The organism is Natrinema versiforme JCM 10478 (assembly GCF_000337195.1).
Lineage (GTDB): Archaea > Halobacteriota > Halobacteria > Halobacteriales > Natrialbaceae > Natrinema > Natrinema versiforme.
In genome coordinates this window covers 55,754-110,110 of the sequence record NZ_AOID01000027.1, presented here as the reverse complement: position 1 = coordinate 110,110, position 54,357 = coordinate 55,754, and the positions used below count along the sequence as shown (strand labels likewise).

Sequence of the window (54,357 nt, the reverse complement as noted above, 5' to 3'; positions counted from 1 at the left end):
ATCGGTCTGGAACTTGAGGACGTTGTGGACGGCCGAGTTCCGGATGTTCGCGATGACGTTGCCGTACTCCGTGTAACAGTCGTGGATCCACTGGGAGACTTCCTGCCGGTCGCGGAACATCATCACCGTCTTCCACTGGTACTCCCCGTCAGAGAGGAAGAAAAACAGGGTGTGCTTGTCCGCCTTGATGTACTCCATCGCCTCCCGCCAGTTGTCGGCGAAGTGCTCCGCGTTGAACTTGAACTCGAACAGCGCAAAGATGTAGTACTCCTCGTTCGGGATGATCGCCTCGCGAAAGACGCCCTCGTCGCGCATCCGCCTGATCGACTCGCTGACGGTGACGTGGGAAACGTCGATGTCGTACTCCGCCTCGAGCACCTGTGTGAGTTCCCGCGAGGAGAGTTGCGGATCGTTCGAGAGTTCACAGAGAATCGCGATATCGCGGTCCTTGAAATCCCAGTTCGGTGGTTCGTCGCTCATGGTATCGTGACTGTCGTGGCTGACATATTGTTACACTTCCGCTCCTGTCAGGAATTCACGGAGGCGGTCGGCGTAGGCGTCCGCCCGGTCCTCGGGAACCCAGTGGTAGGCGTCCGACAGCGGTTCGAGTTCGGCATCGGCGATGTCCTCGGCGAGTCGCTCGGCGTAGGCGTAGGGCTGCATAACGTCGTCTTCGCCCCACAGCAACAGTGTCTCGGCGGCGATCGCGCCGTAGTCGATCTCGGTCGTGTGGTTCGTGTTCGTCGCGACGGCGTCCCGAACCAACGACAGGTGACCCTCGTCGGTCAGCCACGGCGCTTTCATGCCAGCGACGAACTCGGGGTCAGCCTCGCCGTAGGCACCCTCGACGAACGCCGAATCGAGCTGTTCCTCGAGGTCTTCACGTTCCAGGTCGGCGGTCGAGGGCAGCCCCAGATTCGAGACGAACTCAACCGGCCACGAGTCGTAACAGACGGCGTTCGAGAGGACGAGTTGCTCGACCCGTTCGGGGTTGTGTGCGGCAAAGCGCAACGCGACGCCGCCGCCGATGTCGTGGGCGACCAGCGCGATCGCCTCGAGCCCGAGATCGTCGAGCAAGGCCTCGAGCATCTCCTCCTGTGCGCGGATCGAGCGGTCGAAGCCGTCGCCCATTGCGGAGTTGCCGTAGCCGACCAGATCGGGCGCGATAGTCCGCCGATCCTCGGCGACTGCCGGGACGATGTCGCGCCAGAGGAACGACCACGTCGGAATGCCGTGAAGGAAGACGACCGGCGGGGCCGCGCTCTCATCTGGACCGTCCTCGTGATAGGCGACCGCGAGGTCGTGGCCGTCGACCGAGACCGTCGTCGACGACTGCTGGTCGCTCCACGCGTCGTGATCGACCATTCAGCTCCCCCCGTTCGCGGCGTCCCCCGATCGGCGGCGGACGGCGGTGAGTCGGCGATTCCGTTGAACTCGATCGTTCCGCGTGGTTTTCTCTCTCATAGTCAGTGGTAACACACCACCGATTCAGCTTCCAAGATAAAGTCAGTTTGGGAGAGGGCTACCGATGTTAACCGCGACTGGCAGCTACTCGTCTTCGGAGCCCGCCGTCAGCCCCGCCAGCGACTCCTCGCCGATCTCCTCGAGGACGTGCTCGTGGAACGACTGGAGCGCGGCGCTTTCGTCCTCGGCGAGGACGACGTCGCTGGCCGACAGGGTTGCGAGGCCGAACGCCCGCGGCGTCGGCGAATCGAGAAGTCGCCGGGAGACGGCGAGGTCGCCCGCGTCGATCGCGCCGACGATGTCCTCGATCTCGCTCACGTTCAGTTTGTCCTCGAGGATCTCGCGGTAGGTCTCCTCGATCACCGCGAACTCCTCTAAGTCCTCGGCGAAACCGAGTAGCATCTCGCTGGAAACCTGCTGTTCGGCCGCGGACTTCTCGTAGCCCTTGTAGCGCTTGAGGATCATCAGCGCGCGCGTCGCGTTGATCCGGAAGTAGCGCTGGAGCAGGTCGGTCCCCGAGAGGGAGGCCCGGAGGTCGTCCCGGACGTCCTCGGCCGCGAGGTCCGCGATGATCCCCTCGATATCGACCTTCCGGTTCAGCGGCATCGAGAGGACGAAGCCGTTGTCCGCGACCGCCACGCGGACGTTCGCGGTCGCCTCCTGGGCACAGCGGTAGGCCAGCAGCCGCGAGAGCCCGTCGTTGACCTTGCGGCCGTACGTCGAGTGGACGTAGTAGTGGCGCTCGTACTCCTCGCGGTCCCGGACGACTTCGACCGCGAGTCGGTCGCTCGTGCTTACGCTCTCCGCGCCCGCGTACTGACACTGGTAGTCGAACAGCCGGGCAATCGCTCGCACGCTGTCGTCGTCCAGCGGGAACTCCCGGAGCCACGCACGGACCCGGGGCGGCCCGCCGGCCGCGTATCGCTCGAGGAGTTCGCCCTGAAATGCGAGGATCTCACAGCCCAGATCGTAGGACAGCGGGAGGCGTTCGGAGTACCACGAGGGGACCGTCGGCCGGGCGCTCGTGCGGTCGACGTAGACCTTCGACCCGCGTCGGTAGCGATACTCGAAGTGGTCGCCGCCGAGGACGAAGACATCGCCCTTCTCGAGGGTATCGAGGTAGGACTCGTCGAGTTGGCCGACCCACTCGTCGCTCGCGCGCGTCTTCACGTCGCAGGCGAACGAATCCGGAATCGTGCCGATGTTGGTCATGTAGATGACCCGCGCGAGGCGGCCGCGTTTCCCGATCAGCACCTCGCCGACGGGGAACTCCTCGTGGTGGTGTTGGCCGTCGGGCGGGTCGTTTTCGTCGCGCCAGACCTTCGCGTAGACGTTCTTTTCCTCCAAGCCGGCGTACTCGGCGGTGAGATACCGCATGAGCGACTCGTACTCGTCCTCGCTGTAATTCCGGTAGGGGTAGGCCCGCCGGAGGATTCGCTTCAGTTCGGCTTCGGGCCTGATCTCCGCGATCGCCATTCCGTAGACGTGCTGGGCGGCCACGTCCTGTGCGTTCTCGGGGATCGACACCGAGTCGACGAACCCGTCTTTGGCCTTTTTGAGCATGACCGCACACTCGAGGAGTTCGTCCCGGTCGAGCGCGATGACCCGGCCGGTCACCGTCTGGCCGACGCGGTGGCCCGCGCGGCCGATCCGCTGGAGGAGGGCGGCGACGGACTTCGGCGAGCCGACCTGCACGACGAGGTCGACGTGGGGCATGTCGATCCCTAACTCGAGGCTCGTCGAGGAGGTGACCACGTCGAGGTCGCCGTCTTTCAGTCGACCCTCGATGTCCTGTCTTACCTCCTTCGAGAGGCTGCCGTGGTGACAGCCCGAGTTGTCCTCGTCGTAGGCGTCGAAGTCCTCCCGGAGGTTGTGGAGGACGCGTTCGGCCCCGGAGCGTGTGTTGGTAAACACCAGCGTGTTCGTGTGTGCCTGGATGTGCTCGTGAAGCATCCGGTAGAACCGCTCTTGGACGACCTCGCGGGGCGTGTTGATCAGGTCGTCCGCGGGACACTCGAGTCGCATGTCGAACTCGCGGGCGAAGCGAGCGTCGACGATCTCGTAGTCCCGTGGCTCGCCGTTTTCCTCGCAGCCGACGAGGAACTCCGCGACCCGGGAGAGGGGCTCGATCGTCGCCGAGCAGCCGATCCGTGTAATGTCCTCCTCGGTCATCGCCTCGAGTCGCTCGAGACTGACCGAGAGGTGGGTCCCTCGTTTGCCCGCCGCCAGCGAGTGGATTTCGTCGACGATGACGTACTCGACGGTCCGGAGCTTCTCGCGGAACTTCGGCGAATTGAGCAGGATCGCGAGGGTTTCGGGGGTCGTATTGAGAATGTGGGGGGTCTCCTCGAGCATCTTCTGGCGGTCGCTCGAGGAGGTGTCGCCGTGCCGGATCGCGTGACGGATCTCACCCATCGACTCCGCGCCGTCGCGCTCGGCGACGATGTCTTCGATTCCCTCGAGGGGGACCTCGAGATTGCGGTGAATGTCGTTCGCGAGGGATTTCAGCGGCGAGACGTAGAGACAGTAGACGGAGTTCTCGAGACCGTCGGGTTCCTCGCGGTCTCGCTCGTAGAGGTAATTGATGATCGAGAGAAACGACGACATCGTCTTCCCCGATCCGGTCGGCGCACAGACCAGAGTGTTCGTCCCGTCGTGGATCTTCGGGATGGCCCCCTGCTGTGGCGGCGTGAAGAAGCCGTCGTTCTCGGGAACGAACTCGCCGAATTCCTCGAGCCACCACTCCTGTACCGCGGGCTCGAGCAACTCGAACACGTCGCCGTCCTCGATCGCGGCGTCGGCCGGATCGAACGGAAGGGCATCGTCGGAAACCGGCAACTCGAGGCGCTCGTTCCCGTCCATTACCGTCGTCTCGGGGACCGGCGTGTAAGAGGGTTTGGACAGCGTGGTGAAAGTGAAATCGGCGGGAGCGGGATCGAAATCGGTCCGGCCGACGGATCACGGAACTCGCTCCGATCCGTACCGAAGCCACAATACAGATAGTCCCCCGTTCGTGACATTCAGGAAATGGTATCGTCGCGGTCCACTGCAGGGCTCCTCCTCGTTCTCCTCGTCGGACTCGGTACGGTCGGCTTCGTCGGGGGAACGACGGTCGTCGATCCCGATTCCGACGGGGTCGCGCCGGTGGCCGAGATCCGCGACGGGACCGCGGTCTTCGACGCCGACACCGACGGCGACGGCCTCGAGGACGGGGCCGAACGGCGATACGGGACCGACCCCACCGCGGCCGATACCGACGGCGACGGACTCGACGACGGTACGGAGGTGTACGAGATCGGAACGGACCCGCTCGAGGAAGATAGCGACGGCGATGGCCTCGCGGACGGCACGGAGGTCCGCGAGTACGGCACCGATCCGACCGAGGCGGACACGGACGGCGACGGGCTCGCGGACGGCGACGAAGTGCGCGAGTACGACACCGATCCGCTCGCGGTGGATTCGGACGACGATAACCTATCCGATTTCGACGAACTCGAGGAGTACGGGACCGAGCCCACGACCGCTGATACGGACGGGGACGGCCTCGCGGACGGCCCGGAAGTGCTCGAACACGAGACCCAGCCCACCGTCGCCGATACGGACGACGACGGGCTCGCCGACGGCGCGGAGGTCCGCGAGTACGGCACCGACCCGACCGATGCGGATACCGACGGCGACGGGCTAACCGACGGTTCGGAAGTCAATCGACGGGATATCTTCCCCGAGGCCGACCCGCTCAGAACGGACATCTACGTCGAAGTCGACACCATGGAGCGAACCGACCTCGAGCGCCGCGAGGCCGAACGGATCGCCAGCGAGTTCGAGGACGCCCCGCTCGAGAACCCCGACGGCTCGACCGGCGCGGACCTCCACGTGACCTTCGACGAGACGATTCCGTGGGACTCGGAGACCGACGTCGGCGACCTCAACCGGATCCGGGCGCAGCATTTCGATCAGGAGGGGCTGGGCTATCACTATCTGGTCATCGTCGACGACGTCGCCGGCGATACGAACACGGGGAACGTCATCGGCAAAGCCGGACTCGGGACGATGATGGTCGAATCACAGTCGGGTCGCGACCAAACGGGATCGACCGCGATGCACGAACTGGGTCACTCGCTCGGCCTCTCGAACACCGATTTCGAGGGAATCGACACCGACGAGTACCGCTTTAGCAGCTACTCGAGCGTGATGAACTACAACGCGCCGCGTGACTACTACGGCTTCTCCGCGAGCGACGGCAGTAGCGACTTCGACGACTGGGGCTACCTCGACGACCACATGTTCACGCCGGCGACGTCGTTCGTCGGGTCGGACGACTGACTCGAGGTTCGTAACTGACCACCGCCATCGAGGAACTCGTCACCCCGTTTTCGGTGGGTCGTCGGAATGCGAGTCGACTGCGAAGTCGTGACGCTGCGATCGCTCGAGCGTCGTTCCGATCCGAGACGATCGGTCCTCCAGCCTCGGTCAGCGGGGGACTATCATCATTCGGCGACTCTCGAGGACGCCGGCATTCGGCGGGACGCCATCCACATCGAGTGATCGGCTACGCCCACCCTGTGCGGGTGCTCTTGCTTGCGGTAGTCGTGCTCGGACCTTCATCGGCGGCGTGCAGACGGCGGGCTACTCGACTATCGAGACGCTCACACGAACGACACCGAGTCCATCATGGCCACGACCGACTGGAACGAACCGATCGACGCGACGGACGTAACCGACGACCTCGAGGGCCTCTCGTGGCCTTCGGGCGCTCGAGTTCCGACGCTCGAGAACTCATAGCGGCCCCTCTCGTGCATTGCGAACCGCACGTGTACACTCCGGGCAGAGCCGGCGAAGTGCGTCGACGCGATCACCGCATCGCTCGCACTCGTCGGATTCAACGAGGCGGCTCATCGTGAACCACCGTCTGTTCGATCAGTTCCCAGCTGTAGTGATCGATCGGTATGGTCCCAATGAATCGGGTTTTCGAGCCGGTATCTTATTGAGAGCCACTGCTCGAGTACAGGTATGATCGGTACAGCGACGCTGATTATCGCAGTTACATTCGTTGTCGCGATGGTGCTGACGCTCGGTATTCTCCTTCGGCTGCTGAAAACCGCCGACGGACTGTGACCAGTACCGCTCGAGGGCTGTCCACCATCGGCGAGAACGTCCCGATCAGCGAGAGCGCGACGAACGTCCTCGCCGGTCGCTTGGTGGGCCGGATGGGCGATGGGCGTCCGACTCCCGACATCGTACAGCTGACTCGCGGGAACGAACTCATCACACATCGGCCTCACCTCCGTGACGGCCGGGCAATGTCTCTGGGTTCGGAACTGAAACGTCGATGCCAGCAGCGGAGCCGCGGCTCAGTCGAGCGTAGGTATCGCAGTCCCCGTAGCGGTGAGCGCGATCGCCGTCGTCACCGAAGACGCGGCGGAACCGGTCGGTGACGTGGGCTCCACAATGCTTGCACGTCGAGCGGTCGACTGACGGCCACGGAGCGACCGTCACGCCGACCACCTCCGAGTAGTCTGTCGACTACGTGGTAATATACCGAAACCGAGAATTGGATTTTCGGCCGTCTCAGGGGTATGAGACGTTAAGAGTTGAACACTTGGAAAATTTCGAGTGGGACCGCCGAGAATTGAACTCGGGTCCTACGGACCCCATCCGCAGAGGATACCACTACCCCACGGTCCCGCACGTGAACCGATGGTCGTCTTCCGCTTAAGGGTGTCGTTTCGTTACCGGTTCGTCACCGGGTTTCACGGCCTCGAGCACGAGACCACTACTCAGACCAGCACCCGCTCGAGGTCGACGACGACCCCGCTTTCGGCGTCGACGCTGCCGGCGAGTTCCCCCAGACAGACCGCCGCGCCATTGGGCGTGTAACAGGCCACCAGCGCCCCGTGATCGATCCCGTCGTCGGCCTCGAGCACGCCCGGTGCGTAGACGGGTGCCCCGTGGGCCACCTCGCGGGCCGCGTTCTCCGCGATGACGACGCTCGGAATCCCCTCGAGAATCCGTTCGGCGGGGTCGACGACATCGTACAGCGGTCCGGGATCGCCATCCTCGAGCCAGAACCCGAGTGCGTCGAGGAAGTCCTGAGCGCTGTGCAAGGTACTGTCGTCGAACGGGTCCGTCGCGGTTCGGCGTAGGTGTCCCATGTGGCCGCCGGTTCCCAGCGCCAACCCGAGGTCGTGACACAGTTTGCGGACGTACGTCCCGCTCTCACAGCGGATACGCAGGAGGAGGCGACGCTCCTCGGTCTCGAGCACCTCGAGATCGTACAGTTCGCGCACGCGCAGGCGACGGGATACCGCGCTCTTCCGGGGCGGTTTCTGATAGATCGGTCCCTCGAACTCCGCGACGACCGATTCGGCGTCGGCTGGAACCGGCGCGTGACACTCGAGGACGGCGACGTACTCCTTGCCGCCCTCGAGGAAGACCTGTGCGAGCCGGGTCGCATCCCCGAGCATGACCGGGAGACAGCCGGTCACCTTCGGATCGAGGGTGCCGGCGTGGGCGGCGCGATCGATCGTCGATTCGACGCCGCGCTCGGCCAGCGTGTCGACGACGGCGTCCCGAAGCCACCCGCTGACCTGATGCGAGGAGGGGCCGGGCGGCTTGTCGAGGTTGACGACGCCGAAGGTGAGCAACTCGGCGGGCGACCGGTCCGCTGGTGGGCCACGTAGGCTCATCAGAAGTCGTACTCGACGCCGGTTACGAGTGCCTTCCCTTCGTCCCCGTCGGCGTCGTAGCGCTCGACGGCGGTGACGAGCATGTCGAGAACGGCGTCGGGCTCCCAGCGAGCCGTGTTAACCGAAAGATCGTAGATTGTCAGGTCTCGAATGTCGATCCCGTAGTACTCCTCGTAGCGCTGGGCCTCGCTGGCCTCGCGTGCCTGCGTTTCCTCGGTCGCACGCACGGGGTCTTTGTCCTCGCGATCGGCGATCCGTTCGCCGCGAACCCGTGCCGGCGCATCGAGCCAGAAGCGGAAATCGGCCTGCTCGCCGGCCAACCAGCCGGCGAGTCTGGACTCGAGGACCAGATCGTCGTCCTCGACGGCGATCTCGCGCAGTCGCTGGTCGAGGTCGCGATCGATCTCGTCGTTCTCTTCGGCCAGTTTGTTGAACTCGAGGGGCGTATAGCCACGCTCGTCGGCTAGTTCGCGGAAGATGTCACCGCCGCTGACGTGGTCGAGATCGAAGGCCTCGGCGAGCAACTCGGCGGTCGTGCTCTTCCCGCTTCCCGGCGGGCCGGAGACGGTGAGTAACATACTCACTCTGCGAGGGGCCGGGTAAAATGGGTTTTGAATCAGCGAGCACGACAGCGGCCGCGTCTGCGGACGCGAGCAGTAGAGTATGAGAGAAGCGCTATCGAATCGGGGCCCTGCGAGCCGGCTCAGCTACTCGACGGCGACATGTCGATGTTCAGCGACTTGCGGAGGAGCTGGGAGAACCCCATCGAGCACAGGAAGTACCAGACGATCCAGGCCGGCATTGGGCCGAACAGTCCCGACTGCCAGTTGGTCTCGCCGACCAGCGGCATGACGACGGTCGCCTCCGCGCCGTCGATCCCGACCGACTGGATCTTCCAGTACATCCAGAGGAACAGCGGGATCGTCAACAGCATGATCCAGACCATCGGCCGGAACTGCTCTTTGAACATCCCGAGGTTGTCCGCCATGGCCTCCATCTGTTCCTCGCGGGCGCGTTCGATCTCGTTTTCGATACGCTCGATTTCGGCTTCGCTCGCCCCGCGTTCCTCGGCGTCTTTCTTCTCCTGACGAAGGTCCTTTTGCTCCTGTTGGACTGCCTGCATCCGCTCTTGGTACTTCCCCATGACCTCCGTGTTCATCAGGTTCGCCTGCAGCAGCGACGAGTAGAGACCGGTGATCAACGCGACCGAGAGAATCACGCCATAGAACGGCAACGCCGCGTCGAGCGGCCCGAGAACCGCGTTAATCGTACTCCCGACGACGTTCCGGATCGAATCGAACCAGTAGCCGGGCATCAACAGCAACGCGCCGACGCCGGCGAGCTTGTCCCACTGCGACCAGCTCGACTCTTCCTCGTCGATATCGACGTCGGCCGCGCCGCTGCCATCGCCGTCACCGTCGAGGGCCCGGTCGTAGGCCTCGCGATCGGCGATCTCGAACCCCTCGTCGCCGTCGACTAACACTCCTTTCTCGATCAATCTCCCCCACTGTCCGCTCGTCAGGTCGTCGCTGACGTCGGCCCACTGGACCTCGCCACCGTTCCTGTCGGCTTCCTCGCGGATCGCCTCGAGGGCGCTCGCCATCGAGGAATCCTCACGGACGAGGGCGTCGATCTTCTCGGCTGTACGCGTCATCTGCTTTGTGCTAGGCGTCGTCCGGTATACAAGTGTTTTTCTTCGGCCGGCAGTCGCAAACGGAGGGGTTGTCACCGCAGATATTCGGCAGACATAGTGTTATATTGTAATGTGATCGAGAAATTCTATACTCATCACACTATTCCGGCACCGTTTATTACCGTTTGTTGCTGTGAAATGATAGTCGTGTACTGTTTTGAGAATTTATTATAGTTCACAATAGAAGAAATATACCGGGCGCAGATTTTTATAAGATGAATAGTAATAGATCAGCCAACGAATGTATAGACGAGGGAGGGGGCCATCAGCGGCCGAGTCAACGGAACGTGGTGCGAGTCAGCAGGTCGGACTCATACTTCTATTCGGATTGGTTATTATTGGTGCTGCGCTCGTCATCGGTGTCGGAATGGTCGCCTTAGATTCGATTCAGATGCAAGCTACAGGCGAACAGGAAACACAGACCCTGCGACAGTTTGACCAGGATTTGACAGGGACGTTGAACGACGATGCAACGGGATCAGTATACCTTGAGGAAGGAGAATACAACATCTCGAACAGTAGCCAAATCCGTATCACTAGCTCAAACGGTTTCGAAGAACTCTCTAACGAGACCATCCCCATGGGAACGCTTACCCAGAAAGGAGAATCCGGCAACATATTCGGCTATCAGGCCGGCGGTATTTGGAAAAACAACGGCGGGAGCACAACTGTGGTCTCGAGACCAGATCTTCGATACTACAAAGACGGTGAATACGGTCGGATTGATTTCTCTGTTACGAACCTGACCGGAAACGCTGGACCCGGCGAAAACACGGTGACAAGCCAGAAATCAACCACTTCAGAAGTGGATACCCCTAGCCAAGGAGAGTTTGTAAGTCACGTCGAAATTACTGTCGAAGGGACACAGTATCATGACGGGTGGTACCGATTTATGAGCGACGAGTTCAACGCTACCGATGCCAAAAGTGACAATTGTGATTTCGATGTCGACGTTAGCTTCGATCAGAACCTCATTTGTCACGATCCGGGCGACCAAACGGTGACTGTCATCGCAACGATCGACGGAAACAATCCGTTCGCACACCACGTCGGGATCGAACCGACGATATACGGCGGACTCTCCGCCGACAGTATCGATAGTATCAACGGCGGCAGTTACGAGGACGATCTGAACGTATCGGGATACTCGAACCACAATCGAAGTAACGCATCACATGATCTGTTTACCGTCGATAGCGGTTTCGAACTCAGCGATGGTGCCGATATCGAAGGCTATCCCGTCATCAACGGACAGATCGATCCAAAATTTGATTCGGCAGTCACTCCGATCGGATACGTCTCGGATCCCAATTTCGAAACGCGTGATGCCAATCGAAGATACACGACAAACGGTACGGACGTTGCCCATTTGACGGACTCCGTGATCGCGGCGAACATGTCGAGACCGTTCGACAGTCACGAGGGTATCGATAGTGAGATTGAAGACAGCGCACTCAGCTATCTCAAGGATCACGACTCGAACGAGAAGGTGACCAGTTTCGGTAGTGGGAAGGATTCAATTGATGAATCGGGACGGTATTACACGGACGAGTTCAACGTCAATTCGATCAACACGTCGGATGGCGACGTTCACATCGGTGTGGGTGGATTCAAAGGGGGAACCCTTTCGGATTTGACGGTCACGGGGGAAAATCAGGTGTACATCTACACCGACGAGAGCGTGACGATAGGCGAGGTAGATACCAACAATCAAGCGGGGACGTTCTGGTTGTACGGAACGAGCAGCACGGCGATCACGTTCGAAAACGACGCCAGCTTTGAAGGCGTTATTTACGCGCCGGGCAGCCAACTTGACATAGAGGACCATGCCGAAATCACGGGGGCAGTCGTCGGTGGGGCGACCAAAATTGGCAACAACGTGACGATCAATTTCGATCGGTCGCTTCGAACTGACGTTCCAATTTCGGACGAAGATCAGGATATTACGGTCGAGGAGGCACGATCAGAGCTCGACGTGACCTTCGTCCTTGACGGTTCCGGATCGATGGGAGACACTGGAACGGTGACTGGAGATTATTGGCAGGATCCGCCGGATCCTAGGTGGGCAGGTACGTCTACCTTGTCAGTTGTTTCAAACGAGACTCACTCGCTTGAGGCTCGTCAGTGTATAAGTTGGGGTTGGATTTCTTGTCAGGAATATAGTGAGGGGGTCGAAATTGAACCAGGCGAATCATTCGACTATTCACACGATGTTCGGGTTAAAAATGGTTCAAGTAGTACCACTGTCACTGTCGAATACGGAAACGACCCGCACGAACTTCGATCTGATGCAACCAAGGACTTTATTGGAAGTCTGAATGAATCGACCGACCGAGTCGGAGCATTCGAGTTCGATACTGGAGGAAAAACGTTCCACAATTTGAGCGACGAGTTCGATAGTGTAAACGAAAGTATCACGGTCAGCGCTGGTGGACAGACAGATATGTCTCAGGGTATGGAACTCGCTCTAAACCAGCCATATGATCCGAATCATGATCGCGTCATGGTCCTTTTGAGCGACGGTAAAAACTCGGATGAGGATGCTAATACCAGAACAGAAGACAAAATCGAAGATGCAATTAGCAAAGATGTAACCATCTACACGATCGGTCTCGGAAATGATCTCAACGAAACACTATTGAAAAAAGCTGCGACTGATACCGGGGGAGAGTATTATCCGATAGATGATGACGAAGAGCTTAAGGAAAAATTCAATCTCATTGCAAATCGGGTGACTGCAGACGAAGATATCACGTTCAACGTCGGTGATATACCTAATCCAGGTGAATCCTCGAGTGATTACGTGGTCAACGTCGAGACTCAGCAGGTGCGCATCGAAAATTAACCTACTCGCATATACCGACTCAATTCACGTCGCTATTATACCGTTTCAAGTATTATTAAATTCCAGATAATTATGATAGAGCAGCTAGATCTTCGCTGTTCGTGGAACAGGCCTTCTTTGTATCCGTAGATGCAAAGGGAATCCGGTCGCTATCACAATCACATCATCTCCTATACTTCCGATTGCGTCGACAACACACATATGATAATGATTGAACAATTTACTATCGTTTAACAGAAGAATAGACCATAGAGAGGATACATACCAAATTTTCTGTGTAGGCGTTCGTAGTGAATAGGAACTCTAAACAGAGATAAACAATTCTGGAAGATATGATCGGACGAGCGTCTTATCATCTAAAGAGAAAATATTCTGAGCATGAATTCACGGTGCGGTGGGTGCGTGATGGGGGCACGAGGGCAAGCCTCCGTGTTAGCGGTGATCCTGCTGATCGGGATGGTTGCTATCGGCAGTATCGGTATTTTGCTTGTTGGGACCGAAGCGATGGCGACTGCCGAACAACAGTCTGAACAGGAACGGATCGAGCAGTCGTTCGTCCAACTCAGTCAGACGATGACGACATCGGCGACCGCGACCGATGTCTCACAGTCGATGGATTTCGATGCCGGCAGCAGTGGAGCGATTACGCAAACAGAAGCCGGCAACATTACGATCGATTCCAAGTATCTCAATCAGTCTGAGGAGTACAATGGAACGGGCAATCCGCTCGAGATACCGATCGGTGCGATCGAATACGAGAGTCAGGAGGGGACGACAGTCGCGTACCAAGCGGGAGGCGTATGGCGGGGCACCGGTGAGAATACGCAGATGGTCTCCGCACCGCCGCTTTCCTACAAAAACGAGACGCTCATTCTGCCGGTGACATCCGTCAGTGAAGATCAGGAGCTCGGATCGGGCGATATCCGACTGACACATACTGATACGGAGTCCTACGGGTCCATTCCCCTCGAAAACGAGACCGTGACGATGACGATCTACAGTGACTACTCGAAGGGATGGGAGACGTATTTCGAAACACAGGTCGGCAGTGCAGTCGTCCAGGAGTCGAATCACACCAGTGATACGCCGTTCGTCAAAGTCGCGCTGACCGACCTCGACGCGGAAGGCGCGTTCGACTCTGGTCTAACGATCTCGGACACGGCGGGCGAACAAGGGGGCGTAGATCACGTCGACGAGAACGTGCGACGCGGATCGATGCCGGAAATGGACAACATCATCGATCAAATGGTTGATGATGTTAACGAGACCGGGAACCGAAGTTGGGCGACGGACGACGTTGATGGACCGTGGACGATCGGTGAAGATGAAGACGACTCGGAGTTCTCTGACGGGCTCTACTTCGCCGACGGCATTCATCTGGACGGAAATGGTGATCCGGTTACGTTTAATCTCGAGGACGGAAACGCGACAGTCGTAGTTGATGGTAATATCACGGTAGATGGTGGTGAATTACGCGTCGAAAATTGGGAAAGCAGTACTGGTACAGACCACCGGTTGAAAATATACACAACTGGTAATGTTAATTTACAAGGTGGGGAGATGCATGTTGATTCTATCGACGAAGTCGACGCTGCACAACTCCAAGTATACGGAACATCGACGCTATCGGCCGGGTTCAAGGGTGGTACATTCGAGGGTACCCTCTACGCACCAAGTGATGATTTCGACGGACCAAATGAGGTGATACAAAAAAAGGGAGGCGGAGGTGGCCAATGTAACGGAGAGCAAGTATGTTCTCTCTCCAATCCCACAATCCGTGGATCTATCGTCGCAAACTCGGTCCACTTTCAGGGAGGTTCTGGAAACGACTTCGAATACGATACCGACCTAAAGAATGCTGGAATTGACGTTGAGCCCGATAATTATTCCTTCCCGCCGAAGATTACGTACCTCAATATCGCCCGACACAAGGTCGATGTCGAGCAGAATTAATTAGGGAACTACGCCGCGTCGTCGATCGTTTCCTTCACGTCTTCCCAGACCGCATCGGGTGCCTGCTCGCCGTCGACTCGCTCGAGGACGCCCTCGTCCTCGTAGTGCTCGATAACCGGTTCGGTGTTCTCCCGAAACACCGACAGTCGCTCTTTGACCGTCTCTTCGGTGTCGTCGTCCCGCTGGACCAGGCGCTCCTCGACTTCGGGGTCTTCCGGCGGGTTGTACTCGACGTGGTAGATGTCGCCCGTCTCGGGATCCATCCGTCGGCCCGTCAAGCGGTGGACGAGTTCGTCTTCACCGACATCGAGATAGAGCACCACGTCGAGGTCGGTCATGTCCTCGAGTTCTTCGGCCTGCTCTACGTTCCGCGGATAGCCGTCAAGGACGAAGCCATCGGCTTGACTGAGCGCCTCGTCGACGATGGCGTTGACGACCTCGTCGGGGACGAGTTCGCCCTGATCCATGTACTCGCCCGGCGTGTCGTACTCGGTGTCCATATCGGAGATGTCCATCTCCTTGTTGTTCCGGAGGGCATCGCCGGTCGTGATATGATCGACGTCGAACTCCTCGGTGATCTTTGCACTCTGAGTCCCCTTACCAGCCCCGGGCGCGCCCAGGATCAGGATTCGTGGCTGAGCCATACGCCCTCGTTCAGTGCCGGCACATAAAGGCTTAAAGAATCGGGCACGTTCGTCCGATTATGACTCGCTTTGATGCCGCCGAGCCCGCCGCGCGACGGAAACTGTACGTCGACGCTATCACCGCCCATCGCGAGCGCGGGAGCGGATTCCTCACGCTCGAGGCCGACGGGAACGACCTCCGAGAGAATGCGGACCCCGAGGAGCCCGTCGAACTCGAATCCGAGGAAGAAACGAACGGTGACCTACCCGAACTGGGCGTTCCATGGGTTCAGTTCGGTGATGGAATGATCAACGTCGACTGCACCGACGAAGAGCTAGACGTGTTGAAGACCGTCCTCGGCGAGTTCCCGGCGTTCAAAATCGACGAACTGAATCGGCCCGAAGAGGCAGATGGAGTGAACGTCCGGATCAGCGCGAAAGCGGACCCCAACCGGATCGCCCAGTTCATCGACGATATCTTCCGTGAGGTCTACGACCTTCCGTCGGCGTTTCGCGCCTGGGTCGTCGAGGTGTGAGTCGACGGCGACCGATCGACCCGTGACTGACGACGAGCAGCGCGATCGCGTGACGATCCCGCGTCGGTGATCGAGCGCATCACAGCTAACGCACACCGGGCCATATGTTACAAATATGGCTAATATCCGAGAGAGTGTTTCACTCGAGCCGAACTAGTTCGGGGTAATGCGCATCTGCTGAACAAAGATGTCGCCACGGAGAGGCGATAGAGACGTGACAGCGACAGAAAAAAGAGCATCGGGACCAACAGCACAGTGATGGACAGCACAGACGGACCCCATCCCGAAGCAAAAACAGTGGTCCGCCGGACGGTCGCCGACAGACGGTATCAGTCGGGCGGTTTCCAAATAGATAAGTGGCCCCAGCGATCATCCTCCGACATATAACTGGAGTTCAAAAGAGGTGAATACAATCATCAACCTACTGACGACCCCGATGCAGACACGTGTCGACGTGTTCGAGCAGATCTTCCTGGTCTTCCTCGGACTGGGTGCGCTCGTCGGTATCGTCGTGATCACGTATACCTTGTACAACGCGTACAAGTACCGTGATACCGGCGACGCCAGCGATGACGAAGATCTGCCATCCGTCGGGGAGTTACCGACAGGCGGAAAGGGCGGTAAGAAACTGTTTCTCTCGTTCGGTCTCAGTGCTATCATCGTCATCTCGCTGGTGATCTGGACGTACGGGATGCTCCTGTACGTCGAGGACCCCGCCGATGAGGGCGAGACAGCACAGGAAGAGGCGCTGAACGTCGAAGTCGTCGGTGACGGCTTCGCGTGGAGCTACGAGTACGAAAACGGCGTCGAGCCGATTAACCTCCGCGTTCCCGCCGGTGAGCGAGTCTGGATACAGGTGACATCGGGCGACGTCTGGCACGCGTTCGGCATACCCGAGCAACGGGTGAAAGCCGACGCTATTCCGGGCGAATACGATGAAACATGGTTCCAAGCGGACGAGACCGGTGACTACGAGATCCAGTGCTACGAACTCTGTGGCGAGTACCACACCTCGATGGTCAGCACGCTCACCGTCATGGAACCCGACGCGTTCGACCAGTGGATGGCCGACCAGTTGACGATGTCGTTCACCATGGAGGACGGAAACGAGTCCCGCGTCACCGAGGGCTACGAACTCACGCTCGATCATCAGGAGACTGACTTCAACGAGACGTACACGGCCGACGAGTTCGAGAACGGATCGATCACGATCGACGAGCTCGACCACGCCGGACCCTACAACGTGACGGTGACGCCGACCGACGGCCAGTTCGAGCCGATCGAGGAAACCGGCGTGAAGAGTCCGACCGACGACACCTTCACGCTCGAGATGAACGCGACGGAAAGTAATGCCAACGAAAGCGACGCCACCAACGGAGGCGAGAACTGATGAGTGACCTTCCGCCGATGCGATCGGTCAAGCGCTGGTTGGTCACGACCAATCACAAGGACGTTGGGATCCTCTATATCTCGACGTCGATCTTCTTCCTCCTGTTCGGTGGCCTCCTCGCCTTGCTGTTCCGGACTCACCTGTGGGAGGCCGGCGGTACGGGACTGCTCACGAACGATCAGTTCTACCAGGCCGTCTCCGCACACGGACTCATCATGGTGTTCTGGTTCTTGTCACCGATCGCGAGCGGCTTCGCGAACTACTTCGTCCCGCTCCAGATCGGTGCAAAGGACCTCGCGTTCCCCCGTCTGAACGCCCTGAGTTACTGGTTCTACCTGTTCTCGGGGATCCTGATGGGGATCTCGTTCTTCCAGGGCGGTTCGTTCTCCGGCGGCTGGACGATGTACGCCCCGCTGAACGTCCCGACCTACACGGGCGCGATGCAGGCGATGACCGGCGGGAACGCGACGGTTCTCGCGTTGACCCTGTTCGTCATCTCGATCACGATCGGGTCGGTGAACTTCCTCGTGACCATGCACCGGTCTCGAGCGGAGGGGCTCGGCCTGTGGAACATGCCGATGTTCTCCTGGTCGTGGCTGCTGACCATCTGGATGATGCTCTTTGCCTTTGCAGCCCTGCTGGCAGCGCTCCTGTTGCTGTCGGTCGACCGGCTGTTCCTCACGCAGTACTTCGCGACCGATCAGGGCTCGAGCCTGCTGTGGGCGCACCTATTCTGGTTCTTCGGCCATCCGGAGGTGTACATCGTCTTCTTCCCCGCGCTGGGGATCATGTTCGAGACGTTCCAGACCTTCACCGGACGACGACTGGTCGGCCGGAAGTGGGTCATCATCGCGATGGTCCTCGTGGCGGTCCAGTCGTTCCTCGTCTGGATGCACCACATGTTCCTGTCGACGATCAACCTCCCGATCAAGACCCTGTTCATGGCGACGACGATCGGGATCTCGCTGCCTTTCGACCTGATGGTCTTCGCGCTGATCTACACGATGGTCAAGGGCCGGGTTCGGTTTACGACGCCGTTCCTGTTCTCGCTGGGTGCGCTCGTCCTGTTCATCCTCGGCGGCATCACGGGCGTGTTCCTCGGTGCTGTCGTGCTTGACTACGAGTTCCGTGGCACCTACTGGGTCGTCGCTCACTTCCACTACGTGATGGTCTCGGGTGTTACCGCACTGGTCGGTGGCATCTACTACTGGTGGCCAAAGATCACCGGGAAGATGTATTCCGAGCGGCTCGGCAAACTCAACTTCGCGGTCTACTTTATCGGGTTCAATCTGCTGTACTTCCCGATGTTCATGGCCTGGGAGACGCCGCGACGGGTCTTCCACTACGCCGAAAGCGCACAGCTCTACCACCAGCTGGCGACCGTCGGGGCCTTCGTGTTCGGTGCCTCGTTCCTGATCATGTTCGTCACGCTCGGCAAGAGTCTCGTCTCGGGCCCCGACGCACCCGACAACCCGTGGACGTACTCGCGAACCGCTGAATGGGCGATTCCCTCGCCACCGCCGCTCGAGAACTGGCCGGACCGGCCAAGCTACGCCAGCGGCAAGCTCGAGTTCGTCGACGACACCCCGGCCGCGACCGACGGCGGCGTCGCACACGGACAGGACGCTGCCGGTGTGTCCGCTGCGAGCCACGAGGAAGAACACGCCGACCACGCCAGCATCTGGCCGCTCGGCATCGGTGCCGCGACGTTTACCTTCTTCCTCGGACTTAGCGGCATCACGCCCTACGTCTTCTCGTTCGTGGAGTCGCACATCCACAGCGAGGTCGGCGACTTCGTGACCCTGACGTCGGCACCCGAACAGAACATCATCTATCCAGCGCTCGTGGTGCTCGGACTCGGAATGCTCGCCATCACGCTGTTCCAGTTCGGCCGCGAGCAGTTCGATGCGCCCGAGATGGCCGTCGCCGAACGCTGGCCGTTCGGCGGCGTCAGCAACGAGAAGATGGGCGTCTGGGTCTTCCTGGCCTCGGACGTCGTCGTCTTCGGTGCCGCGATCGGGGCGTACGTGTTCATGCGCATCCACATGGGCTGGAGCAACTGGCATCTCGACGCCATCACCGAAGCCGGCCTGTTCAACACGTATGTGCTGTTGACCTCGAGTTTCACGGTCATCCTCGCACACGTGATGGCCGAACGCGAGAACAAGAAGGGGCTGCTCGGCGCACTCAGCGCGACGGTCCTGCTTGGCCTCGTGTTCATGGGCGTCAAGGCCTTCGAGTACAGCAGCAAGTTCGCTGACGGCCACTACTGGTTCAGCAGCATCGAATACTCGCTGTACTTCGTGACGACCGGCATGCACGCCCTGCACGTCATCCTCGGGCTGCTGGTCGCGCTGTTCATGATCTACCGGGTCGTCTCGATCGACGCCTACCTCGAGGATCACATGCCGGTGGAGTACTTCGGGCTCTACTGGCACTTCGTCGACATCGTGTGGGTCTTCCTGTTCCCACTGTTCTACCTGATGTAGCGCGCGTCGCTGCATCGGATTCCGCGGTATCGTTTTGTCGTTTTCCTCGTTTCGACTGCTCTCAGAGATCCATCAGTCGTCGACATCGACACGTGGGGGAGCCAGCGTGATCGGACAGCGAACGCACGGATTAGAGCTGAACTGACTCGAGCGAGATCGACACCCTAGACGATCGCCCGCCAGTCGGGTCAGTCAGAAGCGGGTCGCCAATCGGAAGGCACGCTTTGAGAGGGACGCCGAACAGGCAGCTGCTATCACAGGAACTGTCGCTCGAGGCGGAACGCGGGCTTTCGAAGCCCGACGGAGAACGCGGTTCAGTTAGCGACCGCCGTGCCGGCCCCGACGCGTAGCGAGAAGAGCCACGCCGAGGCCGACGGCAACGACGACGACGCTCCCGACGAGTACGGGACTCGACGGCGGCCCGAGGTCGGTACTCGCAGATGGATCGTCGGTCGGCTCGTCCGCCGTCACGGGTTCGATACTGGTGCGGGCAGCGACGAGCGCGTCGGCGGCAGCGCTCGCGTCGACGATGCCGTACCCGTAGCGGGTATCCACCAGGTCACCGTCGACTCCGGCCGTCTCACTGTCGGTCGTGTAGCCCTCCGGCACCCGGGCCGTTTCCGTGAGCACCGCCTCGATCTCCTCGGGCGTCGCGTCGGGTTCGATCGACAGCAAGAGCGCGGCCGTTCCGGAGACGTGCGGCGTCGCCATCGACGTTCCCGGCATCGATTCGTACCCGCCGTCCGGGACGGCGCTCGTGATCGCGACGCCGGGCGCGACGACATCGGGAACGACGTACGACGGGGGTGCCGCCCAGTCGTCCGGTGCCCGTGCCCATTCGGTCCGGTTGACTCGCTGTCCGCCGGAGAACGTGGGCACGGCACCGTTCCGGTCGACTGCGCCCACGCTGACTGACTCGTAGACGTTCCCGGGAGAGCCGGACGTTTCAGCCCCCTCGTTCCCGATCGCCGCGACGACGATCGCACCGCTCTCTCGCGCGTTTCGGACCGGATCGATGAACTGCGAGTGTTTTCCCGTCGCGCCGAGGCTCAGGTTGATCACGTCGGCGTCTTCCCGCACGGCCCATTCCATCCCGGCGACAATCTGGGCGAACGAGCCACTCGTGTCGCTCAGAACGAGCCCGTGAAGCAGCTCCACCTCGGGGGCGACGCCGATCGCGGTGCCGGTCGTCGCCCCGCCCGCGACGGTCCCGCTGACGTGCGTCCCGTGCGTGCCCGTATCGTGTGGCGTCGACCCCGCGACGCGCTGGCCGGTCGCGTTGAACTCCGCCCAGCCGCCGGGATACGTCGGATCGGACGGATCGTCGGTCGCGAGCTCGAGGTCGGGATGATCGACATCGATCCCAGTATCGAGGACTGCGACGCGGACGCCCTCGCCCCGCGCGTCGTAGGCGTCCCAGACGGGGGACGCGTTCAGTTGTGCAAGTCCGTTGGTCGTTCGTCGTTCGGCCGCCGTGGGGGACGATGCCGTCGCCGACGCCGTCGCGTTTGCGCGGGTCGGCGGGTCGGGAACGGTCACCGCGAAGTTCTCGTGGACCGCCTCGACCGCGTCGAATCGCTCGAACGTCTCGTACTCGACCTCGCTCGTGTCGACGGTGATCAGCACGGCGTTCGTCAGCCAGAACGTCTCTTCGATGGAGACCCCCTCAGTCTTCCGAACGTAGTCGAGGAGCGGATCCTGCGTCGTCTCAGCATGGGTCTCGAACCGTCGTTCCGCCGCGCCATCGGTGGCCGTCTCGGGGACGGTCGCCTCCTCGAGTCGAACGACGACGTCGACGGTCGTCCCATTTTCGGGAAGGTCCTCGTCGATCACGATCGAATCGTCGGCAGTAGTCGACTGTGACTCGGCGTCGACCCCCGCTTCCGCGCCGAGCGCGACGGGTGCGAGAACGGACGCGAACAAGAGAGCAGCGACGACTGCGAGGACAGAGAGGGATACCGGACCGAAGCGATCGGACGCCATGATACGGTCACTGGGTAGTCACCGAATAAAGAGATTCTGGAGACCCAACTACTCGGGGGCCTCGCTTCCGTCGCGATGGCTGACTTCCCCGCTCGAGCGTCGACTACCCTGCCCAGACCAGCGCGTAAATGAACGTAAACAGGAAATAGACGAGGAAGACCGAGATGGCCGCCTTGAAGTGGAACGTAAAGAGGTCGTACTCCTCGTCGTCGCGTTCCTCGTCGAAGGCGTCCCGTTCGGCCTCGGAACGCTCTTCGGGGTGGTCGACGCCGATGTGAAAGGTCGCGTATCGCTCGGCTCGGAACGGCTGTCCGCAGTACGGACAGGTCGCCTCGGGAGTTTCGTCCGCGGGAACCTCGTACTCTCGCTTGAGCGTTCGATCGATCGGCATTCGGTCGACCGTTATGGCGGCGCGAGGAAGTGTTTGCCGGTTAGGGCTCGAGCCGCGGCGGGCTGGCGGCAGGTTAGCTCGGAACGTACGGCGGATCCATCGTTCCCTGCGAGACGAGATACAGGCTCACCATCGTAAAGAAGACCATGACGACGATGAGCGGGAACTGGCTCCTGATCGCCTGGAGTTTTCCGGGGAACAGGTCGAACGAGACGGTGTGTGCGACCCACACTGCGAGGACGTGCCCGAGCAGGATACCCGCGATCTCGACGTAGCCGAACCAGCCCGGCAGCGCGTACCGAGTCGGGTTCGGCGGCGGGTCCAACGGCATCGCGAGGGCGTCGAACAGCGCCGGCGACAGCGAGAGCCCGAAGCCGACGTAGTGTGCGAGGTGATAGCCGGCCGCGATGGCGAGCAGCGGCGCGGCGAGTCTCAACCCGAGGTACTCGCGGGAGAGGTACGTCTCGGCTCGCTCTCGGGTCCGGTCGATGGCGATCCAATACACCTTCCAAAACAGGGCGAAGCCGCCGACGAGCAAGAGCAGGTAGACGAGTACGGGTGGCAGTCCGATCCCGACCAGCGCCTCGATGGTCCGGACGCCGATCGGCGTGACGATAAAGCCGCTGTAGGTCAGTTCCCAGACCAACGCGAGTACGAAGGCCACGAGCGAGCTGTCGGTGACGAGATCTGTCTCGCCCAACCGCGATCCCGGATACCGGAGCTCGAACCCGTCGTCGGTCCGCTGAATCGGGGCGACGGCCCCGTAGAGCCGGAACCACAGCGAGAGGGGGTCGCCGCGTTGGAACCACGTCTCCGGCGAAAACACGACCGCACTCGAGATCGTAAACAGCGAGTACATGACGAGGATGGCCAACAGCGCCCGCGGCGACGATGTCAGGGGGGCGACGACCTCGAGCCAGACGAAGGTTAGCAGCGCCACCACGGCGGGCCAGGATTTGTAGGCCGACGGATACTCCTCGTAGCCGTTGGGCAGCGCCGATGCGATCCGTCGCCACGGATTGAGCGCCGGCCACGGGTTCCCGACGGTGTAGGTAGCGATCGTCAGCAGTGCGCGCCCGCCGACGAAGGTTACCAAGACAGTCGCACTAACCAGTCCGATGTTCGGCCCGGCGACGCCGGCGGCGAAGATGAGCGCGAGGCCGAGGAGCCCGATCGCGCCGAACAGGAGCGAGCCGGCGGCCAGCAGCCGGTCGACGGAGGCCTCGAGCGCGCGGTCGTGGTAGGTGCCGATGATCCCGCGGTCGGTGACGAGCATCGTCAACAGCGCCGAGGCACCGACGGCACCGCCGCCGGTCGCGAGATAGAGCCACGTCGGGACGCTGACGTCGCTGCCGCCGCCGGCGAGGCCGGACGCGACGTTGCTCGCGGCGGCGAGACCGGCTCCGGCGGCGAGGGCGACGAGCGCGAGCGCGAGAACGATACCGGTTCGGCGAGCGAGAGCCGACCGTCCACTCATTGTCGGCGTTTCGTTCCGGGGGTCCATCTACGTGTCGCTTCGCCGCCGATCGGCCGACGGAAGTCGTATGAGGAAGGTATAAGTATCCGTCACCCACATTCCCCACTAATGGCGAGCATTCGGACGTACAGTCTGATCTACGTGGCACTGTTACTGTTGGCGACAGGGAAGTTCGTCTTCTTCCACTTCCCCGAGATCTTCAACTATCAGATGGCAGTCGGCGGGACGATGATTCTCGCGGTCATCAAGGTCTCACTGATCGCCGGCTACTTCCAGCACCTGAAAGACGAGCCCCGGTCGATCACCTACCTGATGCTCACCGCGGTGTTCATGGTGTTCCTGCTGACCCTCGCCGCAGGGTACTCGATCCAGTAGGGCTCTCGTCAACGCCGACCCTTTCGGATCGAATCAAGCGTTCTCTCGCCGTCTTTCTCGATCTCGTCTTCGTTGCTTCGACTACTACGCGGACTTCCGTCGTCGAGGGCTCTCACTCCGCCTCACGAGTCCGTTCGGTCGCCGACATCCTCCGCAGTGCGTATCTCGGCTTCCGGATCACCGTCGGTCACGTCGTCCGGATCGACATCGACATCGCGAGCCGTTCGCTCCTCGCTCGGCTCCGTCTCCTCCGATCGCGCTACCCGCTCCGACGATTCAGTCCCCTTCGTCGCCGGTTCCTCGGTCTCGTCCATCTCCCTGTCGGATCGACGCGTGCCCCGCCCTCGACGGTGTCGTAGTACTCGTTGTCCACGATCGATTCCGACTCCTCGGGTCTGCCGGCGTCGGCATCGCGGTCCGTTCGGGCAACGTCAGTTGCCGCCCCCGCGTCAATCACCGATTCCGGCCCGGCGACCGAATCGCCGCTCACCCGCGGCTCTGCGCCGTCGCCCCGTTCGTCCGAACGGCCGTCATCCGCCTCGGCTGCGGATCCGTCGTCCGGTTCGACGCTCTCGGCCGAAAACGCCGCGCCGATCAGGACGGCGTCGTCGGTGATCTCGTCGACGGCATCGCCCTCGAGCGGCACGATATCGCCGGATGCGGGCTCCCAGTCGAGGACGGCTTTGATCGAATCCGTCAGCTCCGGCTCCGGATCGATGTGTGCGGTCTCCCCGTCGACAGTGGCGACGGTTCCGAGCGTTTCACCGTCCGCGCTCTCGACGGGCTTGCCGATCTCGTCGTCGGTAAAGGTCGGACTCATACCTGGGGCTAGTCCAGTGATCGGGAACCCGTCCCTGCCTGCACGGACCGGGATCGATACCGGCGAGGATCGAAACGGGACCGATGGCGGTGCTACGCCAACTCGAGGGCCGCCGATAGATCCGATTCGATGGCGTCGACCTTGCTCCGGTCGTACAGCGCCGCCGCCGGATGGAACGACGGGACGACGATCCGTCCGTCGTCTTCGAACTCCTCACCGTGCAGGTCGGTGATCGTCTCGTCGGTGTCGAGGATCTCGGCCGTCGCGAAACTCCCCATCGGCACGAGGACGGTCGGATCGACGCGTTCGATTTCGGCGTTCAGCACCGGCCACCACGCCTCGATCTCGTCGACGTGCGGATCGCGGTTCTCCGGCGGGCGCACCTTGACGAGGTTGGTCACGTAGCAGTCCCGCCGATCGGCCCCGATCGACTCGAGGGCCCGATCCAGTTGCGAACCGGCTTGGCCGACGAACGGCTCGCCCTGTGTGACTTCCTGGCCACCGGGTGCCTCGCCGACGAGCATCACGTCCGCCGACACCGGCCCGACGCCGGGGACGAACCGCTCGGGATCGAACTGGTCGTCCGGGACCGCCTCGAGTGCGTCCGCGAATACTGTCTCGAACTCCCAGTCGGTCGCTGGCTGGTCGGTCATCGTGTGGCGCTACAACGGTCGCGGGAAACACCCTTTTGCTGCTTGTTCTACGAGACAGTCGGTCTAGTCGACGTATCGAGAGCCAACGCCGAACCCGTCGCGATGTACTGTCCAGGATATCGACGACCAGTCTCACTGATCCGTTCTCGAGTCGAACCACGCACATGCACCCGGTAACGGTTTCCCTTGAGCGGGCAGAGAGAGCGGATATGCCATTCACGCCGCCGGTCGAGTGTCCGATCTGCCGGGAAACCCTCGCCCTCGATCGAACGCTCGAGGATCATCTCGTCGGCTCCCACACCCAACGCGAAGTCGCTCGCCGGCTCGCGGCCGTCCGCGAGCGGGCCGAAGTACGATCGGTTTCGGACTGAACGTAAGTCGCCGACTTCGGTGGCGACTGCAGTCGCTCATGAGACAGCGAACGGAAAAGAACCGAGATGGCAGATGGCCGTTATTCGCCGCCGCCGAACATCTGGCGCATCATCGGATGCATTTCCATCATCTGCTCCTCGGCGATCTCCTCGTAGAGCTTGTACGTGATGGAGACGGCCAGCAGCAGGCCAGTTCCGCTCACACCGCCGATGGTGCCGAGCATGTTTGCCCAGACGGCCAGCAGACCGACCAGTGCGCCGCCGATGACGGTCACTTGCGGAATGTACCGCTCCATGACTTTCTCGATGACGCCGACGTTCTGTCGGAAGCCGGGGATCTGCATCCCGGAGTTCTGGATCTGCTTTGCCGTCGATTCGGGGCCCATATCGGTGGTCTCGACCCAGAAGATGGCGAAGATCGCGCCACCGACGACCATGAAGGTGACGTCGATGCCGATCCGGATCATCACTTGCCACCACTCCTGAGCGACGTTCGCACTGAACCACATCCAGTCATCGGGCGAGTAGATCGGGGCCACGTAGTAGAAGAACCCGCCGGTTGGCTGGCCCTGCTGTGAGTAGGTCCCGAGCCAGCTGGGCATGCCGGCCCACTGGCTGTTCATGATCTGGCCCATGAACTGGACGTTCGCCTGCACAGCGCGAACGAGGATCATCGGCAGGACGCTCGCGTAGATGAGCTTCACGGGGAAGCGACCGCGAGCACCCTTGACCCGCGCGTGGCTCAGCGGGATCTCGACGCGGACAGATTCCGCGTAGACGACGATCCCGAAGATCAGCACGGTCGTCAGCAGGGCGATGATGTGGCCCTCGTTGATCAGCAGCGTTTGCAGACCGCTCGTCGAGATGAGCGAGCCGACTTCGACTTGCCCCGTCAGAATGCGGTACCAGTCGAAGAAGAACCCTCCCTGAGAGGGCTGGACGAGTCCGGTGACCAGTCGCTGGCTCACGCCGGCGATAATGAACAGGCCGATCCCGCTGCCGACGCCCCACTTGCTGACGACCTCGTCCATGTAGAGGATGAGGACACCGCCAACGAAGATCTGGGCGAACATCAGCAACTGGACGCCCGTCTGATCGAGCGCGAACCCGCCGAGTTGCAACGACTGCTGGGCTGGCAGGAAGCCGCCGGCGAACACCATCGGGAGCCCGGTCAGAATCACCATCGCGACGACCAGCAGCTTCTGGAGGCCCTGATAGAGGACTTGGTCTGTCTCTTATACACATCTCTGAGCNGATGCTCGCGGTGACGATCGGTCCGATACCGACCTGCAACACCGACCCCTGAGAACCGGCGAGGATCGCACGGAACTCGCCGAAGAGGTCGGTCGCCTGACCGGACTGCAGACCGAACAGCGTGATGTTCGTCAGGAAGAAGTACAACATGAGGATGCCCGCCGTCCACATCAGCTTCCGCTTGAAGGGGACGTGCCCCTCCGGACGGCGCACTGCTGGCATCCGCGTTAGGACCGGTTCAGCGGCTTCCTTCCATCCCATATGTTATTCCTCGTCCTGGTCGTCGTCGTCGTCGTCCTCCTGGCCTCGCTCCGAGACGACTGCCTCGCCGCCGGCAGCCTCGAGTTTCTCGCGAGCGGCATCGGAGAACGCGTCCGCCGTTATCTCGAGCGTGTTCCGGACCTGTCCGGAGCCGAGTACCTTGACCGTGTCGACCTCGTGGCCGTCCTCGACGATATCGCGTGCGTCGAGTCGATAGCCGCCGTCGGTCTCCTCGGCGAGGTCATCAGCGACGTAGAGGATCGCGTCCTCGTCTAGCTTCTGGACGTCGATCTCCGCGACATCCTCGCGGATGTCGTGGGGTCGCTTGAAGCCGTGTTTGCCCTTCGGTTCGTAGTTGTGGAACTCGTGTTTGCTGCGCCCGGCACGGCCGCGGCCACCACGGTGGCCCGCACCGCGTCGGTTCTTGTGGGAACCGCCGCTGTGGGTTCGCGATCCGCGCTGGCGTCGTTTTTTGCTCGTCATGGTTATCGCATCGATTCTAGGAGGTCGTTGATCTCCCCTGTTGTATGCTTTCCGAGTTGGCCGCCCTCAACGGTCGGCTTTTTGATACCCTCGTGACCCCCCCGCGGTGGGTGAAGTCGAAGCGTCGGTGACAGTCCCTCGTCACGAAGTGTCGTCTCCTCGGAGAGGAGCGCCTCGGCGAGATCGCCGAAGCCGTCGTAGGCCGTGTTGTCGGCAAGCCACTCCTCGTCGACATCCGACTGCGTGCCCTCGAGGGGCTCGGCTCGCTTCGCGAGCAGGGTCTCGAGTACCTCGGCGTCGGGCTCGCCGACGGCGACGTAGTCGTTGACCTTCGCGATCATCCCCTCGTAGGCGTCGGTCTCGGGGACGAGCGTGCAGTGGTTGACGTTGTGGATGTTGAGCATCGACAGGGTGTCTTGGACGTCTTCCTGTCGATTCACTTCGCCGCGGATCTGAACGATTGCCTTCATCACTCGCTCACCTCAGCTCGCTCTCGGTCCGGCCGTCGCTGCGGATGGCGCGACTGCGAGGCGTTCTCGAGTGCGTTGTAGGTCGCCTTAGCCAGGTTTACCGTCGTTCGGGTGTTGCCGTGGCTCTTGGTCCAGGCGTTTTCGATCCCGGCCAGTTCGAGGACGTGACGGACGGTGTCACTCGCAGCCAGCCCCAGCCCTTCGGGGGCGGGGATGAGCTCGACTTCGACGGAGCCGGCTTTGCCGGTCGTCCGTCGGGTCAGCGAGTGTGGCCGGTCCGAGCGGTCCTCCCAGGACCCCGAACCGCGGGGGACCTGGATCATGTTCAGCTTCGCGATACCGATCGCCTTCTGGATGGCGGACCCGACCTGATCGTCGCGGCCTTCGGCGTAGCCGATGAATCCGTTTCGGTCACCGACGGCGACGACGCATCGGAACTTCACGCGTCGTCCGGAGTCGGTCATCCGCTGGACCATGTTGATGTCCAGCACTTCGTCTTCCAGTCCGGGAAGGAGCTGGTCGACGAGTTCGGGTTCCTTCAGCGGAAGTCCCGAGTTGAGGGCGGTCTCCATGTCCTCGATTTCGCCCTCTTGGACCTTCCGACCGAGACGGGTGACGGGTTCCCATCCGCTGTCGTTGTAGTTGTTTCCACTCATTCGAGAATCGCCTCTCGTACCTCGTCGAAGTGTTCGGGGAGGTCTGTCGCGTCGAAGTCACCGCTGTACAGCGGCTCATCGAGCTGTTCTGCGTACTCGGCGATGTGCTCGCCGCGGGTGCGCGACCAGTCCGCGAGCACGCTGTCGTTGTGCGGGATCTCGAGGCCGGCGTCGATTGCGCCTTCCTGTACCGCGAACACCTTGTTGCCGGGCGTGGCCGTGTTGAGACCGATGTCGAGGACCGCTTCCTCGAGACCTGCCTCGACGGCTCGTTGGCCGGCCAGCAGGCCGGTCAGATACGCCGCGGAAATGTTGCTCGTGGGTGCGTCCCAGCCGTACTCCGCCAGATCGCTCGAATGTGCGCTCGCGAGCGTCTCGTCTCCCTGAGGTCCGGGAGTGATCAGCTGCGCCGTAGTGTGCTTGTTGCTCTTGCGAGCAACCAGGCGGGGCTTCCCCGATTTCAGCAGGCGCAACCTCTGGTGGTAGTCCGTCCGGACCTCACGGCGACGCCGCATCGGCACTTTGTATCGTGGTCCTGTCGCCATTATTGGTCACCGTAGTTTTCGTCGATGTAGTTCAACAGGTACCGGACGCTACGGAACTCCCCGCCGCCAGCCTTCTTGTAGAGCTCGCGGTACTGCGTGGGCGTCAGCTCGCCCTTGTCGCGGAGTTCGCGCAGCTTCCGTCGCTGTGCGCGAATCTTGTTCTGCCACTCGTCTTTCTCGTCTTGGCGTGCGCCCTTCTTGCCGCGGCGCTTGCCCTGGCCGTTCTGGTGGCCGTAGGCGCGCTTGGCGTTCCGTTCGCGGGCGCGGCCACGAGAGTTGCCCTTCGCGTCGGCGGCCTGAATGCGACCATCCTCAACGAGTTCACGGATCTCGTCGCGGGTGATCGCTTCGGCGATATCGCCTTGGGCGTCGGGATCGAGCCAGACGCGGTTCTGACCGACGTCTAAGACATCGGCTGCCAGTCGCTTCTGTGCGGTCAGATCAGTCATTGGATTCCACCTCGACTTCCTCGTAGGTTGGGTTCAGGACGCGAACGTCCTGCTCTTCGGCGAGCTCCTCGATGCGTTCGCGCTTGCGCGCGCCGACCGAGGACGAGATTCGGACCGCCTCTCGAGAGCCGTCGACGCCCTCGAGATCGTCCGTGTTCTCGACGTAGACCTCTTCGAAGCCGCTGGGGTGTTTGCCGCGGACGGCTTTCGGCGTTCGGAAGCCGGCCTGGACTTTCGGCCCTTTGCCCTTGACGCCGCGGCGCTGCTTTGACAGCTGGCCGCGGGGTCGTCGCCAGGATTCGGGCGTCCGCTTTTTCTTGTGGTAGTCCTGTCGGTTGAACTGCGGCTTGCCCTCGCTTTTCCGTCGGTTGAGGAGTCGCTCCTCCTCTTCGGAGAGGTCGGGCGTCTTCTCGGTCAGCCCGCGGGGCTGCAGTTCGGTTTCGACGTCTTCGTCGGGTTCCGCGTCTTCGTCGACGCCTTCGTCTTCGATTTCGGCCTCGGTCTCCTCGGTGACCTCGAGGTCACCGACGTCGGCCTTGATACGAGCGGCGAGTGCGTTCCCGACGCCTTCGGCTTCGGCCAGGTCGTCCTGGTCCGCTTCCTTGACGTCCTGAATGGTCTCGAAGCCGGCATCGCGCAGCGCGTCTGCCTTGCTCGCGCCGACGCCGCTGATGTCTTCGAGTTCCTGTGGGTCGTCCGATTGATCGTCTGCCATCTATCAGGCACCTCCTTTCGCGGGCTTGGTGGTGATATAGACCCCGTCCTGGAAGACGCGGGTGTCCTTGCCGCTGACTTTCGTCAACTGCTCGATGTCGGCCGCCGTCTGGCCGACATCGTCCTTGCTGGGGCCGGAGAGGACGATCTGCTCCTCGTCGACGGTAACCTCAGTCTCACCGTGGATAGTCGTTCGTCGCGGTGCCTTTTCGCCGAGGAAGTTCTCGATGACGACATCGTCGCCGTCCACGCGGACCTGCATCGGGAAGTGAGAGTAGAAGACTTCCATCTCGTACTCCCAGCCCTCGGTCACGCCGTGGAAGGCGTTAGTGATGTGGCTCTCGAAGGTGCCGACGGTCGAATTCGTCTTCGCGTCCTCGGCACCGCTCTCGATTACCACCTGGTCGTCGTCGGTTTCGACGGTCACATCGGGGTACCAGAGACGGCGCGTAACAGCGCCCTCCGGGCCCTCGACGGTCACATCGAAACGGTCGACCTCGACGGATACGTTCTCGGGGATTTCCAGTTCGACTCGCATGATTAGTAGACGTATGCGATCACCTGGCCCCCAATACCCTGGTCGCGCGCTTCGTAGTGGCTCATGATGCCACTGCTCGTCGTGACGACGAGGGCTCCGAAGTCTCGAGCGGGGAGATAGCGCTTCTCCCACTTCTCGAAGTCTTCAGCGCCAGCAGCGTAGCGGGGCTTGATGGGGCCGCACTCGTTGATCGCTCCTTTCAGTTCGACCTCGAACTGACCGGCTTTGCCGTCGTCGACGTACTCGAAGCCGTCGATGTACCCGCGGTCGTAGAAGACCTCGAGTACGCTGCCGATCTCGTTCGAAGCGGGCGTTACCTCGTGGGTAAGATGACCCACACTCTCGGCGTTATCGAGTCCCGAGAGCGCGTTGCTGAGTGGATCGTTCCCGGTCATATTATCGGTACTTCCTGAATCCCATGTCGCGGGCGATCTCGCGGAAGCACTGCCGGCAGAGATTGATGTCGTACTTCCCGACAAGTCCCTGCTCGCGGCCACAGCGCTGGCAGGACTCGGCCTGCCCCGTTCGCTTTGCCGCGTGCTCGCCCGTGCGGTCGTTTTCTTCTGTCTCGCTTTCACTCATCGTCCGTGCCCTCCACGCTCACGTCGAAGTTGGCCTCGAGGAAGCCGATGGCGTCCTCGGGGGTCAGTCGGTGCTTCGAGGGGATCGAACGGGTGGCCTTATCGCGCTTGGCGATGCGGTAGCCCGGACGAACCAGGTTAACGGTGACGTCCAGCCCGTAAATCCCGACGTTCGGGTCGTACTCCTGGCTGGGGAAGTCGGTGTGTTCCTCGACACCGAAGCTGAAGTTCCCCGTGTCGTCGAACTGCTTCGCCGAGATATCCGTCAGCGGGAGCGACTTCTCGAGGAACTCGTAGGCGTCCTCGTCGCGAAGAGTGACCTTCGCGCCGATCGGGTCGCCCTGACGAATACCGAAGTCCGGTTCGGTTCGCTTCGCCTGGGTCCGGACGCTTTCCTGACCCGTGACTGCCTCGATGATGTCCTCGGCTTTGCCGAGTTCGCGGCCACCTTGACCGACGCCCATGTGGACGACGACCTTCTCGACGCGCGGTTCGCGCATCTCGTGGAAGTCGCCGCTGGGCTCGCTTTCACTACTCATCGTCATCACCCGCGCTCACGGTTCCACCGTTCGCGTCACTCGACGACGAGTCGTCACCGGTGAAGTTCTCGTCGATGACGACGACGTACTCTTCGACGGTTTCGAAGCCGCCGTCGTCGGTCGAGACGCCGACGCTGTTCGAGCCGCTGCCCGGGGTAACGTCGATCGCGTCGATCTCGCCGACCTTGCCGCCGTGGTTGCCACGGACGGCCGTCACGAGTGCGCCTTCCTCGTAGGGGAAGTGTGCGACGACGGACTTGTCGTCGTTGTCGATGACGATCGAGTCCTTCGGACTGTAGTCGTCGTCGACGATGACGTTCGTCCCGTCGTGGAGCGTCAGCTGGGTGTCGCCGCCCGACACTTGCTGTTTGCCCGTGATCTTGCCGAGGCGGCTCTGGGCCGCATCCTCGTCGATCTCGGTCAGCGCGAGCCGACCGCCCTCGTCGGGGAAGACGCGGTAGTACTCCCCTCGCTCGGGGAACGCGACGATGTCGAACATGCCGATCGGGCGCTGTTCGTCGTTGATCGCGTCGCCGTTGATGAGGATCGAGTCCTCGGAGAGGGCGTACCGTGCTTCCTTCCGCGAGTCCACGTAGCCGAGCACGTCCCGCAGGAGGACGACGAGCGGCACGCCGTCTTCGCCGTGGGGACCGGCGTCGGCCTTGACCGTGAAGGTCTCGGTCTTTCGCTCGACCGGCCAGGACTTCGGTACCGATAGTCGTTTCTGGTGTTTCGTCATTCGCTATCACCTTCGAGACGCGCCTCGCGACGCTCGTCCTCGAGGTCGAGGTCCGTGATGCGGACGTTCGACGGGTCGAGCGGCCGCGGCACTTCCTCGCCGTCAGCCGTCTCGACGGTCACGTCCTCGACGTGGATGGTTCCATCCTCGAGGATCGCGCGGATGACCTCGGCTTCTTCGCCGGCGTGGTCGCCACGCATGACCTCGACCGTGTCGCCCGCGTTGACGCGGGTTCGACGGGTGTCGTACTCCTCACGGAGCTCGTCGGACAGCGTCGCGTGCAGCTGCTTCTGTCGCTGGTGCAGCGGCGCGCGTTCCGTCTGGATTCGCTGTTTGTGTGGTTGTTCAGTCATATCTATACGATCATCGTCGCCGTGCTAGCGATTGCTCCGAAGCGTTCTGCGACTTCGCGGGCGATCGGCCCCTTGATCTCCGTGCCGCGGGGCTCTTCGTTCTCGTCGATGATGACCGCCGCGTTGTCCTCGAACTTCAGTCGGGTGCCGTCGGGCCGGCGGATCGACTTCCGCTGGCGGACGACGACGGCCTCGAGGACCTGTCGGCGCATCTCCGGGGTACCCTTAGTGACCGAGACGGTCACCTTGTCACCGATCCCCGCCTTCGGCTGGCGGTTCTTGGTGCCGTGGTAGCCCGCGACGCTGATGACCTTGAGTTCGCGTGCGCCGGTGTTGTCGGCACACGTGATCAGGGAGCCCTTCTTCAGGCCCTGGGTGACGTCGGCTTTCATCGCCTCCATCACTGATCACCCTCTTCGGCGGCGGCGAGGTCCTCGTCGGAGAGCGCCGGCTCAGGCTCGGCCTGGCTGGTCAGCTCCGCGAGGTCCTCGGCAGTCGCTTCTTCGGTTACTTCGACGACCACGTGCGATTTCGTCTTCGACAGTGGTCGGGTCTCTGCGATCTTGACCGTGTCACCGACCGAGAGCGGCTCGAGCACGCCCGGTACGTGTGCCGGGATGCGCGAGCGTCGTTTCATGTGTCGGTCGTACTTCGGGACCGCCACATCGTACTCTCGCTCGACGACTACGGTCTTGTCCATGTCCGTCGAGACGACCGTCCCTTCGAGGATCTGTCCTCGAACGGAGAGTTCGCCGTAGAACGGACACTTCTCGTAGTCGTATTCCTCCGGGTTTTCCGGTTCCGGAGGGGTTTCAACGTCTAGTCCTATTGCCATGGTGAGTCACCACTCGTTTCCGTGCGTCGGGCGGGTCGTGAGAGCAGCCGCGATCCATCGACCGTAACGTAGGCTACATCCTCGCCAGCAGCGCGACGGCGGTCCCGTGCGGGGCCGTCGTCGCGACAGCCGGCGGCATCGCCGCCGGCTCGGTCCGCCGTGAGCGAGGATCGATCCTCGGACATCCCAGCGGGTTCAGTGTTGGCCAGTTTGGACGCAGTCCCCGAGGACTTCGCGTCCTCGGCGGCGTCATCTGTGATCGCGAACTCGAATACCGAGCCCGATTTCGGCACCATCACGACCCGAGATTCGCCGTCAGTACGAACCTCTATCGAGAGCGTCTTCGTCGTCTCGATGACGACGCGGCCCTCCAGACCGACCCGCGAGGAGTCGTCGCTCTCGACGACTCGCACGGGGAGTCCGTTGAGTTCGTGTCGCGGCAGCGTCTCGGGTGTCAGTGCCATTGGTGTGTGGTTGTGTTATTCGGCAGTCGCTTCTACTTCGTCGTCCAGGTCGCCTTCCTCTCGCTGGATCGTCTTGATCCGCGCGACGGTGCGGCCCAGTTCGCCGATGCGGCCCGGATTCTCCGGGGCACCACCGGCTGCGAGAACGGACTTCTGGTTCAGCAGTTCGGTCTCGAGTTCCTCGAGTTCTTCTTCCCGCTCGGCGGGCGTCATGTCGCGGATCTCTTCGACGTGGAGGATCGCCATCAGGCGTCACCTCCCTCGTCCGGGTCTGCTTCGTCCGTCTCCTCGTCTTCCATCTCCTCGACGAGGTCTTCGGCTTCCGCTTCGACGTCTTCCTCGAGTTCCTCGAGTTCTTCTTCGACGTCTTCGTCGCCGTCGGGGACCTCGACCTCATCGAACTCCTCGTCGGCGTCAGCCTCGACTTCTTCTTCGATGACCTCCTCGACGACGTCCTCGTCGAGGTCGGCTTCCTCGTCGGTCTCGACGGTCTCGTCGGCCGCGGCCTCGGCACCGCTTTCGGCGGCCTCGGCGTCCTCGGGTTCGCCTTCGAGGAGTTCCTCGACACCGCCTTCCTCGTTGACTTCGACCGCGTCGGGGACGATCTCTTCGGGGTCCATGTCTTCGTTGACCTCGAAGTCGTCGGGCAGTTCCGCGCCCGGCGGGATGATCTTGACGTCGACACCGATGGTGCCGAGTTTCATGACCGCGACGCCCTGGCCGTGGTCGACGACCGTTTCGGCGGGCTCGCCGTTGTGCTTGATGTAGCCGCGGTTGAACTTCTCGACGCGCGATCGCGCGCCGGTGACCTTCCCGGAGAGGACGATCTCCGCGCCGAGCGCGCCGGCTTCCATGATCCGGTCGATCGTCGTGTGACCGGCCTTGCGGAAGTACCAGCCGCGCTCGAGTGCGTTCGCCAGTCGGTCCGCGACGATCCGTGCGTTGAGGTCGGGTTCTTCGACCTCTTGGACGTCGATCTGGGGGTCCTCGAGGTTGAACCGCTCCTCGAGGGCCGTCGTGACCTTCCGGATGTTCTCGCCGCCTTTGCCGATGACCATCCCGGGCTTTTCCGCCTTGAGGACGATCTGGGTTCCCATCGGCGTCTTGGCGACGTCCATACCACCGTAGCCTGCGCGGCCGAGCTCTTCTTGGAAGAACTCGTCGATCTGGGACCGCTGCAGGCCGTTCTCGATGAATTGGTGTTCGTCAGCCATTAGCTATCACCTGCTTCGTCCTCGTCGACTTCTTCGACGACGATCTCGACATCGACCTGCGGCGTGTTCCACGAGGAGGCACGCCCCATCGCGCGGGGCTTGCGGCCCACGGACTCGCCGACCTTGTGGGCGGCGACGTGGACGATCTCCATGGACTCGCCGTCGAAGCCCTGATGATCTGCGTTGGCTTCGACGTTCTCGAGCAGATCGAGGAACTCGCCGGAGACCTTCTCCGGGTACTTGCCGGCGTCCCAGCCGTCGACGTCGGAGCGGTGACCCGCGCCGGCGTTGTGGGACTTGAACGGAACCGACTGTACCTCGTCGATCACGTCCTGAAGGTAGGCCTTCGCGTCGCCGACGGTTCGGCCCTTGATCTCGCGTGCGACCTCCTTGCTGTGCTTGTTGCTCATATGACGCTCCCGAAGCATGGCTTTCGCCGTGGCGTCGGGGTCGGCGTCGACTGAGTAGTTGATTCCCATACGATGATCACTTCAGTGGGACGAACTTCGACGATCGGGTCGCGCCGATACCGGCCTGACCGTGCTCGACGGAGGTCCGGGTAAGCTGGAACTCGCCGAGGTAGTGGCCGATCATTTCGGGGTCGACGCGAACGCGCTCGAACGCCTGTCCGTTGTAGACCTCGAAGGTCATGCCAACGAACTCCGGCAGGATCGGCATATCCCGCAGGTGCGTTCGAATCGGGTCGTTCGCCGTCTCTTCTTCGCCCTTGTTGCGGGCCTCCTCGAGAAGTTTCTCCTTCTCGGTGGAGAGACCGCGCTGGATACTTCGCCGCTGTCGTGCGGGTAGCAGTTCCACAACCTCGTCGAGCTCCAGATCCTGCAGCTCCTCGAGCGTGTGGCCGCGGTAGGTGAACTCACCTTCACGGCCGGTTCGGTACTCCTGACTCATTTGTTTCCACCTCGGCCGGTGCTTCGGGACGCGATGTCACCGACCTTCCGTCCCGGCGGGGCGTCCCGCGAGACGGACTTTGGCTTGCCGGGGTGCTGTCGGCCGCCGCCACCGAACGGGTGGTCGACGGCGTTCATCGCGACACCGCGGACGCGAGGCCACTTGGTGCCCCGAGCCTTCATCTTGTGATACTTGTTCCCTGCCTTGACCATCGGCTTCTCCGTTCGGCCACCGCCGGCGACGACGCCGATGGTGGCGCGACACTGCGGATCGAGGCGCTTGACCTCGCCGCTGGGAAGCTGGATGACCGCCGCGTTGCGGTCGTGCGTGATCAGGTCAGCATTGGTTCCCGAGGCTCGAGCGAATCGACCGCCGTCGCCCTGGTTGGCCTCGACGTTACAGACCGGCACTCCTTCGGGAATCTCCGCGAGCGGGAGCGTGTTGCCGGGCTTGATCTCAGCGCTGACACCGACCTGCAGCTCCTCGCCGACGGTGATGCCTTCCGGCGCGAGGATCAGTCGCTGATCCCCGTCTTCGAACTCGACGGCGGCGATCGGCGCGGATCGGGCCGGGTCGTGTTCGATGTCGACGACCGTGCCGCGGATGATGTCGTCTTCTTCCTCGTTCTTGTGTTCGAGTTCCGCCTTGTAGCGGTGGGACGGGGCACGGAACGTGGAGGTCCCGCGACCGCGTCGTTGTCCTTGAATGCGTCGTCCCATTCTCAGAACACCCCGATTCGCGAAGCGACTTCCTGTGCGTCGTCCTCCTCGGCGAGGCGGACGATCGCTTTCTTTTTGCCGTTCATCGTTACCTGCGTGTTGATGTTCTCAACCGAGATTTCGAACCGCTCTTCGACCTCGTCCCGAATCTCGGGCTTGGTCGCGTCCGGGTTGACGACGAACTGGAGCTTGTTCTCGAAGTCCATGTCGTTCATCGCCTTCTCCGTGACGAGCGGGTGTTCGATGGCCGAGCTCATCGGTCGGCCACCTCCTCGAGTGCGCTCTCGGTCCAGACGGTCAGCCGTCCCGGCTGTGCGCCGGGCGCGAGATCCTCCGCGTTGACCTCTGCGGCGGTCGTCACGTCGGCACCGGCGAGGTTCCGAGCCGCTCGTGACGGGCCGGTCTCGCTCGAGGTGACGAAGAGGATCGACGTCGGCGTCTTGTACTTCCGGCCGCGGGCTTTCCCTTGACCGGAGCGGACGCTCCGACCCTCGTCGGCGCGTTCGATGTCGTCTTCGAGGCCGGCTGCCTCGAGGAATTCGACGACTTCCTGTGTCTTGTGGAGGTCCTCGAACTCGTCGTCAACGACGACGGGAGTCTCGACGTCTTCGTCGAACTCGTGGCCGCGCTCGGCGACGAGTTCGGCGTCGGTCGTCGCAGCGATGGCGCTGCGGACGGCCAGTTTCTTTGCTTTCGTGTTGATCGATTCGGACTGGTCCTTCTCGGCTTTCGGCGGGTGTGCCTTTCGTCCCTTAACGGCCTGGGGGACGCGGCGTGCGCGACCCTCCTGTCGTGGGACGTGGGCCATACCGCGGCCGCTGCCGAACGATTCGGCCGGCGTTCGAAGGCCGGCGAACTCGTCGGAGCCGTAGTCCTGTTTTCGGTTTGCCTGCGCGGCGCGCACGGCGCGGCCGATCAAGTCCGGGCGGTAGTTGGTCTCGAAGACCGCCGGGAGCTCGACCGTGCCCGCGTCCGAGCCGTCCAGGTTTCGTACTGTTGCGTCCATGTGTTATCCCTGGTTGGATGCGGTGGAGACGTAGCGCACCTCGGGATCGAGGCGCGGCTGGTCTCCGGGTCGGATCGCCGGACGGAAGCGCACGAGGCGCTGTTGCGGTCCGGGGAGCGAGCCCTTGATCAACGCGTGCGGGCCGTCGACTTCGCCGTAGTTGACGAAGCCGCCGTCGACCGTCGCGTCTGCGCCGTCGCCGATGTCGACGAGGCGCTTGTTCAGTTCCGTTCGCTGGTGGTAACCGGTCTGACCCTGCTGGGGAACCGTCGACCGAACGCGGGACGGGTTCCACGGGCCGAGGTTACCGATGCGGCGACGCCAGCCCTGCCGGGCGTGCTTGCCCTTGCGTTTCTGGACGCCCCATCGCTTGACGGGACCCTGGGTCCCTTTCCCTTTCGTGACGCCGCTTGCGTCGACGTACTCGCCAGCGCGGAACACGTCGTTCATGACGTGTTCGCCACCGTCTGCGACGGTCTCGAGGGCGAACTCGACGCGGTCGTCGACGGAGCCGCCGCCGACGCGCGTTTCCATCACGTCCGGTTTCTTCTTGGGTACCGAGGGAACGTCCCCCGGGACCGTGTGGGTGATGACGCGGACGTCGTCGACGCGGCCCTCCTCGAGGAGGCCCCGAAGCTCGTCTTCGGAGGCGTCGGTGTCGTAGTCGTCACCGGGAAGGTCGAGAACGCGATCGAGTTCGGGAACGAACTCGTCGGTCCAGACCTCGGTTATCGGCTTCATACCGTACGGCGTGTCTTCGTATGCTCGCAGTGCGACGGCGCGCATCGGCGGCGTCTCCACGATCGTCACAGGGACGGTCTCTTCCATCCCTTCGGTCGGCGAGTTCGCTTTATCGTCGACCATGACGACGTGGGTCATGCCGGCCTTGTAGCCCGCGAAGCCCTGGAGCGTCGGCTGTCCGTCAGTGTCCGGCCACGAGTTAAAGCGTGGGACCTCGCTGGTCGCACGCTTTCGTGGGCCGAACCCGAGTGAGCCTTTGCGTGGTGTATTTGCTTGTGGCATTCTATCACTCTCTCAGTGAGAGGGGAGCAAGCGTCGCGAACAGAGCCTCCTCCGTTCGGACGACCTCGCTTCCCTGATCCGGAACCGTGTTTAGCCAGAGGTCGAACCCCGGATCGGCAGTGGGTTCGACTCCGTTATCGGCCGCGTCGCCTTGTCCGGACGACGCTTCGATGGCCGATTCCTCGATTCCGAGGATAGCCGGCAGCCCTCTCTCGGGCGCGCCGAAGGCAACGGTCATCCCGTCGCGCTTGGTGCGTCCGGCCAGCGTCTCGAGCCGCCCGACGGTGAGATGTTCACCGAATCGGGAGGCCGCGATGCGAACGCCGGCGTCCTCACGGCCGAGTGCTGCCCGCAGGTCCGTCTGCTCGATCGAAAGCCCCGGAAGGGGTTCATCGACGAGCTTCGCCCGGACCGGTCGTCGCGAAGAGATCCTGACGGTCACGCGCTCCCCCTCCTCGACCGCCATTTTCGGCGGTACGTTGAGGGAGATCGGGTGTTGCAGTCCGCAATTGACCCGGACGCGCCCTTCAGGTCCGACCTCGGTCACGATTCCTTGTCTTGACGACCCCGAACCGGTAGATTCGGAGCCGGTCTGTGACATGGCGCGGAGCGGCGGCAAGACGCCCGCGTACTCCAGTTCGTCCCGCATCCCCCATGCCTCGTTGCGGAGGTAGGGGGGCGTTGCGGCGTATCGCAGTACGGTGCTTACGAACCCGCCGTCGAACTGCCCGGTTTCCCCATCCCGATCGGGATAGACGACCAGGCGATCAGCACGGAAGATCGTCGCCGCGCGGGCGACGTATCCGAGTTTGCGAGTGGCCTCGCGTTTGTCCTCGGCTTCTCGGCTGAGCGACGACGGAACGAGTACGCTGACAGTCATGCCGAAACGCTTCGGCGCCGCGTCACTAGACTGTAGCGATGTATTGCGGAGAGGGTCTTAAAAGAATAGCGGATTCGATCCCGGCTGTCAACGGCTCACACCCCCGAATTCGTGCCGAACGGACACACACTCAGTCACGATAACTAGTCACAGTCGGCCACGGTGGAGCCAGAGAAAATTGCTGGAAAGAGCCTGGATCGACGGATCGGTGGCTCGAAAATCGCCATGCGTAGGCATGCCGAAGCTCCCCCGATTCGCAACCCTTATACATCCATCCGGCAGTAGGTATGAGTGCAACAGGGCGCTGGTAGTGTAGTGGTATCACGTGACCTTGCCATGGTCACAACCTGGGTTCAAATCCCAGCCAGCGCATTTCTCTGAATTCAACTCCACAAGCGGTCGCAGTAGCGGAGTGGGAACTCCCAGGAATTCAGGAAGCCGTTCTGGATCTGAACGAGAGAAGCGGACTGCTTTCGACAAGCAAACTTCTCGAAGCCGCTATTCTCGAGTCCAGACCAGCGACGGTATGAGACGCTGGACCTGTTAGGTAGAGAGGGTATCCGCTAGAAGGCTGAACAGTGTCGTCGCTTTGACTTCTAGTCATCGGTTCGTTATGTATAAATAGATGAGGGGCAACCGTCTATTTGCACTCGCGAACGAGTGGCGGTCGAACGCGCTGGTAGTGTAGTGGTATCACGTGACCTTGCCATGGTCACAACCTGGGTTCAAATCCCAGCCAGCGCACTTTTACGGCGAACAACTTCGGCGAGCACCGCGTAGCGTGTGCTCGCCATCCGTGAGCCGTAACGTCGTACTGGATTTGAACGAGAGAAGACGCAGCCCGCACAGCGAACGGAGTGAGCGAGCAGGACCGTCTTCGCGTTGTTCAAATCCCAGCCAGCGCACTTCTCCGAATTCAATCCCGCGAGCGACCGCGCTGGCGTGTCGCGAGTCCCCGACGAATTCAGGAAGTGGTTCTGGATTTGAATCAGGGAAGCGTTCTCCGACCGCGGTTCAAATCCCGGTCAGCGCGACTCGAGTGTGACCTACGCCGAGGGTTCCCAGACGCGACACCAGTCGACGACGGTTTCTTCCTCCCACGGCTGCGAGAGGTCGGCGGAGCCGATCCGGTTCACGTGGTTGCTGAACATGAGGTAAAACGGTGCTGCGCCGTTGGTCGTCGCCAGCGCGTCCGCCGTCTCGCACGCGCCGACGTGTTCGCCGTTGAAGTAGAAGGAAATACTGTCCTCGAGCCAAGCACAGCCGAAGACGTTGAACGATTCGGTGAGTGGCTGTGCCGCATTGTGTACGACCGGCGACTGACTGTGGCTGGCTGCATCGCCGACCTGATTGGCGTAGTGGACGTTGTAGTGTGCCTGCGTGAGGTCCGCGTCGCTGTCTTGGAAGAGTTCGATGAAATCGAGTTCGGGCGGCCAGAGATCCGAGTTCGGTTTCGCCCAGAAGGCCGGCAAGACCCCCTGTCGCGCCGGCAGTTTCATGCGGGCTTCGAAGTAGTGGCCCGGCCCGAACGTTTGGCGATCTCTCGTATTAATCGCTCCTTGTCGGACATCGGACGTGCCGCCACCGCCGTGGGTGATCTTGAGCCGCAGGGCGTCGTCGACGACGACGTTGTCCTCGCTCACAGTGGCGTCGTCGTTGTCACAGTCGGTTCCCCATCCGAAGCCGATTCCCCAGCGATCCTCGTCGAGAGAGGAGCCGTCGAACGGTTCGTCGAGTGCTAGAGACCAGTCGCGGGACTCCAACGGCGAGGTTCCCGCATCCGCCCTCGCGGATCGACTGCCGAGAGACAGTCCCCCGAGTACGGTCGCTGCACCGACAGCCGTCGATTGGAGCAACTGTCGTCGTCCGACTCGTGGTGTATCGGTGTCTGTTGCAGCGTCGGAAACATCCTGTTTCTCCGCTCGGTAATTCGCCATTAGACGATTGGACCGAGGCAATGACCGATTATGAACCTTATTGTATGCTATATCGGGGAGAAATTTATATGAATAACGGCTGGTTCGCTCATGGAAAAGAAGATGACTGAAACAGGTCGTGACCGAAAAACGTGCTACTGACCGAGACACCGAATCAACGGTCGGGTTCGGCCCAGGGTAACTAGTTCAGCGAGAGAGACCCTTCTGAGTGAATCCGATTCGACCACCCGCCGAGAATAACAGTTCGCAGTCCGAATGGAATGTTCAGTCGATACCCCGACGCTGAAGTTCGTAACGTGTTACTCGATCGTGACGGTCTTCGGTTCGGTGTCTGCCTGTCCGTCAGCGTCGGCGAGGTCCTCGAGAGCGAGCCGCAGATTCCATTTGTTCGACTTCCAGAAGGCGTCGAAGGCGACGCCGAGGACGGGGACGGAACCGCCCAGCGTGTCGACGCCGATATTCGCGAGCATGCGGAGCAGCGTCGACTGAGAGACACCCATGCGGGCGGCCTCGGCGACGATGTACAGCGAGACGGCCGCCATGACGGTGTCCCCGGCTCCGGGGAGGATCCCGACGATCGGGTCGATCCCGAACTTGAAATCGGTCCCCGGGAGTCGGATCCCTTCGTCGAGGGTGCGAGCGACCGTTTGCATGCGCTCGATCGCCGCCTCGTCGACGGTCGCGGGAAGGTCGTCCTCGAATTTCTCGAGTTCCGAACTGATGTCGTCGGGCGAGTCAGATGCCATACTATTTTTCAGAGCACGTGCGTAGATAAGGCACCGGGCGGCCGTAGCAAGCGACAGGAGAGCGCGATTGTGTAACTCGTCTTCGGTGACTCGAGTCGCTCGAGAGCGAGAGCCACGACCGCGAGCGGTGGTCGCGGACGCAGGCACGGACACACCTCTCTCGGCGTCCGGGCCGAGCGGCGGCAATCACGGATTAACGCACGCAAAGTCCATATTATCGTGAATGGATGCAGCCGACGATAGAATCGAGCCCGGCAAAGTCCCGTCACGAGCGGTATTTCACATTCGATTTTCATACGGTAGACTATTTCACGTATGACTACTGTTAGCGGTGACGAGTGGCTTTTATACTGCGAGTAACTACAGACCAATACACGATTGAGCGATCAGATTTAGCAATGCAGACCGAACTCTCACCCGCAGACGGCACGGCCGATCTCGAGTACGACCAGCCAAACGACCGCTACGTCTTCCACCACGACCCCGATGGCACGGCGACGATCACGACGACGATCGTCCACGCTCTCGCGTCGATCGCGGACACCGACGTTTCACAGGGGGAGTTCTCCCTCTACGATAGCGTCGACCCGGACGCGCTCGACCGCATCTTCAGGAAAAAGGCCGACGGCTCCGAGCGAACGGGCGGCCACATCGCCTTTACCGCCCTCGAACACGAGGTGTACGTCTATGCCAACGGGGACGTCATCATCTACCCGCCCGCGGAGACGCCCCGAACGCCCACCAGGAACTGACCCCGTGACCGCACGCGGTTGCGGTCTTGCAGTCGGCACTGATCGTTTTTCGCGCGAACGCATCCCCTTGAGCGGCGTGGACATCGTCGCTCGCGGAGTCGCCGGCAACGGCAACGACCACATGGCACGGCTTTAGGTCCCGTCCCCCATGAGTGAACGGCATGACGGTAGTCGCGCTACTGAGCGTCGCACCGGTGATCGAGGAGAGCATGGCCGGCGAGGTCGCGAACGCAGTCGACGCACTCGAGGAGTACGATGTCACCTACGAGACGAACCCGATGGGGACGGTGATCGAAGCCGAGACGACGGACGAACTCTTCGCGGCCGCGCAGGCGGCCCACGACGCCGTCGACGCCGACCGCGTGAGTACGGTGCTGAAAATCGACGACAAGCGGACTCGAGACATCGAGGCGTCGGCGAAAGTGACGGCAGTCGAGGAAGAACTCGGGCGCTCGGCGACGAACCGCGAGGAGTGACTGCACGACGCCCGTGGCTGTACTCCCGTCGAGGGTCGACGCGGATGTCGTTAGCGAGAATGATCGAGGACGCGGGCTGTACTGTCGACGCGTCAGTCTGTCCTCGTCAGACACCGGTCAGACACGAACTGGCAAACGGTTTTACCACGGAGGGCGAATCCGGTCGCATGGAAAGTCTCAATCGAATGGCGATCGAGCTGGTCGACGAGGCCCTCGATTACGCTGAGGAGTTGAACATCGGGGGCTACGACCTCGAGAACGAATCGACGGTCCTCGACTTCGGGCTCGAGTTCGACGGCGGAATCGAGGCCGGGCTCTTGCTGACGGAGATCCAGACGGCGGGGATGGCGACGCCGAGCTACGAACTGGGCGAACTCGGCGACGCGTCGATCCCCTACGTCGAACTGTCGACGGATCAGCCGGCCCTCTCGTTGCTGTGTTCGCAGAAGGCGGGCTGGGAAGTCATGACCGAGGATTTCGAAGGGCTCGGTAGCGGGCCCGCGCGTGCGCTGGTGGCCGAAGAGGACGAGTTCCGCCGCATCGGTTACACCGACGCCTTCGATCTGACGGCGCTGGCCGTCGAGACCGAGATGGACCCGACCGAATCCGTGGCCGAACACGTCGCCGACCGCGCCGAGGTCGAGACGAGCAGCGTCTTCCTGCTTGCCTATCCGACGGCGAGTATCGCCGGAAGCATCACGAACGCCGCTCGTGCCGCCGAACTCGCCACGTTCCGACTCTCGGAACTGGGCTACGACCCCCTCGACATCGTCTCGGCGACGGGCCGCGCACCGGTCGCGCCCGTCGCGGGCGACGAGCGGACGGCGATCGCCCGCACTAACGACGCGATCGCCTACGGTGGGCGCGCACACCTGACCGTCCGGGAGGACGCCGATGTATTCGACTCGGTGCCGTCGACGGCCGCCGAGGACCACGGCCGGCCGTTCGGCGAGGTCTTCGACGACCTCGACTGGGACTTCGCGGAGGTGCCGTCGGACCTCTTTGCACCCGCGACAGTGACGATCGACGTGATCGGCGGCCCGACCTACGTCCACGGCGAAACGGACGAGGAACTGCTCGTCGACTCCTTCGAGCTGTAATCGTGCAGTTCAAGCCGGTACCCGACCCGCCCGCCGACCTCGAGCGCCTCGAGACGGTCCGGCGAGCCCTCCCCGCCGACGCCGGCGAGATCGACGATTGCTGTCAGCACCTCATCGACGAAACGCCCCTCGAGACCCGCGACGAGGCGGGGACGTGGCTCACGTTCTTGCGCGCGCTCGAACTCGCGGCCGAGGAGCCGGTGGGCTTTCGCCGCCGTGGCCCGGCCTCGAGCGGCGATGCGGATTCGCCGGCTCTCGACCGAGATCGACTCGGCCAGAGGTTTCGAGACCGCGTGTACGGAGCCGACGCGGCGCTGGCCGTCCTCGAGCGCGCCGACGAGCCGCTGCCCACCGGGGCAGTCGCTGACGCGTTGGGCGACGACCGATCGAGTAGCGAGCGGCGATCCCGTCCGAACGGCGTTTCGGAGGATCGCGTCGAGCGACTCCTCGGGTGGGCCGCGTTGCTCGGGGTGGCCGACCGAGTCGAAAACGGGTACCGCCTCGCGCCCGTGCGTGAGAAGAAGTAAATCGGAAACCGCTACTCGTCGGACAGCCGGCCGGGGGTCCACTCGCCGTCGAACTCCCGGTGCGTGAACGGCGCGGCGTCCTCGCCAGCGTAGGTGGCGACGAGGTGGCCGTCGCCCTCGAGGTGGTACTTGTAGGTGGTCAGCCCCTCGAGACCGACGGGGCCGCGGGCGTGGATTTTACCGGTGCTGATGCCGACCTCGGCACCGAGGCCGAACCGGTAGCCGTCGGCGAAGCGGGTCGAAGCGTTGTGGAAGACGCTCGCGGAGTCGAGGCTGCGCATGAACGCGCTCGCGCGGTCGGCGTCCTCGGTCACGATCGACTCGGTGTGTTTCGAGCCGTGGGCGGTGACGTGATCGATCGCCGCCTCGAGCGAGTCGACCACCTTGATCGAGACGATCAGGTCGCCGTACTCGGTGTCCCAGTCGGCCTCCGTCGCGGCCTCGACATCGACGATATCGCGGGTGCGCTCGTCGCCGCGGATCTCGACGTCGGCGGTCTCGTAGCGGTCCGCGATCGCCGGCAGGAACTCGTCGGCGACGTCCTCGTGGACCAGTAAGGTCTCGACGGCGTTACAGACCGCCGGATACTGGACTTTCGCGTCGAACGCGATGTCCTCAGCCATCGAGAGGTCCGCCTCGTCGTCGACGTAGACGTGACAGATCCCTTCCGTGTGACCGAGGACGGGGATGCTCGTGTTGTCCTGAATGTAGCTCACGAACGCGGAGCTGCCACGGGGCATGAGGAGGTCGATCGCATCGTCCATCTCGAGGAGTGCGTCGACGTCCTCGCGGGCCTCGATGTGCTGGGCCCAGCCGTCGGGAATCCCGGCGTCGGCCGCGGCATCTTCGATGATCTCGAAGAGGATGCGGTTCGAGTGCAGCGCCTCGCTGCCGCCCTTCAGAATGACTGCGTTGCCGGATTTCAGGCCGAGCGCGGCGATCTGGACGAGTGCGTCGGGCCGGGACTCGAAGACCGTTCCGACGACGCCGATCGGGACGGCGACCTTGTAGAGTTCGAGGTCCTCGTCGAGCTCTCTGGCCGAGAGCGTCTTGCCGAGCGGGTCGTCCTGTTCGGCGACGCTGCGGACCATCTCGGCGATGTCCTCGATCTTCGACTCGGAGAGTTTCAGCCGGTCGACCAGCGCCTGCGTGTACTCGCCGTCCTCGAGCAGTCGTTCGCCTTCTTCGACGTCTGTCTCGTTTTCTACGAGAATCTCGTCCGTGCGGGCTTCGATCGCGTCGGCGATCTCGTAGAGGGCCGCGCTCCGCTCTTCGTCTCCCAGTTTCGCGAGCTCGAGGGCCGCGGTCTGTGCCTCGTCGACGTCTCGTTCGATATCGGTCTCAGTCATCGCTCCCACCGTTGATGGGGATGAATATGGTTCCCACGGGCTTGGCAGTAGCGATCTTCTCGAGCACGTCGGGTTCCGTCGACTTCGCGATGTAGGCCGGAACCCCGTGCTCGCTGACGTCGCGTGCGCCCTCGACTTTCGTCTGGATTCCGCCGAATCCCTCGGATGTGCTCTCGGAGATGATCTCCTGGACCGTATCGTAGTTCGTCCCGACCGCTTCGATGCGCTCGGCGTCGTCGTCCTCTTTCGGATTGCCAGTGTAGACACCACCGACGTCGGTCAGCGTCACTAACAGATCGGCGTCGACGCCCATCGTCGTCGCCGCCGAGAGCATGTCGTTGTCGCCGATTCGGATCTCCTCGGTCGCGACGGCGTCGTTCTCGTTGATGATCGGGACGACCCCCCAGTCGAGCAGCGTCTCGATCGTGTTCCGAAGGTTGGTGAATCGCTCCGGGTTCTCGAGGTCGTGCTGGGTCAGGAGGAGTTGGGCGACCTTCCGGTCGTAGCGGTCGAAGCTCTCCGTGTAGCGGTGCATGAGGAGGCTCTGGCCGACGGTCGACAGCGCCTGGGACTCCTCGACGGTCCCGCTCGATTGTTCGATCCGGCCCGTGCCGGCCCCGATCGAACCCGAGGAGACGAGGATGACCTCCTTGTCGCGGGAGAGCAGGTCCTCGATGTCGTCGACCAGTTTGTCGAGTTTCCCGTCGTCGAGATTGGAGTCCTCGTCGGTCAGGGAGTTCGTCCCGGCCTTGACGATCACGCGGTCGGCGTCGGCGGCCAACTGCCGCGTCTCCGCGACGGCGGCGTCTGTCAGTCCCTTACTCATCGTCCTCACTGCCGAATTCGGCTGCGAGTTCCTCAGAGCGCTCTTCTGCCGCCGCAACTGCCGCGGCGACGTCCGCGTCGGCGTCGCTGTCCCAGAGGACCTCCATCCCTTCGATGGTCGTCCCGTTGGGCGAGCAGACGGCGTCGATCAGTTCGTCGACGCTCTGCTCCGAACGGAGGACGGTCTCGGCGGCCCCCTTGAACGTCTGTGCAGCCAGCGTCTCGGCGTCGTCTTCCTCGAGACCCCCTTCGACGCCCGCGTCGGCCATCGCTTGAATGAGATAGAAGACGAAGGCCGGGCCGCTCCCGTTGACCGCGGTCGCGATGTCCATCTTCGCCTCGTCGATTTCGGCGAACTCGCCGACGTCGTCGAGGAGTTCGCGCACCTCGTCGGTGACGCCGTCGGCGGTCACGGCCGCGGCCATATCGCCCGTCTCGGCCGCGAGGTTCGGCATGATTCGGACGACGTTCGCGTCGGTCCGCGCCTCAACGTAGTCCGTGGAGACGCCGGCGGCGATAGAGAGAAGGGTCTGGTCCGGCGAAAGATCGAGATCGGAAAGCACCGCGCCGACGATGTCCGGTTTCACCGCGACGATCACGACGTCGGCCGCGGACGCTTCGGAGACGTCCGATGTCGTGTGGTCGACGTAGTCTGCGACCGACTCGAGTGCGTCGGGATCGAGGTCACACGCGGTCACCGTGTGCTTCCCCGATCGATGGAGGCCCTTGATCAGGGCGCTCCCCATGTTGCCACAACCGATAACGCTCGTCTGTACCATCTTGTCTAGGCTGTGGTACCGAGGCGGACATACCAACTTTGGTTTCGATCGGACCGACGGACTCGAGCGAAACCGGTTTCGGACCGCCGAACGGTGACTCCGAACGGATTCCTGCGGCGTCCCCATAGGACCATATCGGTATATAGGGCTCCTAGTAACAGACAGGGTGGGTCCCGCCAGTTCTGAGGACGAGTGATGTCGGAACACGCTGAGGTCGGGTTGCCCGCGGAGTACGATCGTCTCGCCGTCGGGATGATGCTGTACGATCCATCGACGGGCAAAGTACGGGACGCAAACGCCGAGTTGGAGTCGCTGTTCGGATACGCGACCGACGAGTTACGGACGCTGACCGCCGACGAGTACAGCGCGAACACGTACTCGGTTTCGGGGGCAGAACTCGTCGACCGAATACGTGCAACCGCTACGGGGAATCCACAGCAGTTCAAGTGGCGTGTCAAACGCGCAGACGGGGAACTCATCTGGGTCCGGTTTCACCTCTCCCGGCGGAGGTCGGGCGGACGACCGTCCGTTCTCGCCGAGGTCCACGATATTACCGATTACTACACCGCGAGCCGACGGCTGGGGTTGTTCTCGCGGATCCTTCGACACAACCTCCGAAACGAGGGGAACGTGATCGCTGGCCACGCACGACAGATCGAGACCGCCGCCGAGACCGAGTCGGTACGCGAGACCGCACGAACGATCCGGGCGGCAGCGACCGATCTTGGCGCGATCACTGAGTCAGTGAGAGAAATCGAGCGAGCGACGACGACCGACGAATACCCCTCCTATCGGAACGCCGCCGACGCGGTGGGGCTCGTCGCCGACGAGTTCCGGGCCGAGTATCCGAGCGCGGAGATCACGGTCGACGAACGCAGCCCGATGGGGATCCGCGCCGACAGCGGATTCACCGACGCGCTCGCCCACGCCGTCGAAAACGCCATCGTCCACAACGACGACCCGAACCCGCGCGTCGAGATAACGATCGATTCGTCGCCCAACACCGGCCGCGTCGAAATCCGTATCGCCGATTCCGCCCGTCCGATTCCGGCCGTCGAAACCGACGCGATCGACGGGTTCACCGAGGTGACCAGTACGTCCCACGGCTCCGGGGTAGGCCTCTTCGTGATGAAGTGGTGTATCGAAGCGCTCGGCGGGGAACTCGCGTTCGAAACGGGTGACGACGGCAACGTCGTCTACTTCTATCTCCCGCCGAAGGAGCCGCCGGGTTCCGGCGCGTAGCGGTCTCGTCGCCCGCAGCTACTCGTCAGGCGTCGGCGGCCGCCAGCCGACGGAGAGAATCAGTCCGCAGGGTGAACGTCGGTCACCGTCCCCACGCCCTTGCTGCGGCCCTCGCGGAAGACGAACTTCTGGCCTTCCTCGACGAGGTACGGACGGAACTTGAACCGGACGGACGTCTTGCCGCTATCGCCCGGCAGAAGACGGCCGTTTTCGGGGTAGAAGGCCGCAGCCTCGCCGATCGTCTCGAGGTGAACGACGGGTTCGTAGCCCTCGCCGATCCGGGTGGGGTGGTTGAGCACCATGACCTCGGCCTCGAACTCCCGGACGGGGCTGGGGTCGGCGTCGCGGGGCAGCAAGACCATCCCGCGCTCGATAGCGCTTTCCTTGATCCCCTTGAGCGCGATGCCGACAATCCGGCCCGCTTGGGCTTTGTCGACCCGGTGGTAGTGCATCTCGATCGACCGGACCTCGACCTCCTGAAAGCGGCCGTCGGACATCGGCCCGATCAGGAGTTCGTCACCGGCCTCGACCTCGCCGGACATGACCGTTCCCGAGGCGACCGCGCCGACGCCGGTGACCGAGTAGCTGCGGTCGACGTACATCCGGAAGTCGCCGGTGTCCTGGGACGTCTTCGGAAGCCGGTCGAACAACTCGTCTAACGTCTCGAGGCCGTCCATCGTGATCGCGCTCGTCTCGACGATGGGGACGACGCGCTCGCCGACCTCCTCGATGGCGGCGTCGATGCCGTGGCGGCTGACCCGCAGGGGCGACTTCTCGACCTCGCGGAGGAGCCGTTCGACCTCGCGTTCGACCTCCTCGATGCGCTCCTCGTCGACGGTATCGGTCTTGGTGATCGCGACGATCGTCGGGAGATCGGTGGCGAGTAAGACGCCGAGGTGTTCTCGCGTGGTGCGGGTGGGGCCGTCGTCTGCGGCGACGACGAGCAGGCCGTAGTCGAGTTTCTGTCCGACGAGGCCCCGAATGGTGGTTCGGAGCCACGGCTCGTGGCCGACGGTGTCGACGAAGGAAACGAGCCGGTCGGCCGCTTGGACGACCTCGGCGCGGTCTGCCTTGCGGTTCGGGTTGCGAACGCGGACCGGGCCCTCGTCGTCGAAGCCGTAGACGGCGTAGGACAGATCAGCGGAGAGGCCCCGCTCGACCTCGTGGGGCTGGACGTCGAGGAACGCCCGCGTCGCGCCGTCGCCGTCGTCGGGCTTGCCGGTGACGAGCGACCCCACTAACGTACTCTTCCCGTGGTCGACGTGGCCGGCCGTCCCGACGACGACGTGTTCGTCGTCCGTCTCGAGGACGCCGCCTTCTCGGACCTGTGCGACGCCGACGAGCCCACGATCGGACGTCTCCGACGACCGATCTGCTTCGGACTCGATCGAGTCCGAAACCCCGTTGATACCCCACGTCTGGACGTCCTCGATATGTGCGTCGGCCTCTTCGGCCAGCAGGGACAGCACGTCCATCGTCTCGGAGAAGGTATCGGGATCGACGCCGGCAAGTCCGCCGTCGTCGGTGACGCCGACGACGTAGGTCGCCTCGCCGTCGCCCGAAAGGAGTCGGTGTCGGAGTTGCGCGGCCAGGCTCTCTCGCCGCCCACCCTCGAGGTGGACGTCTCGTGACAACCGTTCCTTGAATTCGACGTTGCCACCGTCCTGTTCGCCACGGTCCAGGGCTCGCTCGAGGAGAGCCCGGTCACGGCTCATATCCCCTGTTAGTCGACCACACGGCAAAAGCCTTCCCGTGTATTGACAATGTATACCATAGTATAACTGCCGAGTCGGAGAAAACTACGCCGATAGCCGCTCTCTCAGCGCTGTGGCTACGGATCGCCGTCGCAGTGCTCCCCGCAACCGCCGTCGCTCGGCGTCGACGAACCGGACCGAACGTGCCGGGCTCGCTTTCAAGCCCCTCGAGCACGTTCCTCGAGACATGAGTGTCAGCGGCCTCTGTCAGATCTGTGAATCCCGTCCCGCACAGGAACGGTGTTCCAACTGCGGCACGCTCGCGTGTGAGGTCCACTTCGAGGACAGTATGGACCTCTGTGCCGACTGCGCCTCGGAGGCCCAGCCGGGGCCCGGAAACGACGACGTCGAAATCAATCGCTTCTAACCGAGGACAGCCACCGCACTCGATACCGTGACCTCCATCCGCGACCTGCTCGGCGAGACACTCGGCGTCGGGGAGACGTACCGGCTCCGACTCGAGGAGCGCGACGGAACCCTCGTCGCCGAGCACCCGAACGAGGCCAGTCCGATGGACATCGCCGTCGTCGGGGGGTTGCATCGGCTCGACGAGCGGCCGCCGCCGGAGCCGGTCGCAGTCGAGATCGTCGGTCGTGTGGTCGACGACCGGATCGCCGGCCGCGTGGTCGACGTCGACGAGGACGGTGCCGGTCCGAGAAACGCGACGGACTCGGACCAAAAGGCGGCGGACCGCTAGTCCTCTCGGTACTGATTCAGCCGGTTCTTGAGCCGCTTTGCGGCCTGCCCGCTCGCTCTCGCGAACTCCTCACCATCGTTTTCTCCGGCGAAGATGATCCCGCGCGAGGAGTTGACTAACCCGACACCGTCGGCCAGCCCGTACTCGACGGCGGCCTCGGCGTCGCCGCCCTGCGCGCCGATGCCGGGGACGAGGAATGGCAGGTCGGGCACCTGCTCGCGGAGGTCCTCAAGTTCCTCGGGCTGGGTCGCGCCGACGACGAGCCCGACGTTGTCGTTCTCGTTCCAGAGGTCCGCGAGCGCCGCGACCCGCTCGTAGACGGGTTCGCCCGTCTCGAGTTCGAGGTCCTGGATATCGGCCCCGCCCGGGTTCGAGGTCCGACAGAGGACGAAGACGCCGGCCTCCTCGTTCGCCAGGAACGGCTGCAGCGAGTCCCGGCCCATGTAGGGGTTGACGGTGATCGCGTCGGCCCGCTCGAGCAACTGCGCGTACTGTCGGGTCGTGTTCCCGATGTCGGCTCGCTTGGCGTCGAGCAGGACGGGGACGTCCTTTCCGTGGGCGTAGGCGATTGTCTCCTCCAAGGCGGCCCAGCCGTCGGGGTCCTCGTAGAAGGCGGCGTTTGGTTTGTAAACGGCGGCGTGCTCGTGAGTCGCGTCGATGATCCGTCGGTTGAACGCCCAGCGCGGCAGGTCGTACTCCTGGAGGTGCTCGGGGATACGCGACGGGTCGGGATCGAGGCCGACCGAGACGACGCTGTCGACCGTCCGAATGCGGTCGTGCAAGCGGTCGAAGAAGTTCATGCCGGACGTGGTCCCGCGACGGTCGAAAAGGTTGCTATACCGTCGGCCGATCCCCCTCGCGAACACAGATTAGTACCACTAATCACACAATACTCCTCGTTGGCAGCGGTTCGATCGGAGCGCCGGGTAGTCGACGCTGCCGACCCGGCGTGTGCCACGTGACAACGACCCGTTCCAAATGCTTTAGACATCAGGTACTTCATTCGTATAATAGTCGGTCACTGTATGGGAATCAAAACGAACGTCACGTCGTTCTCACATCGGCTCCGCGAACAGGTGCAGTCGACGCTGCGGGACGACTCGGAGACGGCCGACGACGAGCCCGTACACGGCGACGAGGAAGCGGAGCGCATCCCCAACTCGTCTGGCAACCTCTTTCATTGCTCACACTGCGGCGACGTCTATATCGCCACCGAGAAGCGCGTCTGTTCGAACTGCGACGCGGAAGTCGACCAGGTGCGATCGACGCTTGCGTGCAACGGCCGATAGCTCCTCACAGAACGGGCCGGTTTCGGCACCGCCCTGCGTACCGCTGGCGGTCGTTACGTCTCGAGCACTTCGATCAGGTTGCCTTCGGGATCGCGCAGGAACATGATCGTCGTCCCGGTCTCGGTCGTCCGCGGCCCGCTGATCGTCGGCACGTCGTCGGGGAGGTCAGCGGCGAAGGCCTCGAGGTCGTCGACCGAGAGGCCGACGTGTGAGGCACCCGGTTGGTTGAGCCCCGCGGCCGGGGACCCCCGCGCTTCGGGGTCGTACTCGACGAGTTCGATCCGGACGCCGTCGGCCTCGAGGTGGGCGAAGTCGGCGCGTGCGCCCTCGATACCGACGGCGTCGGCGAAGGCCTCGTCGCCGACGCTGAACCGGTCGGCGACGGTGAGACCGAGCGTATCGCAGTAGAACGCGAGCGTCTCCTCGAGATTAGTGACCGTGAGTCCGACGTGGTGGGCGCTGAGATCCGTCATGGTTCGGTCGTGCCAGCGCGGCGAAAAAAC

Annotated in this window: 62 protein-coding genes, 3 tRNA genes and 1 pseudogene (1 of these 66 running past the window's edge); 18 read left to right on the top strand and 48 right to left on the bottom strand. The window is 62.6% G+C overall.

Going from position 1 to position 54,357, the window contains the following annotated elements; all coding sequences use genetic code 11:
• The 3 genes from C489_RS09485 to C489_RS09475 all read right to left on the bottom strand — a co-directional run.
• Positions 1–480: the 5' portion of an Lrp/AsnC family transcriptional regulator gene (locus tag C489_RS09485; RefSeq protein ID WP_006431016.1), read on the bottom strand. 45 nt of this gene lie to the left of the window's left edge; the window shows 480 of its 525 coding nt (coding positions 1–480); it begins with the start codon at positions 478–480; its stop codon lies off the left edge, out of view.
• Positions 481–510: 30 nt separating this feature from the next.
• Positions 511–1,365: an alpha/beta fold hydrolase gene (locus tag C489_RS09480; protein ID WP_006431015.1), complete on the bottom strand. Its 855-nt coding sequence runs from the start codon at positions 1,363–1,365 to the stop codon at positions 511–513.
• A 183-nt stretch (positions 1,366–1,548) separates the two neighbouring features.
• Positions 1,549–4,326: an ATP-dependent helicase gene (locus C489_RS09475; RefSeq protein ID WP_006431014.1), complete on the bottom strand. Its 2,778-nt coding sequence runs from the start codon at positions 4,324–4,326 to the stop codon at positions 1,549–1,551.
• A 165-nt stretch (positions 4,327–4,491) separates the two neighbouring features.
• Between C489_RS09475 and C489_RS09470 the strand changes: the two genes are divergently transcribed.
• Positions 4,492–5,787 carry a zinc metalloprotease gene (locus tag C489_RS09470; protein ID WP_006431013.1) on the top strand — a complete coding sequence of 432 codons (1,296 nt, stop codon included), beginning with the start codon at positions 4,492–4,494 and terminating at the stop codon, positions 5,785–5,787.
• Between the two features lie 942 nt (positions 5,788–6,729).
• On the opposite strand, the gene C489_RS22590 is transcribed toward C489_RS09470, so the two are convergent.
• The 5 genes from C489_RS22590 to C489_RS09450 form a co-directional block, all read right to left on the bottom strand.
• Positions 6,730–6,969 carry a DUF7563 family protein gene (locus C489_RS22590; RefSeq protein ID WP_083902792.1) on the bottom strand — a complete coding sequence of 80 codons (240 nt, stop codon included), beginning with the start codon at positions 6,967–6,969 and terminating at the stop codon, positions 6,730–6,732.
• Positions 6,970–7,078: 109 nt separating this feature from the next.
• A tRNA-Pro gene (locus tag C489_RS09465) sits at positions 7,079–7,149 on the bottom strand.
• A gap of 92 nt (positions 7,150–7,241) precedes the next feature.
• On the bottom strand, positions 7,242–8,150 hold the full coding sequence (locus C489_RS09460; RefSeq protein ID WP_006431012.1) for an RNA-guided pseudouridylation complex pseudouridine synthase subunit Cbf5: 909 nt from the start codon (positions 8,148–8,150) through the stop codon (positions 7,242–7,244).
• Positions 8,150–8,728 carry a (d)CMP kinase gene (cmk, locus tag C489_RS09455; RefSeq protein WP_006431011.1) on the bottom strand — a complete coding sequence of 193 codons (579 nt, stop codon included), beginning with the start codon at positions 8,726–8,728 and terminating at the stop codon, positions 8,150–8,152. The genes C489_RS09460 and cmk overlap by 1 nt, the downstream gene beginning before the upstream one ends.
• A 125-nt stretch (positions 8,729–8,853) precedes the next feature.
• Positions 8,854–9,804 (bottom strand): DUF106 domain-containing protein, encoded by a 951-nt coding sequence (locus C489_RS09450; RefSeq protein ID WP_006431010.1) that lies wholly within the window; start codon positions 9,802–9,804, stop codon positions 8,854–8,856.
• A gap of 280 nt (positions 9,805–10,084) precedes the next feature.
• Here C489_RS09450 and C489_RS09445 point away from each other — a divergent pair, with 280 nt between their 5' ends.
• On the top strand, positions 10,085–12,688 hold the full coding sequence (locus C489_RS09445; protein WP_083902791.1) for a vWA domain-containing protein: 2,604 nt from the start codon (positions 10,085–10,087) through the stop codon (positions 12,686–12,688).
• A 405-nt stretch (positions 12,689–13,093) separates the two neighbouring features.
• Positions 13,094–14,641, top strand: a complete 1,548-nt coding sequence (locus C489_RS09440; RefSeq protein WP_049890748.1) for a DUF7289 family protein — start codon at positions 13,094–13,096, stop codon at positions 14,639–14,641.
• A gap of 8 nt (positions 14,642–14,649) precedes the next feature.
• Here C489_RS09440 and C489_RS09435 read toward each other — a convergent pair whose 3' ends face one another.
• Positions 14,650–15,285 carry an adenylate kinase gene (locus C489_RS09435; protein WP_006431007.1) on the bottom strand — a complete coding sequence of 212 codons (636 nt, stop codon included), beginning with the start codon at positions 15,283–15,285 and terminating at the stop codon, positions 14,650–14,652.
• Between the two features lie 59 nt (positions 15,286–15,344).
• On the opposite strand from C489_RS09435, the gene C489_RS09430 reads away from it, so the two are divergent.
• From C489_RS09430 to C489_RS09420, 3 genes are all read left to right on the top strand, one after another.
• Entirely contained in the window at positions 15,345–15,800 is a 456-nt protein-coding gene (locus tag C489_RS09430) for a hypothetical protein (protein WP_006431006.1), read from the top strand.
• A gap of 403 nt (positions 15,801–16,203) precedes the next feature.
• The gene (gene coxB / locus C489_RS09425; RefSeq protein WP_049890747.1) at positions 16,204–17,190 is read left to right on the top strand and encodes a cytochrome c oxidase subunit II; all 987 of its coding nucleotides are present in this window, start codon (positions 16,204–16,206) and stop codon (positions 17,188–17,190) included.
• Entirely contained in the window at positions 17,190–19,679 is a 2,490-nt protein-coding gene (locus C489_RS09420) for a cbb3-type cytochrome c oxidase subunit I (RefSeq protein WP_006431004.1), read from the top strand. Before coxB ends, C489_RS09420 begins: the two co-directional genes overlap by 1 nt.
• Positions 19,680–19,997: 318 nt before the next feature.
• On the opposite strand, the gene C489_RS09415 is transcribed toward C489_RS09420, so the two are convergent.
• From C489_RS09415 to C489_RS09405, 3 genes are all read right to left on the bottom strand, one after another.
• Positions 19,998–21,662 (bottom strand): S8 family serine peptidase, encoded by a 1,665-nt coding sequence (locus C489_RS09415; protein ID WP_006431003.1) that lies wholly within the window; start codon positions 21,660–21,662, stop codon positions 19,998–20,000.
• Positions 21,663–21,765: 103 nt separating this feature from the next.
• The gene (locus C489_RS09410; protein ID WP_006431002.1) at positions 21,766–22,053 is read right to left on the bottom strand and encodes a DUF7410 domain-containing protein; all 288 of its coding nucleotides are present in this window, start codon (positions 22,051–22,053) and stop codon (positions 21,766–21,768) included.
• A 73-nt stretch (positions 22,054–22,126) separates the two neighbouring features.
• Positions 22,127–23,530, bottom strand: coding sequence for a hypothetical protein (locus tag C489_RS09405; protein ID WP_049890760.1), 1,404 nt, complete (start codon positions 23,528–23,530; stop codon positions 22,127–22,129).
• Positions 23,531–23,638: 108 nt separating this feature from the next.
• Between C489_RS09405 and C489_RS09400 the strand changes: the two genes are divergently transcribed.
• Complete coding sequence (locus C489_RS09400) at positions 23,639–23,905, top strand: cytochrome C oxidase subunit IV family protein (RefSeq protein ID WP_006430996.1); 267 nt, start codon at positions 23,639–23,641, stop codon at positions 23,903–23,905.
• 122 nt (positions 23,906–24,027) lie between these two features.
• Here the strand turns inward: C489_RS09400 and C489_RS21560 are convergent, their stop codons facing one another.
• The 3 genes from C489_RS21560 to C489_RS09390 all read right to left on the bottom strand — a co-directional run bounded on the left by C489_RS21560 (position 24,028) and on the right by C489_RS09390 (position 25,378).
• On the bottom strand, positions 24,028–24,219 hold the full coding sequence (locus C489_RS21560) for a hypothetical protein (protein WP_152423139.1): 192 nt from the start codon (positions 24,217–24,219) through the stop codon (positions 24,028–24,030).
• Positions 24,165–24,725, bottom strand: a complete 561-nt coding sequence (locus C489_RS09395; RefSeq protein WP_006430995.1) for a hypothetical protein — start codon at positions 24,723–24,725, stop codon at positions 24,165–24,167. Before C489_RS09395 ends, C489_RS21560 begins: the two co-directional genes overlap by 55 nt.
• 92 nt (positions 24,726–24,817) lie before the next feature.
• Positions 24,818–25,378: a uracil-DNA glycosylase gene (locus tag C489_RS09390; protein WP_006430994.1), complete on the bottom strand. Its 561-nt coding sequence runs from the start codon at positions 25,376–25,378 to the stop codon at positions 24,818–24,820.
• Between the two features lie 209 nt (positions 25,379–25,587).
• Here C489_RS09390 and C489_RS22135 point away from each other — a divergent pair, with 209 nt between their 5' ends.
• Positions 25,588–25,749 carry a hypothetical protein gene (locus C489_RS22135; protein WP_006430993.1) on the top strand — a complete coding sequence of 54 codons (162 nt, stop codon included), beginning with the start codon at positions 25,588–25,590 and terminating at the stop codon, positions 25,747–25,749.
• Between the two features lie 80 nt (positions 25,750–25,829).
• On the opposite strand, the pseudogene secY reads toward C489_RS22135, so the two are convergent.
• From secY to C489_RS09265, 25 genes and pseudogenes are all read right to left on the bottom strand, one after another.
• Positions 25,830–27,264 (bottom strand): annotated as a pseudogene (gene secY, locus C489_RS09385) (preprotein translocase subunit SecY).
• 3 nt (positions 27,265–27,267) lie between these two features.
• A complete protein-coding gene (locus tag C489_RS09380) occupies positions 27,268–27,747 on the bottom strand; it encodes an uL15m family ribosomal protein (RefSeq protein WP_006430991.1) in 480 nt (159 codons plus the stop codon).
• A gap of 2 nt (positions 27,748–27,749) precedes the next feature.
• Positions 27,750–28,217, bottom strand: coding sequence for a 50S ribosomal protein L30 (locus C489_RS09375; RefSeq protein ID WP_006430990.1), 468 nt, complete (start codon positions 28,215–28,217; stop codon positions 27,750–27,752).
• Positions 28,217–28,873 carry a 30S ribosomal protein S5 gene (locus C489_RS09370; RefSeq protein ID WP_006430989.1) on the bottom strand — a complete coding sequence of 219 codons (657 nt, stop codon included), beginning with the start codon at positions 28,871–28,873 and terminating at the stop codon, positions 28,217–28,219. Before C489_RS09370 ends, C489_RS09375 begins: the two co-directional genes overlap by 1 nt.
• Positions 28,870–29,418 carry a 50S ribosomal protein L18 gene (locus C489_RS09365; protein ID WP_006430988.1) on the bottom strand — a complete coding sequence of 183 codons (549 nt, stop codon included), beginning with the start codon at positions 29,416–29,418 and terminating at the stop codon, positions 28,870–28,872. The genes C489_RS09370 and C489_RS09365 overlap by 4 nt, the downstream gene beginning before the upstream one ends.
• Positions 29,418–29,867 (bottom strand): 50S ribosomal protein L19e, encoded by a 450-nt coding sequence (locus C489_RS09360; RefSeq protein ID WP_006430987.1) that lies wholly within the window; start codon positions 29,865–29,867, stop codon positions 29,418–29,420. Before C489_RS09360 ends, C489_RS09365 begins: the two co-directional genes overlap by 1 nt.
• Complete coding sequence (locus tag C489_RS09355) at positions 29,860–30,582, bottom strand: 50S ribosomal protein L32e (protein WP_006430986.1); 723 nt, start codon at positions 30,580–30,582, stop codon at positions 29,860–29,862. The genes C489_RS09360 and C489_RS09355 overlap by 8 nt, the downstream gene beginning before the upstream one ends.
• A gap of 3 nt (positions 30,583–30,585) precedes the next feature.
• On the bottom strand, positions 30,586–31,119 hold the full coding sequence (locus C489_RS09350) for a 50S ribosomal protein L6 (RefSeq protein WP_006430985.1): 534 nt from the start codon (positions 31,117–31,119) through the stop codon (positions 30,586–30,588).
• Positions 31,120–31,121: 2 nt separating this feature from the next.
• Positions 31,122–31,514: a 30S ribosomal protein S8 gene (locus tag C489_RS09345; RefSeq protein ID WP_006430984.1), complete on the bottom strand. Its 393-nt coding sequence runs from the start codon at positions 31,512–31,514 to the stop codon at positions 31,122–31,124.
• Position 31,515: 1 nt separating this feature from the next.
• Positions 31,516–31,701 (bottom strand): 30S ribosomal protein S14, encoded by a 186-nt coding sequence (locus tag C489_RS09340; RefSeq protein ID WP_006430983.1) that lies wholly within the window; start codon positions 31,699–31,701, stop codon positions 31,516–31,518.
• Positions 31,694–32,239, bottom strand: a complete 546-nt coding sequence (locus C489_RS09335; protein WP_049890758.1) for a 50S ribosomal protein L5 — start codon at positions 32,237–32,239, stop codon at positions 31,694–31,696. Before C489_RS09335 ends, C489_RS09340 begins: the two co-directional genes overlap by 8 nt.
• Positions 32,232–32,978, bottom strand: coding sequence for a 30S ribosomal protein S4e (locus C489_RS09330; protein ID WP_006430980.1), 747 nt, complete (start codon positions 32,976–32,978; stop codon positions 32,232–32,234). Before C489_RS09330 ends, C489_RS09335 begins: the two co-directional genes overlap by 8 nt.
• Entirely contained in the window at positions 32,975–33,331 is a 357-nt protein-coding gene (gene rplX, locus C489_RS09325) for a 50S ribosomal protein L24 (RefSeq protein ID WP_006430979.1), read from the bottom strand. The genes C489_RS09330 and rplX overlap by 4 nt, the downstream gene beginning before the upstream one ends.
• A gap of 2 nt (positions 33,332–33,333) precedes the next feature.
• Positions 33,334–33,732, bottom strand: coding sequence for a 50S ribosomal protein L14 (locus C489_RS09320; protein ID WP_006430978.1), 399 nt, complete (start codon positions 33,730–33,732; stop codon positions 33,334–33,336).
• Entirely contained in the window at positions 33,732–34,166 is a 435-nt protein-coding gene (locus tag C489_RS09315; protein ID WP_006430977.1) for a 30S ribosomal protein S17, read from the bottom strand. The genes C489_RS09320 and C489_RS09315 overlap by 1 nt, the downstream gene beginning before the upstream one ends.
• On the bottom strand, positions 34,157–34,630 hold the full coding sequence (locus C489_RS09310) for a ribonuclease P protein component 1 (protein WP_006430976.1): 474 nt from the start codon (positions 34,628–34,630) through the stop codon (positions 34,157–34,159). The genes C489_RS09315 and C489_RS09310 overlap by 10 nt, the downstream gene beginning before the upstream one ends.
• 15 nt (positions 34,631–34,645) lie before the next feature.
• Positions 34,646–34,876 carry a 50S ribosomal protein L29 gene (gene rpmC / locus C489_RS09305; protein ID WP_006430975.1) on the bottom strand — a complete coding sequence of 77 codons (231 nt, stop codon included), beginning with the start codon at positions 34,874–34,876 and terminating at the stop codon, positions 34,646–34,648.
• The gene (locus tag C489_RS09300) at positions 34,876–35,844 is read right to left on the bottom strand and encodes a 30S ribosomal protein S3 (RefSeq protein WP_006430974.1); all 969 of its coding nucleotides are present in this window, start codon (positions 35,842–35,844) and stop codon (positions 34,876–34,878) included. The genes rpmC and C489_RS09300 overlap by 1 nt, the downstream gene beginning before the upstream one ends.
• Positions 35,844–36,323, bottom strand: coding sequence for a 50S ribosomal protein L22 (locus tag C489_RS09295; RefSeq protein ID WP_006430973.1), 480 nt, complete (start codon positions 36,321–36,323; stop codon positions 35,844–35,846). Before C489_RS09295 ends, C489_RS09300 begins: the two co-directional genes overlap by 1 nt.
• Before the next feature lie 7 nt (positions 36,324–36,330).
• Positions 36,331–36,753, bottom strand: coding sequence for a 30S ribosomal protein S19 (locus tag C489_RS09290; RefSeq protein WP_006430972.1), 423 nt, complete (start codon positions 36,751–36,753; stop codon positions 36,331–36,333).
• Positions 36,750–37,472 (bottom strand): 50S ribosomal protein L2, encoded by a 723-nt coding sequence (locus C489_RS09285; protein WP_006430971.1) that lies wholly within the window; start codon positions 37,470–37,472, stop codon positions 36,750–36,752. The genes C489_RS09290 and C489_RS09285 overlap by 4 nt, the downstream gene beginning before the upstream one ends.
• Positions 37,473–37,474: 2 nt before the next feature.
• Positions 37,475–37,729: a 50S ribosomal protein L23 gene (locus C489_RS09280; protein ID WP_006180020.1), complete on the bottom strand. Its 255-nt coding sequence runs from the start codon at positions 37,727–37,729 to the stop codon at positions 37,475–37,477.
• Complete coding sequence (gene rpl4p, locus C489_RS09275) at positions 37,726–38,478, bottom strand: 50S ribosomal protein L4 (protein WP_006430970.1); 753 nt, start codon at positions 38,476–38,478, stop codon at positions 37,726–37,728. The genes C489_RS09280 and rpl4p overlap by 4 nt, the downstream gene beginning before the upstream one ends.
• 3 nt (positions 38,479–38,481) lie before the next feature.
• The gene (locus tag C489_RS09270; protein ID WP_006430968.1) at positions 38,482–39,501 is read right to left on the bottom strand and encodes a 50S ribosomal protein L3; all 1,020 of its coding nucleotides are present in this window, start codon (positions 39,499–39,501) and stop codon (positions 38,482–38,484) included.
• Positions 39,502–39,505: 4 nt separating this feature from the next.
• Positions 39,506–40,381, bottom strand: a complete 876-nt coding sequence (locus C489_RS09265) for a putative RNA uridine N3 methyltransferase (protein ID WP_006430967.1) — start codon at positions 40,379–40,381, stop codon at positions 39,506–39,508.
• A gap of 301 nt (positions 40,382–40,682) precedes the next feature.
• Here C489_RS09265 and C489_RS09260 point away from each other — a divergent pair.
• Both C489_RS09260 and C489_RS09255 read left to right on the top strand, forming a co-directional pair.
• Positions 40,683–40,753, top strand: a tRNA-Gly gene (locus C489_RS09260).
• A 301-nt stretch (positions 40,754–41,054) separates the two neighbouring features.
• Positions 41,055–41,125 (top strand) — tRNA-Gly (locus C489_RS09255).
• Positions 41,126–41,427: 302 nt separating this feature from the next.
• Here the strand turns inward: C489_RS09255 and C489_RS09250 are convergent.
• A complete protein-coding gene (locus C489_RS09250; protein ID WP_049890745.1) occupies positions 41,428–42,144 on the bottom strand; it encodes a glycoside hydrolase family 16 protein in 717 nt (238 codons plus the stop codon).
• A 473-nt stretch (positions 42,145–42,617) separates the two neighbouring features.
• Positions 42,618–43,064 carry a DUF4112 domain-containing protein gene (locus tag C489_RS09245; protein WP_006430965.1) on the bottom strand — a complete coding sequence of 149 codons (447 nt, stop codon included), beginning with the start codon at positions 43,062–43,064 and terminating at the stop codon, positions 42,618–42,620.
• Positions 43,065–43,462: 398 nt separating this feature from the next.
• On the opposite strand from C489_RS09245, the gene C489_RS09240 reads away from it, so the two are divergent.
• The 4 genes from C489_RS09240 (at position 43,463) to C489_RS09225 (ending at position 45,919) form a co-directional block, all read left to right on the top strand.
• On the top strand, positions 43,463–43,816 hold the full coding sequence (locus tag C489_RS09240; protein ID WP_006430964.1) for a HalOD1 output domain-containing protein: 354 nt from the start codon (positions 43,463–43,465) through the stop codon (positions 43,814–43,816).
• A 161-nt stretch (positions 43,817–43,977) separates the two neighbouring features.
• The gene (locus tag C489_RS09235; RefSeq protein WP_006430963.1) at positions 43,978–44,292 is read left to right on the top strand and encodes an MTH1187 family thiamine-binding protein; all 315 of its coding nucleotides are present in this window, start codon (positions 43,978–43,980) and stop codon (positions 44,290–44,292) included.
• A 167-nt stretch (positions 44,293–44,459) separates the two neighbouring features.
• Positions 44,460–45,392, top strand: coding sequence for a methenyltetrahydromethanopterin cyclohydrolase (gene mch / locus C489_RS09230; RefSeq protein WP_006430962.1), 933 nt, complete (start codon positions 44,460–44,462; stop codon positions 45,390–45,392).
• Positions 45,393–45,394: 2 nt separating this feature from the next.
• Complete coding sequence (locus C489_RS09225) at positions 45,395–45,919, top strand: hypothetical protein (protein ID WP_006430955.1); 525 nt, start codon at positions 45,395–45,397, stop codon at positions 45,917–45,919.
• Between the two features lie 11 nt (positions 45,920–45,930).
• Here C489_RS09225 and C489_RS09220 read toward each other — a convergent pair whose 3' ends face one another.
• The 3 genes from C489_RS09220 to proC are packed head-to-tail and all read right to left on the bottom strand — an operon-like array spanning position 45,931 to position 48,872.
• On the bottom strand, positions 45,931–47,268 hold the full coding sequence (locus C489_RS09220) for a glutamate-5-semialdehyde dehydrogenase (RefSeq protein ID WP_006430953.1): 1,338 nt from the start codon (positions 47,266–47,268) through the stop codon (positions 45,931–45,933).
• Positions 47,261–48,094: a glutamate 5-kinase gene (gene proB / locus C489_RS09215; RefSeq protein ID WP_006430952.1), complete on the bottom strand. Its 834-nt coding sequence runs from the start codon at positions 48,092–48,094 to the stop codon at positions 47,261–47,263. The genes C489_RS09220 and proB overlap by 8 nt, the downstream gene beginning before the upstream one ends.
• Positions 48,087–48,872 carry a pyrroline-5-carboxylate reductase gene (proC, locus tag C489_RS09210; RefSeq protein WP_083902790.1) on the bottom strand — a complete coding sequence of 262 codons (786 nt, stop codon included), beginning with the start codon at positions 48,870–48,872 and terminating at the stop codon, positions 48,087–48,089. The genes proB and proC overlap by 8 nt, the downstream gene beginning before the upstream one ends.
• Positions 48,873–49,067: 195 nt before the next feature.
• On the opposite strand from proC, the gene C489_RS09205 reads away from it, so the two are divergent.
• A complete protein-coding gene (locus C489_RS09205) occupies positions 49,068–50,114 on the top strand; it encodes a PAS domain-containing sensor histidine kinase (protein WP_006430949.1) in 1,047 nt (348 codons plus the stop codon).
• 59 nt (positions 50,115–50,173) lie between these two features.
• On the opposite strand, the gene C489_RS09200 is transcribed toward C489_RS09205, so the two are convergent.
• Positions 50,174–51,829 carry a GTPBP1 family GTP-binding protein gene (locus C489_RS09200; protein WP_006430948.1) on the bottom strand — a complete coding sequence of 552 codons (1,656 nt, stop codon included), beginning with the start codon at positions 51,827–51,829 and terminating at the stop codon, positions 50,174–50,176.
• Between the two features lie 226 nt (positions 51,830–52,055).
• Here C489_RS09200 and C489_RS09195 point away from each other — a divergent pair, with 226 nt between their 5' ends.
• Both C489_RS09195 and C489_RS09190 read left to right on the top strand, forming a co-directional pair.
• Entirely contained in the window at positions 52,056–52,235 is a 180-nt protein-coding gene (locus C489_RS09195; RefSeq protein ID WP_006430947.1) for a hypothetical protein, read from the top strand.
• Positions 52,236–52,262: 27 nt separating this feature from the next.
• Positions 52,263–52,565 (top strand): hypothetical protein, encoded by a 303-nt coding sequence (locus C489_RS09190; protein ID WP_006430946.1) that lies wholly within the window; start codon positions 52,263–52,265, stop codon positions 52,563–52,565.
• Here C489_RS09190 and pyrF read toward each other — a convergent pair.
• Positions 52,562–53,365 carry an orotidine-5'-phosphate decarboxylase gene (pyrF, locus tag C489_RS09185; RefSeq protein WP_006430945.1) on the bottom strand — a complete coding sequence of 268 codons (804 nt, stop codon included), beginning with the start codon at positions 53,363–53,365 and terminating at the stop codon, positions 52,562–52,564. The genes C489_RS09190 and pyrF overlap by 4 nt on opposite strands.
• Before the next feature lie 225 nt (positions 53,366–53,590).
• Here pyrF and C489_RS09180 point away from each other — a divergent pair, with 225 nt between their 5' ends.
• On the top strand, positions 53,591–53,854 hold the full coding sequence (locus C489_RS09180) for a hypothetical protein (RefSeq protein ID WP_006430944.1): 264 nt from the start codon (positions 53,591–53,593) through the stop codon (positions 53,852–53,854).
• A 53-nt stretch (positions 53,855–53,907) separates the two neighbouring features.
• On the opposite strand, the gene C489_RS09175 is transcribed toward C489_RS09180, so the two are convergent.
• Positions 53,908–54,327, bottom strand: a complete 420-nt coding sequence (locus C489_RS09175) for a VOC family protein (protein ID WP_049890744.1) — start codon at positions 54,325–54,327, stop codon at positions 53,908–53,910.
• Between the last annotated feature and the right edge of the window lie 30 nt (positions 54,328–54,357).

Coding starts and splice junctions, on each gene's coding strand:
- C489_RS09365 (WP_006430988.1), bottom strand. CDS start 29,418: ATGGCGACAGGACCACGATACAAAGTGCCGATGCGGCGTCGCCGTGAG.
- C489_RS09415 (WP_006431003.1), bottom strand. CDS start 21,662: ATGGCGTCCGATCGCTTCGGTCCGGTATCCCTCTCTGTCCTCGCAGTC.
- C489_RS09405 (WP_049890760.1), bottom strand. CDS start 23,530: ATGAGTGGACGGTCGGCTCTCGCTCGCCGAACCGGTATCGTTCTCGCG.
- C489_RS09410 (WP_006431002.1), bottom strand. CDS start 22,053: ATGCCGATCGATCGAACGCTCAAGCGAGAGTACGAGGTTCCCGCGGAC.
- C489_RS21560 (WP_152423139.1), bottom strand. CDS start 24,219: ATGGACGAGACCGAGGAACCGGCGACGAAGGGGACTGAATCGTCGGAG.
- C489_RS09240 (WP_006430964.1), top strand. CDS start 43,463: ATGCAGACCGAACTCTCACCCGCAGACGGCACGGCCGATCTCGAGTAC.
- C489_RS09345 (WP_006430984.1), bottom strand. CDS start 31,514: ATGACCGGGAACGATCCACTCAGCAACGCGCTCTCGGGACTCGATAAC.
- C489_RS09350 (WP_006430985.1), bottom strand. CDS start 31,119: ATGCGAGTCGAACTGGAAATCCCCGAGAACGTATCCGTCGAGGTCGAC.
- C489_RS09320 (WP_006430978.1), bottom strand. CDS start 33,732: ATGGAGGCGATGAAAGCCGACGTCACCCAGGGCCTGAAGAAGGGCTCC.
- C489_RS09245 (WP_006430965.1), bottom strand. CDS start 43,064: ATGGCATCTGACTCGCCCGACGACATCAGTTCGGAACTCGAGAAATTC.
- mch (WP_006430962.1), top strand. CDS start 44,460: ATGGAAAGTCTCAATCGAATGGCGATCGAGCTGGTCGACGAGGCCCTC.
- C489_RS09205 (WP_006430949.1), top strand. CDS start 49,068: ATGTCGGAACACGCTGAGGTCGGGTTGCCCGCGGAGTACGATCGTCTC.
- proC (WP_083902790.1), bottom strand. CDS start 48,872: ATGGTACAGACGAGCGTTATCGGTTGTGGCAACATGGGGAGCGCCCTG.
- C489_RS09280 (WP_006180020.1), bottom strand. CDS start 37,729: ATGAGCTCGGCCATCGAACACCCGCTCGTCACGGAGAAGGCGATGAAC.
- cmk (WP_006431011.1), bottom strand. CDS start 8,728: ATGTTACTCACCGTCTCCGGCCCGCCGGGAAGCGGGAAGAGCACGACC.
- C489_RS09335 (WP_049890758.1), bottom strand. CDS start 32,239: ATGAGTAGTGAAAGCGAGCCCAGCGGCGACTTCCACGAGATGCGCGAA.
- C489_RS09375 (WP_006430990.1), bottom strand. CDS start 28,217: ATGAAGGCAATCGTTCAGATCCGCGGCGAAGTGAATCGACAGGAAGAC.
- C489_RS09395 (WP_006430995.1), bottom strand. CDS start 24,725: ATGAGTCCGACCTTTACCGACGACGAGATCGGCAAGCCCGTCGAGAGC.
- rplX (WP_006430979.1), bottom strand. CDS start 33,331: ATGACTGAACAACCACACAAACAGCGAATCCAGACGGAACGCGCGCCG.
- C489_RS09270 (WP_006430968.1), bottom strand. CDS start 39,501: ATGCCACAAGCAAATACACCACGCAAAGGCTCACTCGGGTTCGGCCCA.
- C489_RS09355 (WP_006430986.1), bottom strand. CDS start 30,582: ATGGCAGACGATCAATCGGACGACCCACAGGAACTCGAAGACATCAGC.
- C489_RS09445 (WP_083902791.1), top strand. CDS start 10,085: ATGTATAGACGAGGGAGGGGGCCATCAGCGGCCGAGTCAACGGAACGT.
- C489_RS09265 (WP_006430967.1), bottom strand. CDS start 40,381: ATGACTGTCAGCGTACTCGTTCCGTCGTCGCTCAGCCGAGAAGCCGAG.
- C489_RS09300 (WP_006430974.1), bottom strand. CDS start 35,844: ATGGCTGACGAACACCAATTCATCGAGAACGGCCTGCAGCGGTCCCAG.
- C489_RS09200 (WP_006430948.1), bottom strand. CDS start 51,829: ATGAGCCGTGACCGGGCTCTCCTCGAGCGAGCCCTGGACCGTGGCGAA.
- C489_RS09450 (WP_006431010.1), bottom strand. CDS start 9,804: ATGACGCGTACAGCCGAGAAGATCGACGCCCTCGTCCGTGAGGATTCC.
- C489_RS09235 (WP_006430963.1), top strand. CDS start 43,978: ATGACGGTAGTCGCGCTACTGAGCGTCGCACCGGTGATCGAGGAGAGC.
- C489_RS09440 (WP_049890748.1), top strand. CDS start 13,094: ATGGGGGCACGAGGGCAAGCCTCCGTGTTAGCGGTGATCCTGCTGATC.
- C489_RS09390 (WP_006430994.1), bottom strand. CDS start 25,378: ATGACCGACCAGCCAGCGACCGACTGGGAGTTCGAGACAGTATTCGCG.
- C489_RS09220 (WP_006430953.1), bottom strand. CDS start 47,268: ATGACTGAGACCGATATCGAACGAGACGTCGACGAGGCACAGACCGCG.
- C489_RS09420 (WP_006431004.1), top strand. CDS start 17,190: ATGAGTGACCTTCCGCCGATGCGATCGGTCAAGCGCTGGTTGGTCACG.
- C489_RS09430 (WP_006431006.1), top strand. CDS start 15,345: ATGACTCGCTTTGATGCCGCCGAGCCCGCCGCGCGACGGAAACTGTAC.
- C489_RS09370 (WP_006430989.1), bottom strand. CDS start 28,873: ATGAGTGGAAACAACTACAACGACAGCGGATGGGAACCCGTCACCCGT.
- rpl4p (WP_006430970.1), bottom strand. CDS start 38,478: ATGGACGCAACAGTACGAAACCTGGACGGCTCGGACGCGGGCACGGTC.
- rpmC (WP_006430975.1), bottom strand. CDS start 34,876: ATGGCGATCCTCCACGTCGAAGAGATCCGCGACATGACGCCCGCCGAG.
- C489_RS09195 (WP_006430947.1), top strand. CDS start 52,056: ATGAGTGTCAGCGGCCTCTGTCAGATCTGTGAATCCCGTCCCGCACAG.
- C489_RS09435 (WP_006431007.1), bottom strand. CDS start 15,285: ATGGCTCAGCCACGAATCCTGATCCTGGGCGCGCCCGGGGCTGGTAAG.
- proB (WP_006430952.1), bottom strand. CDS start 48,094: ATGAGTAAGGGACTGACAGACGCCGCCGTCGCGGAGACGCGGCAGTTG.
- C489_RS09180 (WP_006430944.1), top strand. CDS start 53,591: ATGGGAATCAAAACGAACGTCACGTCGTTCTCACATCGGCTCCGCGAA.
- C489_RS09360 (WP_006430987.1), bottom strand. CDS start 29,867: ATGACTGATCTGACCGCACAGAAGCGACTGGCAGCCGATGTCTTAGAC.
- C489_RS09315 (WP_006430977.1), bottom strand. CDS start 34,166: ATGGCAATAGGACTAGACGTTGAAACCCCTCCGGAACCGGAAAACCCG.
- C489_RS09175 (WP_049890744.1), bottom strand. CDS start 54,327: ATGACGGATCTCAGCGCCCACCACGTCGGACTCACGGTCACTAATCTC.
- C489_RS09285 (WP_006430971.1), bottom strand. CDS start 37,472: ATGGGACGACGCATTCAAGGACAACGACGCGGTCGCGGGACCTCCACG.
- C489_RS09340 (WP_006430983.1), bottom strand. CDS start 31,701: ATGAGTGAAAGCGAGACAGAAGAAAACGACCGCACGGGCGAGCACGCG.
- C489_RS09475 (WP_006431014.1), bottom strand. CDS start 4,326: ATGGACGGGAACGAGCGCCTCGAGTTGCCGGTTTCCGACGATGCCCTT.
- C489_RS09400 (WP_006430996.1), top strand. CDS start 23,639: ATGGCGAGCATTCGGACGTACAGTCTGATCTACGTGGCACTGTTACTG.
- C489_RS22135 (WP_006430993.1), top strand. CDS start 25,588: ATGCCATTCACGCCGCCGGTCGAGTGTCCGATCTGCCGGGAAACCCTC.
- C489_RS09310 (WP_006430976.1), bottom strand. CDS start 34,630: ATGGCACTGACACCCGAGACGCTGCCGCGACACGAACTCAACGGACTC.
- C489_RS09290 (WP_006430972.1), bottom strand. CDS start 36,753: ATGAGTCAGGAGTACCGAACCGGCCGTGAAGGTGAGTTCACCTACCGC.
- C489_RS09380 (WP_006430991.1), bottom strand. CDS start 27,747: ATGACGAGCAAAAAACGACGCCAGCGCGGATCGCGAACCCACAGCGGC.
- C489_RS09480 (WP_006431015.1), bottom strand. CDS start 1,365: ATGGTCGATCACGACGCGTGGAGCGACCAGCAGTCGTCGACGACGGTC.
- C489_RS09330 (WP_006430980.1), bottom strand. CDS start 32,978: ATGACGAAACACCAGAAACGACTATCGGTACCGAAGTCCTGGCCGGTC.
- C489_RS09460 (WP_006431012.1), bottom strand. CDS start 8,150: ATGAGCCTACGTGGCCCACCAGCGGACCGGTCGCCCGCCGAGTTGCTC.
- C489_RS09295 (WP_006430973.1), bottom strand. CDS start 36,323: ATGGGAATCAACTACTCAGTCGACGCCGACCCCGACGCCACGGCGAAA.
- pyrF (WP_006430945.1), bottom strand. CDS start 53,365: ATGAACTTCTTCGACCGCTTGCACGACCGCATTCGGACGGTCGACAGC.
- C489_RS09470 (WP_006431013.1), top strand. CDS start 4,492: ATGGTATCGTCGCGGTCCACTGCAGGGCTCCTCCTCGTTCTCCTCGTC.